The sequence below is a fragment of the Aeromonas sp. 62-46 genome, assembly GCF_001898585.1.
GTDB lineage: Bacteria > Pseudomonadota > Gammaproteobacteria > Enterobacterales > Aeromonadaceae > Aeromonas > Aeromonas caviae.
Map to the genome: position 1 here is coordinate 1 of NZ_MKUI01000042.1, position 55,941 is coordinate 55,941.

Here is a 55,941-nt window from a genome sequence, read left to right on the forward strand (position 1 = left end):
CTCGTCGGGCTCATAACCCGAAGGTCGTCGGTTCAAATCCGGCCCCCGCAACCAACTTCTGACTGCTTTTCTTCTGCATTACCTCTCTGATTCCCTCCAGCACCTGTTGCTTGCACACAATAATGTGTGTTTTTCCGATCCCTCTCGCCATTTGTTCGGTATCATCCTGCTTTCTGTTCATGGATGAGGCCGCACCCTGTGATGACCCATTTTAGCTATTCTTCTCCCCAAATCACGATGCAGAACACCTCCCTCGCCGAGGTAATGGCAGGGCCGACTGCCGTCAAACTCCTGCTCATTGCCGACTCAGCGCGCGATACCCTGCTGGCGACGCCTCCCTTTGCCGCCGTGGCAACCCAGATAGCCCTGGGTCAGAAGGCCCCCTATTCCCTTGACGATAGTCAGGGGCTGCAACGGGTGATCTTCATGGATGCCCGCCCGGCCCTGGATCATCGGCTCTACAAGCAGGTGCGCAGCTGGGTGGGCTCGCTGGCGGGCCTCAAGGCGACGCACCTGGCGCTCCATCTGGAGGGCTTTGACGATGAGCATCGCGCCCAACTGGCAAGGGTGGTGCTCGCCTGCCTGCTCGCCGCCGATGTGACCCTGCCGACCCAGAAACGGAGTGAGGCGACAAGACCGGGTTATCAGCAGTTGCAACTTTCCCCCCCTTGCGAGCTGGACATGGCCCGCCTGAGCGCAGAAACCGAAGGTAATGGTCTGGCTCGCCACCTGGCGGTGCTGCCAGCGTCCGAGCTCAATGCCCGTCATTACCGGGCCTATGCCCGGGAGCTGGCGCAGCAGGAGGGGTGGCAGTGGCAGGAGTTTGATGAGACGACCCTGGCACAGAAGGGGGCTGGCGCCTTCCTGGCGGTGGCCCGTGGTTCGGCGGACGGTCAGGCCGCCATCGTCAGGCTCAGTTACTGTCCGGCCAACCCGGTGCGCCGCGTTGCGCTGGTGGGCAAGGGGATCTGCCACGACTCCGGTGGCTACAACCTGAAAGTCGGTGGCAGCATGTATGGCATGCACCTGGACATGGGGGGCAGCGCGGTGGCCCTTGGCACGTTGTTGGCCATCAGCCGGGCGAAACTCCCCATTGAGGTGCACTGCTGGCTCGCCATCGCCGAGAACCACATCGGCCCGCAGGCCTTCCGGCCCGGTGAGGTGGTGACCGCCCTCAACGGCACCACCATCGAAGTGGTGGACACCGACGCCGAGGGTCGCATGGTGCTGGCGGATGCCCTGACCCTGGCGGCCGGGGACAAACCCGACTTGCTGATCGACTATGCCACCCTGACCGGCGCCTGCAAACGGGCGCTCGGCAGCCGTTACAGCGGCGCCTTCACCAACCGCCCCGAGTGGCTCACCACGCTGATAGCGCTGGGACAGCAGAGCGGGGAGCGAGTCTGGCCCTTCCCCCTGGACGAGGATTACGATGACAACCTCGATAGCGAGTGGGCCGATCTGTTACAGTGCGCGCCGGGCGCCTCCCCGGATCACATCGATGCCGCCCGTTTTCTCACGCGCTTCGTGCCCGCCGAGCTTCCCTGGTTGCACCTCGACCTGAGTGGTTTTCGCAACAAGGGGGGCAATGGCGTGGTGGGCAGCGAGGTAACCGGCTTTGGTGTCAGGCTGACCCTGACCCTGCTCGACAGCCCTCTGGGGATGGGTGCGCCCGACGCATGACGACGTGGCCAAGCACAATCAATAAGGACAAGCGTGAAACAAGCAAGCTATGACTGGGTGCTGTTCGATCTGGACGAAACCCTGCTCGATTTTCCGGTCGCCAGGGCGCTGGAGCGGACCCTGCAGATCTACGGCGTGGCGCCGACTCCCCCCAAGATGGCGGAGTACCATGCCCTCAACCAGCGGCTCTGGCAGCAGTACAACTCAGGGGAGATTGACGCCACCCACCTGCAGAAGACCCGTTTTTCGCTCTTTGCCGAGCAGGTCAACGTGGCGCCCATGGCGATGAACGAGACCTTCCTGCAGCAGATCATCGCCCTGAGCGTGCCGCTGGAGGGGGTGGAGGAGACCCTGCAGGCCCTGAAGAGCAAGGTCAGAATGGGGATCATCACCAACGGCTTCAGCCTGCCCCAGCGCGGGCGCCTCGACAAACTGGGCTGGAACAGCTGGTTTGAGCCTCTCGTTATCTCTGACGAGGTGCAGGTGACCAAGCCGGCGGCGGCCATCTTCCAGCATGCCCTGGCGCAGATGGGTCAGCCGAGCCCGGCGCGGGTGTTGATGGTGGGGGACAATCCCAAGACCGACATCGCCGGTGCCGCCGCCCAGGGGCTTGCCACCTGCTGGTACAACCCGGGGCAGGAGACAGGCCCGTGCGAGGCGACCCACGAGATCCACCACTTCGCCCATCTCTGCGCGATCGTGCTGGGAGAGTAGGTCCCCTATGCCCGCAAGGATGTAAAAAAACAAGGCAGCCCATGGGCTGCCTTGTTTGCATCCGGCGTCTGCTAGCGGCCGAGGCGGGCGAGCAGCCAGGCCTCCAGCAAGGCCACTCCGGGGGCCAGCACGGCTTCGTCGAAGTCGAACTCCGGATGATGGTGGGGGGCCGCGAGGTTGGCTCCCAGGATGAGATAGGCGGCTTCGCCGCCGTGCTGCTGTACCCTCTCGATGAGGAAACCGGCATCCTCGCTGGCCCCGAAGCGGCGGGTGTGGATGGTATCAAGGGAGATCCCCTGTGCGAGAGGCACGATTTCCTCGATGAGGGCTGGGCTGTTCTCGATGCCGATCGCTTCCCCCTGTTTGCGGATGTGGTAGGTCGCGCCCTGCATCAGGGCCGCCCCCTCCACAATCTGCTGCACCTGATTGAACATGTAGTCGTTGAGGGCGGGCGTCGCGCCACGGGTCTCCCCCATCAGGCGGGCATGGCCCGGGATGACGTTGCGTCCACTGCCGCCGTTGAGCTGCCCAACGTTGATGCGGGTCATGCCGTCCCGATGGCGGGGAATGCCGAGCATGGCGGTGGTGGCCATGCAGGCCGCCGCCAGGGCATTGTGGCCCGCGTTGGGCTCGAGCCCCGCATGGGCGGCTTGCCCCATGAACTCCACGTCGAATTTGGTTGAACAGAGAAACTCGGTGGGGTTGACCACCAGCTCACCACTGTTCGCGTGAATGCCGATGTGCAGAGCCAGCAGGGCGTCCACGTCGTCGAGCTGCCCCCCTGCCGCGAGCGCCTTGCCGCCTCGGCAGCCCTCTTCAGCCGGCTGGAAGAAGAGCTTGATGCGGCCAGTGAGGCGATCGGCGAGGGCCGCGATCCGCTCGGCCAGCACCAGCCCGATGGCGGTGTGACCATCGTGGGCACAGGCGTGCATCCAGCCCGGGTTGGCGGAGTGCCAGCCTCCCTGGCCGGGCAGGTGTGACGCCTCCTGGCTCTCTTCGACCTCCACCGCATCGATATCGAAGCGAAACGCCAGGGTGGGGCCGGGGCGCCCGCTATCCCAGAGTCCCATCACGCCGGTGAGTGCGTCGATCCGCGTCAGCCACTCCGGATGCGCCCCCTGGTACAGGGCACGGGCCTTCTGGGCCTCGACGTCTATTTCCCGTCCCATGATGAGGGTGCTGGCGAGCAGTTGATCCCCCAGCATGATGGAGAAACCGAGTTCACTGAGGTGTTGGGCGATGAGGGTGGTGGTGCGAAATTCACACCAGGCGGCTTCGGGGTGACGATGAAGGTCGCGGCGCCAGTGGCGCAAGGCATCCTGAGTCATGGTGGTTCCTGCGTGGCAAATCCAGCGGCCATTGTGACGGGCAGGGGGACAAGAGTAAATCCCGCAGGGGGAGATGCGACAAGGGGAGCCCGGGCTCCCCTTGAAAGATGGCATGGATGTCGACGAGGTCGTTTTGTGTGCGCAGATCGCACTCAATGATGGCTTGGCATCATCCTTTGCCAGAGCACGTCAAAAACCCATGTTGCAGTCTGTTTTTTGAACCACCCCTCTGGTGGTAGAGGTGGCAGATGGCTGATTGACTGACTTAGAGCTGTGCCAGCGACGGCATGGAGACGGCAACCAGAGTGAAAAACACGGTGAAAACGGCGGTAACTACGAACTCTTTCATGATTTTATCTCCCTTGGTTGGCTCATGATGGAACCAAGATACCACAACAGAACGATAAAACAACGAAAAATGTAATTATGGGGCGAAAATGGTTTTGTGGTGAAATATGACTGCATTTTCCCAAGTTTAAGGGCGTTTTTTGTCCTGGGAAGGATTTTATGGTGACGCCAGTGAAATTGGATGCATATAAATCCTTTAAATACATTGAGTTATGTTGATTTTATGACGCTCTCTTTGGTGGTTCCGATTGGAGTTTGTGTGGTGATCTCCATTTTTCAGCAGCAAAATGGCCTGCGGGATGCGCCGATTGATGTCGCCATAGGGAGGTTGGTGGCTGTCGGCCAGGTTTTGTCATCCCATGTCATGTTTTCTCACGACTTGTGCCCCAACCTCAGTCTGCAAGGCTGTTGCCAGCCAGGGTTATCCGATGAAGGCTCAATTTTCTGCTCATCCGAAACAGGATGAGAGCAAAAAGAGTACGAAAAAACGACAAAACGGCCGTCAAAGGAGCATGGAAGGGAAGGGGGAAGGTGGGAAAATGGAGGTTCGATCTTCATGGGGCCTGGGGTGGCCGGAAGCCCCGTTTTTCGCTGTTTTCTTGGGGGGACGAGCCACCGGGCCCGCGCGCAGGGGAAGCGGGAGAGATCGTCGGCCCACCCGGGTGGCTATATGGCGCCAGTGTGATGGGATGAAGGGCAGGGGAGGCCTGGCGCAGGGCCGTGGCTCTGCGGCACCGAGGCCTTTATCCAGACCCGTCGCGAACAAGGTGAGCAAGCAGAAAAGCGGGGGAAAGAAGTAAAGGAGAAGGTTCTGGGGTCAGAGGCTCAGGGCCGCCGGGCAAGGGGTAAGAGATGGCGACAGTGGCCAGTGGATAGTCGGGCCCCCGCAGGGGGAGGAGGGGGTGAGGAGCCCGCATAAAAAAACCCTCCAGAGGAGGGTTTTTTGTCAGACCACAGCCCTTAGAACAGGGTGGTGGAGAGATCGTACAGCTCCTGGTTGAACGGGCGCTTCAGGTTCTCGATGCAGTCGATGATGTCGTGGTGCACCATCTCGTTGCCCTGAATGCCGACGCAGCGGCCACCCTGGCCCGCCAGCAGTTGCTCGACGGCGAAGGCACCCATGCGGCTGGACATGATACGGTCACGGGCAGTGGGAGAACCGCCACGCTGGATGTGACCCAGGATGGTGGCGCGGGTTTCGCGGCCGGTCATGGCCTCGATGTCTTTCGCCAGGGCGTTGACGTCGGTGACGTGCTCGCAGATGGTGATGATGGCGTGCTTCTTGCCCTTGGCTTCCCCTTCCTTGATCTGTTGCAGCAGCTTCTCCTTGTCGAAGGCCACTTCCGGCACGATCACGTATTCGGCACCACCGGCAACGGCGGCAGACATGGCCAGATCGCCGCAGTGGCGGCCCATGATCTCGACCACGGAGATGCGGTGGTGGGAGCTGCAGGTGTCGCGCAGGCGGTCGATGGCGTCAACCACCACGTTCAGAGCGGTGTCAAAGCCGATGGTGAAGTCGGTACCGGCGATGTCGTTGTCGATGGTGCCCGGCAGGCCGATGCAGGGGAAGCCCTCTTCGGTCAGCTTCTTGGCACCCATGTAGGAGCCGTCACCGCCGATGACCACCAGGGCGTCGATGCCGTGTTTCTTCAGGTTTTCGACCGCTTCGGCACGGACTTTCGGATCCTTGAAGGCGGGGAAACGGGCGGAGCCGAGGAATGTACCGCCACGGTTCACGACGTCGGAAACGCTGTGACGCTCGAGCTTGACGATACGGTCCTGGTGCAGACCGAGGTAGCCATCATAGATGCCATAAACTTCCAGGCCATGATGCAGACCGGCGCGCACCACGGCGCGGATGGCTGCGTTCATACCCGGTGCGTCACCACCACTGGTCAAAACACCAATACGTTTGATTTGTTTGGTCATGAGTGCCTCTGGATCTGAGTTGTCGAAAATCAAGATTCTGAATAATACGGCTGGCCGCTTTTACTATATCGGCTTTCCTATGGCGAGAGGGTCCATAGGAAAGCGATATGCAAAGAGGGGCGGGGCCCCTCTTTGCTTGGCGCTTACTTGGTGGCGCCAGCGATGATCTGGGAGAAGTCGTCCACTTTCAGGGACGCGCCACCCACCAGGCCACCGTCGATGTCCGGCTGGCCGAACAGGTCGGCAGCGGTGGCGCCAGTCACGGAGCCGCCGTACAGGATCTGTACCTTGGCAGCCACGGCTGCATCAAAACCGGCCAGGTATTGACGGATGTGAGCATGCACGGATTGTGCGATCTCCGGGGTGGCGGTCTTGCCGGTGCCGATGGCCCATACCGGCTCGTAAGCGATGACGGCGTTCTCGAAGGAGGCGATGCCGCAGCGATCGATCACGGCCTTGAGCTGGGTCTCGACCACCTGATTGGTGGTACCGGCTTCGAACTGGGCCAGGGTTTCACCGATGCACAGCACGGGGATCAGGCCGCCCTTCTGGATGGCTTCGTACTTGGCAGCCACCACGTCGTCGGTCTCTGCGTGCAGGGTACGACGCTCGCTGTGACCGACCAGGGAGTAGGTGCAGCCGAAGGCTTTGAGCATGGAGGGGGCGTTTTCGCCGGTGAAGGCGCCGGACTCGTGAACGTCGGCGTTCTGGGCACCGTAGGCGATCTTGCTGCCAGCGGTCAGCTGTTCAACCAGACCCAAAAAGATAACCGGCGGGCAGACGGCCACTTGCACGGAAGGATGAGCGGCAGCGGCCGGGGTCAGTCCTTTGATCAGGGCTTCTACAGAAGCCTTGGTGCCGTTCAGTTTCCAGTTACCCATTACCAGGTGCTGTCTCATCTTCTATATCTCCTAGGCATTTGATTGCGCAACATTATATGAATTGAACCGAGCCCAAGATAGCTGACCCGGCGGCAAATGACGTAATTTTTTTTCGCTTTCCTGATCCAAATCAGGAATGCAAGGCGCGATTGCTCACTCGGTGACCTGCCCACGCAAACGGGCCCACCATACCCCAATCCACTCGTGAATGGCAGCCTCGGAATACATCAGATAACGCCCCTTGGGGAGGTAGCTGTAGAGGGGTTGTGGCTCCTGACTCTGCTTGGCGGTGTAATCGGTGGGAGCCGGCACCGCATCGAGTCCCTGACTGCGATAGAGAGCCATGGCCCGGGGCAGGTGGGTGGCCGAACTCACCAGTGCCACCCGCTTGCCCTTGAGGTGGGCGGCGATGCTGACCGCCTCGTCATGGGTGTCTTTGTTGTTTTCAAACAACGTCATGCGCGCACGCGGGATGCCAAGGCTGGCCGCCATGCGGGCGTTGACCTCGGCGTTCGACAGGGGATCCCCGGTCACGGCACCGGAGAATACCAGCTCGGCCTCTGGATAGGCCAGGGCCAGGCGAACCCCTTCCAGGGTGCGCGCCAGGGAGATGTTGTTTTGCCAGGCGCGCTCTGGGATGGCCGGATCGCTCACATGACCGTTGCCCAGCACGACGATGGCCTGGATGTCAGGATGCTGACTCACCTCGAAGGGGGGATAGGTCTGCTCCAGGCTGCGGGCCAGCTCGTAGCTCACCGGCCGCGTCCCCATCAGGGCGATGATCACCAAGGAGAGGGTCGCCAGCAGCCTGCCGCTTTTTTGAAAGCGGGTGAACCAGAGCAGCACGAGCGCCAGCACCAACAAGGAGAGAGAGAAGGGGAGCGGCATCAGCAGATGGCCCAGCCATTTCTTGATGACAAAGAAGTTGAGCTCGAACACGACAGACACGTCCTTGAGTTTTCAGCAAATTCGGGATGTGACAGAATACCCCTCTTTTTTCCTGTGGCCCAATCCTGTGTGGTTCCTCCTGCGGCCCTCATGGCGGGGCGGTCGAAGATGAGTGTGTCTTGAAGCAAGATCAGAGTTTTGACGGGCGCGCGGACAAGTTCGCTCGCAACATTTACGACTCCACCAAGGGGCGCATTCGCACCACCATTGTCTGGAGTGACATCGAAGCCTGCCTGGCGCGCCTGGGCAACCGGCCGCTGCGCATCCTGGATGCCGGCGGCGGCTTTGGCTACTTCGCCCAGAAACTGGCGGCCATGGGCCATCAGGTGGAGCTGTGCGATTTGTCGGCAGAAATGCTGGATCTGGCCCGGGAGCAGATCGCCCAGAAGGGGTTGGAAGACAGAATTCGTCTCATCCATTGCCCCATTCAGGATCTCAAGCACCAGGTGACCGGCACCTTCGATCTGGTGCTCTGTCACGCGGTACTGGAGTGGCTCGCCGAGCCGCGCCAGACCTTGCTGGGTCTGTTCCCTTTCGTCAAGGCAGGGGGCATACTGTCGCTGCTTTTTTACAATCGTCACGGCCTCCTGTTCCAGAGCCTGGTGGTGGGCAATTTTGACTATGTGCGCCTGGGCCTTCGCAAGAAACGCCAGACAGCCCTGACACCCACCAATCCCCAGTTGCCGGAGCAGGTCTATGACTGGATAGGCCGGGGGGGATTGCGGATCATCGGCAAGACCGGGGTGCGTGTCATCCACGACTACATGCGCCACAAGCAGGATCAGGTCGAGAAGTTCGAGGACCTGCTGGCCATGGAACAGCAATATTGCCGCCAGGAGCCCTTTGTTTCCCTGGGGCGCTACATCCATGTGATGGCCCAGAAACCGGCCGGTTGAGCTCCACCGGCGTGAATACGATGCGGGATCCAGCCGCCGGGGCGCCACCGACCCCGGCCTATATCACCACGGCAGGCAAAGACCTGCCGACTATAACAACGAGATGATAACGTCATGATGAGTACATCCCGTACCCTGCCAGAGACGGTGGGATGGGTCAGACAGGAGGGGTTGGCGCTGAACCTCCCCACCGACAGGCTGGCCTTTCTGATAGCGATCAAGACGCTCTCCGAGGACGAGTCTGATCTCTCGGAGGCCGCGCTGCACGATGCCTTTGGCTATGTCAGCAGTGCCTTCGGCCAGATGGACGAGACCCTCACCGGTCGCGCCAACAACGCCATCAACGATCTCATTCGCCAGCAACTGCTGTCGCGTTTCACCACCGACATGGTGGCGGGGGAGAGCCTCTACCGCCTGTCGCGCCTTGGCATGAGCATCGTCGATTTCTTCATGGATCAGCGCCAGGTAGACTCCATCAAGCTCTCCATCCTGCTCGAGCACCTGGCGGCCGAGCTCGACACCGCCCGCAAGGCGGCGCTCGAGACCAACACCCGGGAGCAGTGGGACGCCGAGGTGCTGCCGCGCCTCTCCTTCTCCCTGGAAGAGACGCTCGGGCGCATCGATCTCACCCAGCGCGCCATGGACGAGCAGCAAAACCAGGTCAAGAGCGAGATCGCGGCCCTGCTGACCCAGAACTGGGTCGATGCCATCCACAGCTGCGAGAAGCTCCTGCACGAGACCGGCCAGACCCTGCGCGAGTTGCAGGACACCCTGGACGCCGCCGGCCACCGCCTGCAGGCGGGGCTGCTCAACATTCAGGAAGCGGCCCAGGGGCGTGAGGATCTGTTCCACGTAGAAGAGCTGACCCACGCCCTGCAGGGGCGTCTGGACGTCATCACCGCCTGGGGCCAGCAGTGCATCGAGCTCTGGTCCCGTTATGACAGGCATGTCCACAAGTTCATCCGCAACGCTATCGACATGGACAAGAACCGCGCCTTCAGCCAGCGGCTGCGGGAATCCATCCGCAACTTCGAGCAGCACAGCTGGTTGTTGCGGGTGGCCGAAGAGCCCCGTTTGCTGGAGCTGCGGGATGAAACCATCGCCATCCACGACGAGGAGGTGACCGGCGAGGTGCCCCTCGAGATGGAGTACGTAGAGATGGTGGACATCAACCAGGAGCTGGCGGAGCGCATCGAGCGCTACCTGGCCCGCTATCCGGAGCAGGGAGATCGGCTGGATCTTGCCGACGTGCTGCGGGAATACCTGCTGGACTACCCGGCCCATGCCCACTTCGACGTGGCGCGCCTCCTGATCGATCAGGCCGTGCGTCTCGGCCATGCCAGCGGTGAGCGCGAGCACCACCGCCAACCCGCATGGAAACCCATCAACCAAGCTGGATCCAAGGTTCAGGCCTATGTCATCGATCAATACTGAATTCCCCTTGCCCCTGCGCCTCGCAGAGGCCATCGCCAACCCCTTGTTTCCGCGCATCGACACCGCCCTGCGCTCCGGTCGCCACATCAGTGCCGACGAATTCGAGCAGCACTCTGCCCTGGTGGAGTACCACCAGGAGCTGGAGATCTTCTACGGCCGCTATCAGGTGGAACTCATCAAGGCGCCGGAAGGCTTCTTCTACCTGCGTCCGCGCCCGAGCGCCGACATCGGAACAACAGTGCTATCCGAGCTCGATATGCTGGTGGGCAAGGTGCTCTGCTACCTGTTCCTGAGCCCGGATCGCCTCGCCTCTGAAGGGGTGTTCGCCATGGGCGAGCTGCAAGAAGAGGTGCTGAGTCTGGCGGACGAGAAGCAACTGCTGCGCATGGTCAACAGCCGCTCCGGCGGCACGGATCTGGACAAGAAGAAACTCCTCGAGAAGATCCGCACCTCCATGCGTCGCCTCAAGCGCCTCGGGATGATCACCCCCCTTGGCAACAGCGACAAATTCCGGGTCAACGAATCCGTGTTCCGCTTCGCCGCCGATGTGCGCTCCGACGAGGATCCTCGCGCGGTGCAACTGCGGATGATCCAGGAAGGGGAGGCCATTTTCCACGACGACGAGATGCCGAGCAGCGATTCCCTGTTCGAGGATATCGAAGAGGATCTGGACGAAGAGCAGCTGGAGCTGGAGGTGGAAGATGATCTGCAACGTTAATGTGCCGGCACTGATGGTGTCGGCCGGTTTGATGGAGAGTGTGGCGTGAGAGGCAAATTCAAATCCCTGACCATGGTCAACTGGAACGGCTTCTTCGCCCGCACCTTCGATCTCGACCAGCTGGTCACGACCCTGTCCGGCGGCAACGGCGCGGGCAAGTCCACCACCATGGCGGCCTTTATCGCGGCCCTCATTCCCGACCAGTCACTGCTTCACTTCCGTAATACCACGGAGGCGGGTTCCAGCAGTGCCTCCCGCGACAAGGGGCTCTACGGCAAGCTGCAGCGTGGCCACTGCTATTCGCTGCTGGAAGTGATGAACAGCCGCGAGCAGCGGATCTGGGTCGGCGTTCACCTGGAGCAGGTGGCCAACCGTGACAACAAGGTCAACATCACCCCGTTCGCCCTGGTGGATGTGCCCGAGCACCTGGCGCCCACGGATCTGCTGCTGGAGAAGCTCGACGACGGCAAGGGCCGGGTACGTGCCTTCGCCGATCTGAAGGGGGCGGCAGCGGAGCTGGGGGCGCTCAAGGTCGCCAAGTTCAATACGGTGACCGATTATCACAACTTCATGTTCGAGTTCGGCATCACCCCGAAGAAGTTGCGGGATCAAAAGGATCGCGGCAAGTTCTATCGCCTGATCGAAGCCTCCCTTTACGGTGGTATTTCGTCTTCCATCAGCCGCTCCTTGCGTGAATACCTGCTGCCGGAGAACTCCGGGGTACGCAAGGCGTTCCAGGACATGGAGGCGGCCATCTACGAGAACCGCCGCACCCTGGAAGCCATCAAGGAGACCCAAGGTCAGCGGGATCTGTTCAAGAATCTCATCACCGAGACCACCCACTATGTGGCCGCGGAGTATGTGCGGGGCGCCGCCGAGAAGAGCCGTCTCTCCGAGCTGGCCCTCAAGGCACGCTCTGAGCTCGCCGGCAAACGCCGTCTGCTGGCCGAGGAGAAGCAGCGCGCCATCTATCTGGCGGACGAGGTGGATCAGCTCACCAACCGCGAGAAGCTCCTGACCGACGAGCTGGAGTCCGCCGCCGAGCACCTGGCCAAGGTGATGGCGGCCGTGGCGCTGCAAAAGAAGATTGCCCTCTATCACGCCGATCTGGCGGAGCTCAACGACAAGCTCGAGCAGCAGCAGGCGGTGGTGGAAGAGATCCACGGCCAGTTGCTGGAAGTGGAGGAGCGCAAGGAGCTGGCCCAGGCAGAGGTGGACAGCCTCAAGACCCAGCTGGCCGACTACCAGCAGGCGCTCGATATCCAGCAGACCCGCGCCATCCAGTACCGTCAGGCGGTGCAGGCGCTGGAGGCTGCCCGCGAGCAGTGCGAACTGCCGGGGCTCGAGCCTGCGCAGGCGAGCGACACCCTGCATCAGTTCCGCGCAGCCGAGCAGAGCTTGACCAGCCGGGTGCTGGGGGCCGAGCAGCAGTTGGCGCTGGCCAAGGCAGCGGTGGCCGAACACGAAGCGGCGCTGGCGCTGCTGCTCAGCATCGCCCCCGAGACAGTGCGCGAGGCCGCCTGGCCCACCGCGCAGGGGCTGCTCAAGCGCCACATCGAAGATAAGGCCCGCATTGCCCAGGGGCAGGGTCTGCGCGCCGCCCTGGCTCGCCTCGAGAAAGAGAGCGAAAGCCAGAAGACGCTCTTGCGGCTGCGAGACGAGCTGGCCCAGGCGTCTGGTCAGCACATTGCCAGCCAGGACGAGCTGGAGATCTTCCTCGAAGCCCAGCGCACCCGTCAGGAGGAGCTCTCCGATCAGCAGGCGGAGGCCAATCAGCGCCGCGCCAGCCTCGAGCATCAGGGCACTCAGCTGGGCCGCGATATCGCGGAACTGACCAAGCTGGCCCCGCGCTGGCTCAAATCCTTTGAAAAACTCGAGCAACTGCGCGAGCAGAGCGGTTTGCCGCTCGCCACCGCCGAAGAGCTTTCTTCCGGCATGCAGAGCGTGCTCGACAAGGAGCGGGAGTTTGAGCAGGAGAGCAACCGCATTCAGGGCCAGAAACAGGCGCTGGAGCTGCAAATTCGCAACCTGCAGCTGGGTGCCGGCGAGGCGGATCCCCGTCTTGCCCGCATCGCCGAGCAGGTGGGGGGCGTGCTGCTCTCGGACGTCTATGACGACATCTCCATCGATGATGCCCCTTACTACTCCGCGCTCTACGGCCCGGCTCGCAGCGCCCTGGTGGTGCTCGACCTCGAAGGCGCCATCGAGCGGCTGAAAAAGCTGGAAGATTGCCCGGAAGATATCTACCTCATCCAGGGCAACCCAGACTCCTTTGACGAGGATCTGGTGGAAGCGGATGAGCTGGGGGACGCCGTGCTGGTGCGCACCAGCAAGCGTCAGGTGCGCTTCTCCCGCTACCCCGAGCTGCCGCTGTTTGGCCGCGCCGCCCGGGAAAAACGGATCGAGCAGCTCGATCTTGAGCGGGAAAACCTCATCGAGGGCTATGCCAAGGCCGCCTTCGAGCAGCAGAAGTACCACCGTCTCTACGGGCATTTTCGCGACTTTATCGGCCAGCATCTGGATATCGCCTTCCGCCCGGACCCCGAAGCCGAGGTGCAGGCCAAACAGGCCGAGCAGCGCAAGCTGCAAGAAACCATCGCCGAGTGCGACAAGCAGCTGAGTGATGCCAAAGCAGCCGCCGCCCAGCTGACCCGCCATATCCAGCTGGTGCAGGGGATGCTGCCCTTTGCCCACCTGTTTGCCGAGGCAGACCTGGCGGCCCGCCTCGAGGCGGCTCACGCCGACGTGGAGGCGCTTAAAATAGCCGAAGCCTTTATCGCCAAACACGGCAAGGCGTTGGAAAAACTGGAAACCATGGTGCAGGTGCTGCGCCAGGATCCCCAGGACCTGGCGGCCCTGCAGGCGGCCTTTGACGAGGTGAGCGACCTGCTGGCCGCGCAGAAGCGCCGCTGCTACGCCCTCGATCAGCTGGTGGCCCGTCTGCCGCACTTTGCCTATCAGGATGCGCAAGACCTGCTGGGCAAGGCCTCCGAGATGAGCGAGCGACTCAAAGAGAAGCTCAGGGCGGCGGAGCTTGCCGCCCGCACCGCCGGTGAGCAGCACAAGCAGATCACCCAGCGCCACACCGAGGCGCTGCAACTGCGCACGGCGCTCGATTCCAGCGCCTCGGCCAAGGGGCAGACCCTGGCGGAGTTCGAGCAGGAGCTGGCGGCCATGGGCCTGACCCTCTCTGACGATATGGAAGAGAAGGCCCGTGCCCACAAGAAAGAGATTGAAGAGCTGCTTATCCGCACCCGGACCCGCCGCACCAGCGCCGAAGCCCAGTTGCAGGTGTGCAAGCGCGAAATCGAATCCCTTGGCGGTCGTCTCAAGCTCGAAGGCAAGGATTACTACAGCGCCCGTAAATCCCTGGTGGGTCACAAGGCAAGCTGGTCGCGGGTGGTGCGTCTGGCACGGGAGACCGACGTCGAGAAGCGTCTGAACAAGCGCGAGCTGGCTTATCTTGACAGCGACGAGCTGCGCTCCATGTCGGACAAGGCCCTCGGCGCCCTGCGGGTGGCGGTGGCCCACGACGAGGCCCTGCGCGATGCGCTGCGTCTGTCGGAAGGCAACCGCAGCACCGAGCAGAAGGTCGCCTTCTACGTGCAGGTCTACCGTTACCTGAAAGATCGCATCCGCAACGACATCATCCGCTCGGACGATCCGGTGGAAGCCATCGAGGAGATGGAGATCGAGCTGGCGCGCCTCGCCGATGAGCTCAAGCAGCGGGAAACCCATCTGTCCCTCTCCTCCCACGAGGTGGCGGCCAAGATCACCAACATCATCCGCCGGGAGCAGAACCGCATCCGGGTATTGAACCAGGGCCTGCAGAACATCGCCTTCGGTCTGGTGCGCGGGGTGCGTCTCAACGTCAATATCCGCGAGGCCCACACTCGCCTCCTGACCGCGCTCGCCGATCAGAGCGCCATGCACAACGATCTCTTCGCCGACAAGGAGCTCAGCTTCTCCGAGGCCATGGCCAAGCTCTTCCAGCGTCTCAATCCGCAGGTGGAGCAGGGGGAGCGCAACTATCAGGTGATGGGGGACGTGCTGCTGGATTATCGCAACTACCTGGAGCTGGAGATCGAGGTGCAGCGCGGGGCCGACGGCTGGCTGCGTGCCGAGAGCGGCGCCCTCTCCACCGGCGAGGCGATCGGCACCGGTCAGGCCATCCTGCTCATGGTGCTCATCAGCTGGGAGGAGGAGTCCCGCCGTCTGCGCGGCAAGGACATCGCTCCCTGCCGCCTGTTGTTCCTGGACGAAGCGGCGCGGCTTGATGGCAAATCCATCGCCACCCTGTTCGAGCTGTGCGAGCGCCAGGACATGCAGCTCCTCATCGCGGCGCCGGAGAACATCAGCCCCGAGAAGGGCACCACCTACAAGCTCATCCGCAAGGTGCAGGGCAAGCACGAGCATGTGCATGTGGTGGGGCTGCGCGGCTTTGGCTTTGCCGACGACAAGCTCATCGCCTGACATCTTCCCCTGACAGGGGCTGACGGGTGAACACACAAACGGGAGGCTTGGGCCTCCCGTTTTCCATGGGAAATATGAGAGAGTAGGCCCTTGTTAACGGAAGCCTGACTGGCGATGCTGGTCGCTCTGTCCCATCGAGGAAGCAACGCATGACGACGCGACAAAAAGGGCTGCTGGCCTCCCTGTGCCTGCTGCTGGCCGCCTGCAGCAGCCAGCCTGATGCAGGCAGTGCGGGCAACTGGCGAGGCTATACCCAGACGGGGCTCGCCTCCTATTACGCCGATCGCTACCACAACAAGCGCACCGCCAGCGGGGAGCCTTACCAGCGCCACGCCAACACCGCCGCCCACATGACACTGCCCTTTGGCGCCCTGGTGAGGGTCACCAACCTGGCCAACGACAAGAGCGTGGTGGTGCGGGTCAACGACAGGGGCAATTTCCCCCGCGGGCGCATCATCGATCTTTCCAGGGCGGCGTTCAGCGCCATCGGCAATCCCCGATCCGGGCTTATCAAGGTCAGGATTGAGGTGCTCTAGTCACCGGGTCTGCATGTACTGGTGCCCCTCCATACCCGGGCCGCTGGAAGAGGATGCTTCCCAGTGATCACGGGCCATCTTCTTCATTCCATTGGTGATGTCGCCGACGCGGCTTCCCATTTTCCGGTGTGCCATTAAGATAGCCAAACGAAAAACAGGGCGTCTTTGCCATCTGGCGGCAACCGGGCATGACATGGTGTGTGAGACCCCCCTTCAACCCCCTGCCCATGTTTTGCCGCTAAGGAGCAGGCTATAAAGTGAGACGTCATTCACAGGGAGGATCAGAACATGACTGACAAACGCGCCATTCAGGCAACGGCCATCCCCGAGCACAAGGCAAAGTCCCTCTATCCGGAGCCCTTTGCCTCCCTGGTCAAGCACCGCACCCGGCGCAGGCTGGGGGATCATTTCGGCCTCGCCAATTTCGGGGTCAATCTGACGACCCTGGCACCGGGGGCCATCTCGGCTCTCAAGCACCATCACGGCCTGCAGGACGAGTTCGTCTATGTGCTCTCGGGCAATCCCACCCTGCGCCACGGGGAGGAGGAGTACCGGATGTCGCCGGGGGAGTGCATCGGCTTCAAGGGGGGCAGCGGCCTGGCCCACCAGTTGCTCAACCACGGTGAGGTGGACGCCGTCTATCTCGAGGTGGGGGACAGGCTGCCAGGGGACACCGTCGACTATCCCGATGACGATCTGGCCCTGGTACAGGGGGCCGATGGCGCCTGGTCAGCCAGACACAAGGATGGCAGCCCCTACTAGGGGCGCCTCTTCGCGCAATGAGAGAGACCTCCATGGTGTTCAGCCCCTTTTCTGCTGTCAGGGCAGAGGATTTTCTGCCGCTGCTCAACGACGAGACGCTGCGAAAGCACCTGATCCCTCACCCGCTTTTCGATGTGGCCGGGGTGCGCGACTGGATGGCGTACAAGCTGGGAGTCGACGCCCGGCCAGGCTGCCGCGTGCGTGCCATCTTCCTCGACGGCACCCTGGCGGGGTGGTGCGGCATCCAGCCCGATGACGAGGGGGTGGAGCTTGCCATCGTGCTCGCCAGGGCCGGCTGGGGAAGCGGCGTGGTGATTTTCAACGAGATGATGGGGTGGGCGAGGGAGCTTGGCCATCGGACGATCCTCTTTCACTTGCTGGATACCCGCCCGCCTTATCGATCCCTCGCCAGACGGGCCATCTGGGTGAGGAAAACGCGCCTGGGCGAACACCCTTTCACCACCTATTGCCTTGACGTTGAGCGCTGGTCTGCAGGCCCTTAGCCTGGACCAGGGGGCAGCAAGCCGTGCCGCCTCCTGGCGGGTCCCGTTGCCACCCTTTGCGCCATGATCCCTCTCACTCGTTTGTTCCTCCGTGCACGGCGTGGTTATCCACCCCGTTGAACACAGTGTTCATTCTGCCCCCCTATATGGCCCCCACCGTCCTGCCTACACTGGGCAACGTCTGATGGGGGCGCATCCGGCAGTATAAATCGCTGTCCAGGTTGCACTCTCTGGCGTATTGACGATGTACAACGGAGAAAACTGGATGAAAAAAGAGACAGACAAACTGGTATCGATCGCGGTGCTCAAGGCCCGTGACGGCATGGGAGAGCGCCTTCGCGATGCCCTGCTTGCCTTGATTGGTCCCACTCGCCAGGAGCCGGGCAACCTCGATTACGTGCTGTTCGAGTTGAAGGATGAACCCGGTACCTTCTACATGCGGGAAGCCTTCGTGAGTCAGGCCGCCCTGGATGCCCACTGTGAGACCGCGTATTTCCAGGCTTTCGCTCGCCAGGCGGACGAACTGCTGGCCGAACCCCTTCGGCTTGTCTTCATGGAAGAAGTGAGCCCCTGATCCTTGCCGCAGAGCCCGATGATCCCCTCATCGGGCTTTTTGCCTTCAGCCTCGCTCCGGCAGGTTCATCTGCTCGCTCATGGTGTCGATGAAGTGGCGGATGGCGGTGGTCGTCGGCTGCCCGGCCAGGGGCGGAGCATGGAGCACGCAGAGATCGGCGGGGATCCCCTGCTCGAGGCGGATGAAGCGCACGTGGGGCCACTTCTGGCGGGCGTAGCTCGCGGGCACAAGGGCCACCTGCTGGCTGGTGGCCACCACTGCCATCAGGGTATTGGGCTCCACCACCTCTTGACGCAGGCGGGGGTAAAAGCCCTCCACCAGGCAGGCGTTGATGATGAGATCCGTGGAGGCGGAGTTGGCACGGCTCATCAGCACGAAGGGCTCAGCGGCGAGTTCAGGGAGGGAGACCCGCTTGCGATCCCGCAGGGGATGCTCGTCCGATACCACCAGTACCATGGACTCCCGATAGACAGTCTCGGCCTGCAGCGGGTGGATGTTGAGGGTGTCGGCGAAACGGGCGAGGCCGATGTCTATCTCCTTGCTGGCCAGCGCCTGCTTCTGGCGCTCGGGGGAGAGCTCGGTGAAGGAGATCTCGCACTCGGGGTGGCGCTGGTGACACTGGCGGATCACCTCGCCAAAGCCGGCCCAGAAGATGGAACTGACCAGCCCGATGCGGATCTGGTTGCGCTCCATGCGCCCTGCCTGCACCACCCGGTTGAGGCCGCTCTCCAGCACGTCGAACAGGCGATCGCATTCGGCCTGCAACAGGCGCCCTGTGGGGGTCAGGTTCACCTGGCGGGTGTGGCGCTCAAACAGGGCCACACCCAGCAGGGATTCGAGTTCCTTTATCTGGGCGCTGAGCGGCGATTTGGAGACATTGAGCCGCAGGGCTGCCCGGCTGAAGTGGCCCTGGCTGGCCACTTCATGGAAGTAACGCAACATCTTGAGGGTGACGCGATCGCGCCATTGGTTGTCCGGGAACATGGTCTCTCCAGGCTTGAGGGGTGAGATCGCCGTCAAAGTTCGGGCACGGGAATGGCGGGGCAGGGAGGCGGGTCCCTCCTGAAACCGCGATCCGCATCACTTCGGTTTTCGCCCTCCGGCGACCCGTTTGACGGAGAAATGGCATGAAGCAGCGGTTTTTGGGCCATTTCGGGTGCGTCATTACCCCATTACGTCGCTCATTGTGTTGTATATCGGGATAATCAGGCCGATTTTAGCGATTTTTGTCGTCCAATACCTCCCCTAGAGTGAGCGTCATGTCTCATTCACAGCCTCAAGAGGTACAACTCATGCAACACGATCCCGTACTCAACGCCGTCGCCACCATTCTTGCCCGCAAGCCGGGGTTTGCCCCCCGCGCCGCCATGATCCTGGGCTCCGGCCTCGGCGTGCTGGCCGATGCGCTGGAAGAGAAGGTCACCATTCCCTACGAGGAGCTGGAGGGCTTCCCGGTCAGCACGGTGGCCGGTCACAGTGGCGAGCTGGTGCTCGGCAAGCTGCACGGGGTGGATGTGGTCTGCATGAAGGGGCGCGGCCACTACTACGAACACGAGACCATGAAGGTGATGACCACCCCGGTGCGCACCTTCAAGCGCCTGGGCTGCGAGCTGCTGCTGGTAACCAATGCGGCCGGCTCGCTGCGCCCGGAGCGCATCGGGGTCGGCTCCCTTGTCATCTTCAACGATCACATCAACACCATGCCGGGCAACCCCATGACGGGTGCCAATGACGAGGCCTACGGCCCGCGCTTCTTCAGCCTGGCCAATGCCTATGACAAGGGGTTGCGCAGCGAGGCGCTGGCGCTGGCCGAGCGGGAGGGGATCGCCGTCAATCAGGGGGTATTCGTCTCCTACAGCGGACCCTGTTTCGAGACCGCCGCCGAGATCCGCATGATGCAGATCATCGGGGGTGACGTGGTGGGGATGTCGGTGGTGCCCGAGGTGGTCAGTGCCGCCCACTGCTCGCTGCCGGTGCTGGCCATCTGCGCCATCACCAACATGGCGGAGGGGCTCGGTGACGTGCAGCTCTCCCACGAGCAGACCCTCAAGTGCGCCAAGCTGGCGGAAGCGGACTTCATCCGCCTCATCAACACCTTCATCCAGCACCACTTCCAGTAAGCAGGGAACGACCAGGAGGTCAGATATGTTTGCAGCAGGATTTCTCGGTATGGCGGCGCTGCTCCTCATCGCCGTGTTCGCATCGACCAACCGCAGGGCCATTCGCCTGCGCACCGTGGGGCTGGCGCTGGCCTTGCAAGTCGCCATCGGCGCTCTGGTGCTCTATGTGCCGCTGGGACGCCGGGCGCTGGAGGGGATGGCCCACGGGGTCGAGGCGGTGCTGGCAAGCGGCAAGGCGGGGATCCACTTCCTGTTTGGCAACCTGGTCAACTTCTCGGTAGAGGGCATCGGCTTCGTGTTTGCCCTCAACGTGCTGCCCCTGGTGGTCTTCTTCTCGGCGCTCATCGCCGTGCTCTACTACCTCGGCATCATGCAGGTGGTGATCCGCATCATCGGTGGCGCCATGGCGCGGCTGCTTGGCACCTCCCAGACCGAATCCATGTCGGCGGTGGCCAACGTCTTCGTCGGCCAGAGCGAGGCCCCGCTGGTGGTCAAACCCTACATGCCCAGGATGAGCGATTCGGAGTTCTTCGCCGTCATGTGCGGCGGCATGGCCTCGGTCTCCGGCACCGTGCTGGCGGGCTACGCCATGATGGGAGTGGACATGCAGTACCTGCTGGCGGCCTCCTTCATGGCGGCGCCGGGCGGGATCCTGTTTGCCAAGCTGATCATCCCCGAAACCAGCCAGCCGGATTACGTCTTTGACAACAGCATCCAGTTTGATGGCAAGAAGCCGGAGAACGTGCTGGCAGCGGCAGGCGAGGGGGCCAGCAGCGGCCTCAAGCTGGCGGCGGCCATCGGCGCCATGCTGATCGCCATGATTGGTCTGGTGACCCTGGTCAACACCCTGCTGGGCGGGGTGGGGGAGATGGTGGGCATGCCGCTCTCCCTCGAGCTCATCCTGGGCTGGATCTTCTCGCCGCTCGCCTTCCTGCTCGGGGTACCGCTGGCGGACATCGGCATCGCCGGCGCCATGATCGGCAAGAAGCTGGTGGTGAACGAGTTCGTGGCCTACAGCGATCTGGCGCCCTACCTGAAAGACGCCAGCACGGTCACCGCCGTCGGTCTGCAGGTGCTGGAGGAGAAGTCCAAGGTGATCATCAGCTTCGCCCTGTGTGGCTTCGCCAACCTGGCCTCCATGGGGATCCTGATCGGTGGCCTCGGCACCCTCTGCCCGTCGCGCACCGACTTCATCGCCCGCTACGGTCTGCGTACCGTGCTGGCGGCCACCTGCTCCAACCTGATGAGCGCCGCCATCGCCGGTGTCTTCTTCTCCCTCGCCTGAGTCTCTCACCCTTTGTTTCGGGGCGCTGCGGCGCCCCTCTCTTATCCCGACAGGAGCTATTTATGAACGACGTGACTGCTTTTGAACCTGCCTGCGCCACCACAGAGGCGGCCATCCGGGCCATCCACTTGATGGATCTCACCAGCCTCAACGACGATGACCACGACGCGCGCATCATCGCCCTCTGCCATCAGGCCCGGACCCCTGTCGGCACCACCGCTGCGGTGTGCATCTACCCGCGCTTCGTGGGGCTGGCCAGGCTCACCCTGGCGGCTCAGGGCACCCCCGAGGTCAAGGTTGCCACCGTGGTCAACTTCCCCCACGGCGACGATGATCTGGCAACCGTGTTGGCCGAGACCCGCGCCGCCCTCGCGGATGGCGCCGACGAGATCGATCTGGTGATCCCCTGGCGTGCCTTGATGGCCGGGGACGAGGCCCCCGCCCGGGCGCTGGTGCGCGGCTGCAAGGCGTTGTGCGGCGCCCGGGTGCTCAAGGTGATCATCGAATCCGGCGAGCTGCAGGAGCCTGCGCTTATCCGCGCGGCCTCCCTGCTTGCCATTGAAGAGGGGGCCGACTTCATCAAGACTTCCACCGGCAAGGTGGCGGTCAATGCCACCCCGGCGGCGTGCCGCACCATGCTGGCGGCCATCGCCGAGTGCGGTGTGCAGGATCGGGTGGGGTTCAAGGCGGCGGGCGGGGTGAAAAGCGCACGGGAGGCGGCGGAGTATCTCGCCATGGCGGCCGCACTCTTTGGCGAGGAGTGGCTGGTGGCCGAGCGGTTTCGTTTCGGTGCTTCCAGCCTGCTTGGCCAGTTGCTGGCAACTCTGGGCGAGGGCAAGCTGTCCCCTGCGACCGACCACGGTTATTGATCTCTTCCGTCGGCGCCTGCGGGCGCCCTTGCTGACAGGTGTATCCCATGTCTTTACTTCCCCATGTTGCAAAGGCCCACGGCAAGGTGTTGCTGTTCACCCTGCTCATCAGCCTCTCGTTTCCCATCGGCAGCGCCCTCACCGCGGTGCTGGACCCGCTGGTGGTCACCTGGGTGCGCTACCTGCTGGCCTCCCTCATTTTCGTCGGGGTGCTGGGGTATCAGGGGGTGCTGGTGCAGCCTTCCCTGCGGGATCTGGGGCGCTACACTCTTATCTCGCTGCCGGCCCTCTGCTACTTCGTCGCCATGTTCGTGGCATTGCAGGAGACCAGCGCCCTCGATGCCAGCGCACTCTACACCACGGTGCCGCTGATCAGCGCCCTGGCCGGCATGGTGATCTTGCGCCGCGCCATCGGCTGGGGAATGGGGCTGGCCCTGCTGGGGGGCATGGTGGCTGCGGCCCTCATCATCTTTCGCGGCGATCTGGGATTGGTGGCGAACCTCAGCCTCACTCCCGGCAATCGCATCTACCTGCTCGGCTGCGTGGCCATGGCCCTCAACCCCATCCTGATCAAGCGCTGCTATCGGGGGGAGTCCTTCCTCCACTTGACCGGCTGGACCCTCATCTGCGCCACTGTGCTGCTCACCCCGGTGGCGCTGCCCGGATTGCTTGAAACCGACTGGAGCCGGGTCTCCCTGCCGGTGGGGCTGGGACTTGGCTATCTGGCTCTCTTTGCCACGGCGCTGAGCTTCTTGTTGTTCCAGCAGGGAAGCGTGGCGCTGCAACCGGAACAGGTGTCAGCCTATACCTACCTCATCCCGGTAATGGTGCTGCTCACCGGCATGCTGACCGGGGAGACAGTACACTGGGAACAGGTAGGCTGGGGGGTAGGGGGTGTGCTGCTGACCATGGTGGTCATGGTGCTGCTGCCCCTTCATGCCGGCAAACGTGGGGCGGTCTGAGGAGCTGCCTGTCGCCCTTATCAACCAGGGAGTGCGTCATGAGAAGAACCCTGATCCTGGTACGCCATGGCAAGTCGAGCTGGAAGGACGCATCTTTGTCTGACCGCGCTCGTCCGCTGGCGGCGCGCGGGCTGCGCGATGCGCCCCTGATGGGGGCTCGCCTGGCACACCTGGGGGTGAAGCCCGATCTCATCCTCTCGAGCCCCGTCTGCCGGGCCCTGACAACCGCCCGGCTGCTTGCCGCAGAGCTGGGTTATTCCCCGAACCGCATCGCCATCGACGAGGGCCTCTACGAGAGCGATGCCGGGACCCTTCTCGGGGTGGTGTGGGCGCTTTCAGATGATCTCGCCTGCGTACTGCTGGTAGGCCATGATCCTGCCTTCACCGACCTGGCTCATGGCTTTTCCTCCGGTATCACTCGCATGCCGACCTGCGCCGTCGCCCGCTTCATCTTCGACGCCCCCTCCTGGTCGGCGCTCCCGTCCTGCTCGCCGGTGGTGGCCGTGCTGGACTTTCCGAAGAAGAGGTAGGGGGGCGTCGGTTGCAGGCAGAAACGACAAGGGGAGCCGCGGCTCCCCTTGTCGGGATGGTGACGGGATCATTTGGCCGCGATGGGCCCCTTGGTGCCCGCGTCGTTGTCGACCCAGCCATCTTCTCCCTTGAGGCGGCGATCCCCCTGGATGCGATAGGTGACCATGCCCTCCTTGAACACCAGGGCCCCGTCGGATTTCCTGGCACTGACCTGCTTGTCGTTGACCCACACCTGATCCTTGTCATCGATGCGGATGTTCGCGACCGTGGCGCCCGTCTCCGGGAAGGTGGCGACCCAGTTGCCGGTGTAGGGGCTGGCGCTGGCCGCTGCGGGGGCGGCGCCAAATCCGGCGGCGGCGTTCTCGGCCTTGCTCTTGTTGATGTCACAGCCGCTAAGCTCGCTCACCTGGGTACAGCCTGAGCGTTCCAGCATCTGCTCATAGCTCATGTTCAATCCGCCTTCGTCGGCCGGGGCGGCGGTGCCAAATCCTGCCTTGGCGTTTTCCGCCTTGCTCTTGTGAATATCGCAGCCCTGGGCTTCGGTCACCTGGGTGCAGCCGGAGCGTTCCAGCTGCTCGGCGTATTTGTGGTTGATGGCGTGAACCTGGGCGCTGCCCAACAGGGTGAGGGTCAGGATGAGCGCGGTCTGTCTGAACATGATCAATACCTCTGGCAATGGGTCATTCGGGCTTGCTGCTCCCTGGGCGGCAAGGGGTTTGCGTTGGCGAGCTGCAGCCCTCTCTCACCATAGCAGGAGGGAGCGAAAGACGATGTCTGCGTCAGCTCTGGGGGATGCGGACCCCCTTGTCGAGGTAGAGGCTGCTGTAGTGGGCGCGGTGGGTGACGAACATCACCTGATGGCGACTGCCATCGGAGAGAATGATGAAATCACCGGCCTGTGCCGGGCTTTGCAAGCGGATCTCGTGTTCGGGGGCCGTCAGCTTGTCGGCCTCCTCCCGGAAGGTGAGGGTGTAGGAATACATATGGCGCTCCACCGCAGGCTCATATACAGACACGCCTACAACTCTAGCCCCGGTAGCCGGGATCCGCAGCGCCCAAGCGGCGCCGATGGTGCAGATAATGTCAGCAGCGGTGAGGCACAGGGATCAGGGACGACCACTGAGCAGGATGGCGCCGCCCAGGGTGATGAAGAGCCCGCCGGTGATGCGGCCAACGAGGCGCTCGCCGCGACCTGGCTTGAAGTAGCGACCGGCGCGCCTGGCCAGAGCGACATAGCACAGATGCACCAGGCTGACGATGGCGCAGATGGTCAGGTACATGGTGATGAACTGCAGCGTCAGCGGACTCTGGTGATCAAGGAACTGGGGCAGCAGGGCACAGAGGAAGACGATGGTCTTGGGGTTGCTGGCGGAGACCAGAAAGGCTTCTCGTAACAAGGAGAGGGTGGTTCTGGTGCGTCCCCGAGCGGTGGAGGGAGATAGCCCTTGGCCACCGATATTGGCCGCGCGCAGCGCCTTGTAGCCCAGATACACCAGGTAGCCACCCCCCGCCAGCTTGAGAGCGACGAAGAGGGGAGGCAGGGTTTGCAGCAGGGCCCCCACCCCCATGGCGACCAGACCGATGAGGATGGCCTGGCACCCCAGGTTGCCGAGGATGCTGACAAGGGCGGCGCGCCAGCCGTGTTGCAGACCGTTCTTGACCACCAGCAGCACATTGGGGCCAGGGGTCAGGGTCGCCAGCAGATAGGCCAGCGCAAACAGCATCCAGGTATTCGGGTTCATGAGCACGTCCTTGGCGTCAAAGCTGGCATGATGCCAGCCTCTTTGACGAGTCGTCCAGCGGCGTCTCTCCCGGCCCCGAAGAGGATCTAGACGAGAGCAATCAGGTGCAGCATGGTCTGCGGCAGGAAATGCAATAGGCAAGGATATGTATAAAAAAACCGCATGAAGGCAGTTTTTGATGATGCCTTCACATCGCAGATAAGCTGTCTTTTTTCTCGCCGGTCAACTAATGGCGTCGCAGCATACTGATTTCACCGATGTCGATGGATTGCCAATCGTAACCGCTGACCATCCTGCCACGAGCTTGTGGACGGGTGACGGTTTGAAAGAGCGATCTTCCTTTGGTGCGAGACAGGTCACGGTTGTGGACAGAAAGATCCCCTCTACTTGGCCATATGGAACCGCAATGAAAGAGGGGGGGGGGGAGGATGTCACTTTTTGATGAGCGTCGTGTGCAGGATCTCTGTGCCCGCTTGCTGGCAGACACTAATAACCAGGGATATTCACTCGATAGCAAGCATGGCCGCGAGTTGAGAGATCTCCTGCAGGCTGTGGGTGGAGTCAAGCCAGTGGGACGAGGGGCTCGTCATGTGTTGACCGATGCTGGAAGGAATTATCTCGCAGCACAGCTGGCACAGGTTGCACCAGTGATGCCGGACAGGCGTGACACGATACGGGCTCTCGGGGTGGACCTGCCCGCACATCTAAACCAGGCCAGTTTTCATGCCCTCTGGCATGGGGACAGCAAGAGCGGGATAGATCCAGATAATGATGCTATCGACATCACGCTGACACAGGATGAAGTGATTCGACTTCGCACGCTGAGCCCGCTGTCACTCATCGACAAGGACGGACTGCGCCACGACATGAGGGCGCAACTGGCACTATTGGGAGAGCTGGTCTTACCGGAGCGCTGCTTGAGTAAGTTACATGGCATTGAGTGGCAGGGGCGGCAACTGGTCACGGTGGAGAACAAGGGAGCTTTCGTGGATTACCCGCTGCAAGTGGGGGAGTTGTTGCTCTATGTGCCTGGCCGCAATACCAAGTTGGCACGTCAGGTATTCCCGCTGTTGCCGGCTGCCGTACCCTGGGCCCATTTTGGCGATCTGGATCAGCGCGGATTGGATATCGCTAACGAGCTGGCCCATGCCCTTCGTCGTCCGTTGGCTCTTTGGCTACCCGACACCTTGATGGCCTATGTTCATCACTATGCCCGCACTCTGATCCGCCGTCTGGAGGGGCAACCGATCAGCAGAGGCAAGATCCCATGGGAGGAGGTCCCCGTGGTGAGTGAGCATGGCAAGCAACTGGAAGAGGTCCTTATATATCTGATCGAAAAGGGATTGTGGTTGGAACAGGAAGTATTGGTGCTAGCCGGAGGTTGGCAGTCATGGCCACTCGACGCGCCTTGCGGCCAACGCAGTAATGAAAAAACCGCCATCAGGCGGTTTTAATGGTTGTCAGCCCCTATTTCAGGGCTTTTTTCAGCTTTTTTATCTTGCCTTCGTGCTTGGCGATTTTCGCCTGGCGGGCGGCGATCTTGTTCTTGATCTCTTTCTTGCTGGCCATGGGGCGGCTCCTTGTCTCGTGGGCGCCATGGGGATCAGGGTGCCCGGGGTCTTTCCATGCGTGCCGGGAAGGCCCTCTCCATTGGCGCACTGGCGGCCAGGGGAGGGGGCATACCGCGGAACTGGTTTGCAGGATAGTCCAGTTTCCCGCGAGTGCCACCCGAACGGCAGGAAACAGAGGCAACAAAAAAGCGCCCCTGGGGGCGCTTCTGGCTTGAAGGGGTCGGTATCAGGCCTTCTTCAGGTAGGCGGCCACCAGCACGATCTGCATGCCGTTGACCTTGCCCTCGATGTGCAGCGGGTTGTTGGTCAGGCGAATGCCCTTGACCAGGGTGCCGCGCTTGGCGGTGAAGCCGGCGCCCTTGACGTCCAGATCCTTGATCAGGGTGACGGAGTCCCCTTCCACCAGCACGGCGCCATTGGAGTCGACGGTCGGCACGCTGTCGTCATCGTCGCTGGTCACGCCGGCGTCTGCCCAGGCCTTGACCTCGTCTTCCATGTACATCATGTCCAGCATGTCCTGGGCCCAGAGCTCGCCCCGGGCGACGAGGGCCTTCAACTGGCGCCAGGCCATCACCTGCACCGCCGGCACCTGGCTCCACATGCTGTCACCCAGGCAGCGCCAGTGGTTCACCTCCGTGGTGTCCGGCTGCTCCAGCTGGCCGCGGCAGGTGGCGCAGAGGGCCACGCTGTGGTCGTCGTCGCTGGCGGGGGAGTGCGGCACCGGGAAGGCAGTCAGCGCATGTTCTGCGCCACACAGCTCGCATTTGGCGTTTGCACGGGCTTGCAGGATGGCATTGATGGTCATGATTGGGTTCCGTTTATAGGGGTAAAGCGGCTCGCCGTGGCGGGCTGCGCGAATGAGGGGGCGGAATATAGCACAAATCCCTGCTTTTTGTCAGGCTACCAGCGGCGCACAGGCGAGTGCTTTTTGACGGCAGATCGCTAGAATGAGCCTCCCTTTTTGCGCCAAAGGACAGGTTCACCGTGCTGGCCCACCGTTTTCGACAACTGGACTGCTTGCTCACCGCCGAGCGACGCTGGTGGCAATACCAGCCCTATCACCACCTGGGGATCGCCTTTGCCCGCGAGGAGCCAGCCCTTGCGAAGTGCCTGGCAGCCCTGACCCTTGACGAGATAGCGCACCTCGACGGGGACATGGATGCGCTCTGCACCCTGCTCGCCCCCTGGATCCCGGCGGGGGCCGAGTTGCAGGCTCTCGGCGAGCTTGCCCCTTTCGCCCCCGAGCCCGTCCAGTGCGCCAGGGCCATGGCGATGTACATGCCGGGACGCAAGCAGGGGCAGATAGAGGCCTTCACCGGCTGTCTGCCCCCCCACCAAGGTCCCTATCTGGAGTGGTGCGCCGGCAAGGGGCATCTGGGACGCCTGGTGTCGTTGCACCGTGGCGCCGAGATCCTGAGCCTGGAGTGGCAGGGGGCGCTCTGCGAGGAGGGGCGGCGGCTCGCCGCGCGCGACGGCGCCAACATGCGGTTCGTGGAGGCGGATGCCTTTGCCACCGAGTCCGGGGCCCTCATCGCCCCGGACCATCACGCCATGGCGCTCCATGCCTGCGGCGATCTGCACACCCATCTGCTGACGCGGGTGGCCGAGGGGGGCGCCCAGGGGGTGACCCTCTCCCCGTGTTGCTACCACCTCATCAGGGGAGAGCACTATGCGCCTCTCTCCCGGGCCGCCAGGGCCAGTGCCCTGCGCCTTGGCAAGAGCGACCTGAAGCTGCCGCTGCAGGAGACGGTGACCGGCGGCGCCCGCATCGCCCGGCTGCGGGAGCGGGAGGTGGTGTGGCGCCTCGCCTTCGACTGCCTGCAGCGCCAGGTGCGCGGGGTGGATGAGTACCTGCCGGTGCCCAACCTGCAAAAGAGCCTGCTGACCGGGGACTTCGAAGATTTCTGCCACTGGGCCGCCGAGCGCAAGGGGATGGGCTTGCCCGCGGGGCTCGACTACGCCGCCTTGCTGGCGCAAGGAGAGCGGCGCTTTGGCGATGTCGCCCGCATGGAGCTGGTGCGCCACCTGTTTCGCCGTCCCCTGGAAATCTGGCTGCTGCTCGATCGCGCCCTTTTCCTTGAGGAGCAGGGCTACCGGGTGGAGGTGGGCACCTTCTGCCCCAAACCCATGACCCCGCGCAATCTGCTGATCCGGGCGGTGCGCGCAGGGGGGAGCTGAGCAAGCGTCCGCACAGGTCGGATGGCTGCGGCCGCAAGACCAGGGGCTGGATACCCCTGCAAACGAGCGCCATCTGAGTGCAGGGAGGCATGGCTCACAATTTCGCCAAATTCTTAATTCTTGTCGTGAATTTAGTTGTCAGGATGCCTATGCTCGCCCTGACATTTTCAAGACAAGGATGGTTACCCATGTTCATGCTCACGCGTACCGCCTGCCTGGTTGCCCTCGTCTGGGCACTGCCCGGCCAGAGCGCCATGACAATCCAGCCCGATCCCCAGAACAGCGGCGGCTATGTGATGGCGGCGGCGGATCTTGCCAGTGCGGCCCAGGCCAAGACCGCCAACCCCATGTACGGGATCTGGTCCCACGCCCTGGCCACCCGGCCCAATTCGGTGGTGGAGGCCATCGTGGCACGCGCCCCCGGCAACCCGGACAACGTCAAGCGGGTCGAGCGGGTCTTCACCGAATCGGACTGGGAGTTCCTGACCCAGATGGCCGCCCCGGAGTACACCTACGAGCGCTTCCTGCGGGCGGTGGGCAAGTTCCCCGCCTTCTGCGGCGACTACACGGACGGGCGCAATGCGGACGCCATCTGCAAGAAGTCCATCATCACCGCCTTCGCCCACTTTGCCCAGGAGACCGGCGGCCACATTGCCAAGGAGAATGTCTCCGACAACCCCCTTGGGCTGGAGGAGTGGCAACAGGCCCTGGTGCACGTGCGGGAGATGGGTTGGTCTGAGGGGCAGACCGGCTACACCACGGGGTGTGGCCAGAGTGACTGGCAGAACCGGCGCTGGCCCTGCAGCACCGGTCAGGGCTATTTCGGTCGCGGCGCCAAGCAGCTCTCCTACCACTTCAACTACGGCGCCTTCTCCGAGGCCATGTTCGACGGCGACGCCACCGTGCTTCTCAACAACCCCGGGCTGGTGGCGGACTCCTGGCTCAACCTCGCCTCCGCCATCTGGTTCTTCCTGACGCCCCAGGCTCCCAAACCCGCCATGCTGCACGTCATCGACCGGACCTGGGTGCCCTCCCAGCGTGAGCTGGCGGCGGGCATCGGCTACGGCTTTGGCACCACCATCAACATCATCAACGGTGGCATCGAGTGCGGCGAGCAGAACAAGAACAAGGGCCAGCCGGTCAACCGCATCCGCTACTGGGAGGGGCTTGCGGCCCACTACGGGATCCCGCTGCTGGCAGACGAGAAGAACACCTGCTGGCAGCAGACCCCCTATGGCAGCCTCAACCTCAACGGCGCCACCGACGTGCTCTACACCAACTGGGACGGCAACTGGAAATACTACCCGGACAGACCCGGCGGCTACTCCTTCGAGTGCGATCTGGTGGGGTACCAGACCGCCTATTCGGCCCTGGTGCCGGGGGATTACGAGAAGTGCGTGACCAACTTCTACGGCTCCCACGCCAGCTGGCCCAAGGTACGGGTGGTGGCCGCGCTGGATCCGGCCCCGGTCGACCCCGGCACGCCGCCGGTGGACGGGGTACCGGCCTGGGAGGCAGGCAAGGTCTACACCGCGGGCAACAAGGTGAGCCACAAGGGGGTCATCTATCAGGCCAAGTGGTGGACCCAGGGCAACGAGCCGGGCAAGGGGGATCCCTGGGCACCGGTGACCTGAGAGTCAGTACAAGCGCAAGCACCCCGGGGAGGCCGCGCGCCTCCCTTGTTGATCGCCGCGCTGGCTTGCTGCGCCTCTTTTGGCACTGATAGCCTGCGGATTCACACCGAGGGAGGATGACCATGAACATCGCCATTCATTTTGAAATTCCGGTACAGGATCTGGAGAGAGCCATTCGCTTCTATGAGGGAGTCTTCGAGACGGTGCTGGAGCGGGTGCAGATCGATGGCAACGAGATGGCGCTCTTTCCCCTGGAAGGTGGCACGGCGGGCTGCTCCGGCGCCCTGGCGAAGGGGGAGAGCTATGTGACGAGCCTGGATGGCACCCGGATCTATCTGCGGGTGGCTGACATCGAGGGGGCCATGGCCCGGGCACTGGCATCGGGCGGGGCCTGTCTCTATCCCGTCACCCGGGTCGGGGAGAGCCTCCGGGTGGCGGAGTGTCGGGATTGCGAGGGGAATCGCATCGCCTTGCAGGAGGGAACCTGACCATTATTTATCCGGTGCATGGAATGTGTTGAGTCATTCACACGATGAATAAAGAGGGGGATTTTCCCGCTCCGGGAGTCTCAGACCCGCGGTGAGGCCCCGGAATGGTCAGTTGCCGCCCCCCGGATCCCGTGCTACTTCATCTGGTGCGGCAACAAGGCGAGCACCCGTTCGCCCGGTCTGTCGCCCCAACTCTCAGGAGGCATCATGGAAGGACATTGTCTGTGTGGCGGGATCACCGTGTCGAGCGGCGATCACAAGGAGGTCAACCTGTGTCACTGCGCCATGTGCCGGCGCTGGTCAGGGGGGCCCATGTTCGCGGTGCACGGGGGCAAGGGCGTGCGGTTCACCGGGATGGCCCCGGTGGCCTACCGCTCGTCGGAGTGGGCGGAGCGCGGATTCTGCCCCACCTGCGGCACCCATCTTTTCTACCATCTGTTGCCGACGGACGAGTACATCCTCTCTGCCGGCCTGTTTCAGGATCAGGGGTTCGAGCTCACCGGGCAGATCTTCATCGACGAGAAGCCCGACTTCTATGCCCTCAAGAACGACACCCCGACCCTGACCGGGCAGCAGGTGTTCGAGCAGTTCGCCCCCAAACCCTGAGCCTGTACTCACCCCGAGGAGAAGCCATCATGGATGAACAACCGAAGGTGAAGGGGCCTGCCTCCTATTTTCCCGCCATCGAGCAGAAATACGGCCAGCCCATCGTCCACTGGCTGACCCTGCTGGCAGGGCGGGAGGAGCGCAAACACATGGCCCTGGTGGCCTGGCTCAAGGACGAACACGCCATGGGTCACGGTCATGCCAATGCCCTGGTGGTCCACTTTTTGGCGCAGCCCGATGCGCCCGGCGTGGCATGACAGTGCCACAGTGCAAAAAGTGCAGGAAAGCCAGAGGAGCAGAGAGATGAAGATAAGCGTCAGCGTCTGGGTTGCCAGGCCGATTGCCGATGTGTGGCAGGGCTGGAACACCCCCGCCAGCATCATGGCGTGGAACGCCGCCTCCCCGCAGTGGCACTGCCCCCAAAGCCGGGTGGATCTGCGGGTGGGTGGGCGTTTTTGCCACCACATGGCGGCGCGGGATGGCAGCACGGGGTTTGATTTCGAGGGGACCTTCACCGAGGTCACGGCGCCGACGGGGCTCGGCTACGTCATGGACGATGGCCGCGAGGTGAGCGTGCGGTTCGTGGCAGAGCAGGGGGGCACCCGGGTGGAGGAGCGGTTCGATGCCGAGTCCCTGCACAGCGGCGAACAGCAGCGGGCGGGGTGGCAGAGCATCCTGGATAACTTCAAGCGCCATATGGAAGTCGTCGGCTGACCCCTGTGGGGCGCCAAGAAAAAACCACCGCAAGCTGGCGGTGGTTTTTTTATGGTGTTCGCCCGGGGCAAGGCGGGGCGGGGAAGGGGGTCACTCCTCGATGTCCAGCAGCACCAGGATGGCGCTCTCGCCACCCCACTCCCGCGGCGCCTGGTGAAAGGCGCGCACAGCGGGGTGCTGGGCCAGCCAGCTCGGGATGCGCTGCTTGAGGATGTGCTTGCCGATGCCGTGCATCACCGAGGCGACGTGGATGTTCTCTTTTCGGCACAGGGTGAGCAGGGCCGCCAGCTCCTGCTTGGCCTGGTGCTGGTTCATGCCGTGCAGATCCAGATAAATCTCCGGCGGGTAGCTGCCGCGCTTGAGCTTTTTCAGCTCGAATTTTGACACGTCGTCGCGCACGTAACGGGTCGGCCCGTCCGCCTCGAGATGGGGCTGGTACTCGTCGCTGAAAAAGTGGTCAACCCCAAGCTTTTCGCGGCTCTCGCGCACCTCGCGTTTCTGCTTGACCGGGCTTGAGGAGGCCCTTATGGTATCTTGCTTAATTTTCCGGGTACCTTTGACAGCATCACGAAACAGCAGGCTTTCCTCGTCTGTGAGTGAGGGCGTTTTTTTCATCAGGTACTCGTCTTGCTCGCTGTATAAAATTCTCGGGCCGGATATTACTCGACTTGGAGGTGGATTTGGACAAGATATTTATCGATGAGGTGGTTGCCGAAATGCACACCATCCAGGACATGTTGCGCTGGGCCATGAGTCGTTTCAACGACGCCGGGATCTTCTACGGGCATGGTACCGACAACGCCTGGGATGAGGCCGTGCAACTGGTGCTGCCCGCGTTACATCTGCCGCCGGACGTGGATCCGGGCATGCGCCACTCCCGCCTGACCACCAGCGAGCGCCACCGCATCGCCGAGCTCATCATCCGCCGCGTGCAGGAGCGCATTCCGGCGCCCTACCTGACCAACAAGGCCTGGTATGCGGGCTGGGAATTCTACGTGGACGAACGGGTGCTCATTCCGCGTTCCCCCATCGCCGAGATGGTGGCCAACCGCTTCGCCCCCTTCCTGAAAGACGAACCGACCCGGATCATGGACTTGTGCACCGGCTCCGGCTGCATCGCCATCATCATGGCCCACGAGTTCCCCCATGCGGAAGTGGATGCCATCGACATCAGCGTCGATGCCCTCAACGTGGCCGAGCGCAACATCAACGATCACGGGCTGGAGCAGCAGGTTATCCCCATTCGCTCCGATCTGTTCCGGGATCTGCCGGCCGGTGACAAGTACGATCTCATCGTCTCCAACCCGCCCTATGTGGACTCCGAGGACATGTCGGATCTGCCGGACGAGTTTCGCCACGAGCCGGAGCTGGCCCTGGCCTCGGGCTCCGACGGCCTCAAGCTCACCAAGCGCCTGCTGGCCAATGCCGCCGACTTCCTGAAAGAGGATGGCGTGCTGGTGGTCGAGGTGGGCAACAGCATGATCCACCTGGAAGCCCAGTTCCCCGAGGTGCCCTTCACCTGGGTCGAGTTCGAAAACGGCGGCCACGGCGTCTTTGTGATGACCCGCGCAGAGCTCGAGCAGTACCAGGCCCATTTCGCCATTTACAAGAACTAAGCAGCAAGGAGCATCCATGGCAGGGAACAGTTTCGGCCAACTCTTTCGGGTCACCACTTTCGGCGAGAGCCACGGTCTGGCGCTGGGCGCCGTGGTCGACGGCTGCCCGCCGGGGCTGGAGATAAGCGAAGACGATTTGCAGGGGGATCTGGACAGGCGCAAGCCCGGCACCTCCCGCTACACCACCCAGCGCCGCGAGGCGGACGAGGTGAAGATCCTCTCCGGGGTGTTCGAGGGCAAGACCACGGGCACCTCCATCGGGCTGCTCATCGAGAACACCGATCAGCGCTCCAAGGACTACTCCGAGATCAAGGATCTGTTCCGTCCGGGTCACGCCGACTACACCTATCACCAGAAGTACGGCCAGCGTGACTACCGTGGCGGCGGCCGCTCCTCGGCCCGCGAGACCGCCATGCGGGTCGCGGCGGGGGCCATCGCCAAGAAGTACCTGAAACAGGTGCACGGCATCGAGATCGTGGGTTTTCTCTCCCAGCTCGGCCCCATCAAGGCGGAAGGGTTCGACGAGAGCCAGATCGAGCAGAACCCCTTCTTCTTCCCCGATGCGGGCAAGCTAGAGGCGCTGGATGAATACATGCGTGCCCTCAAGAAAGAGGGCAACAGCGTGGGCGCCAAGGTGTGTGTCGTGGCGCGCAACGTGCCGGTGGGCCTGGGGGAGCCGGTGTTCGACCGCCTCGACGCCGACATCGCCCACGCCATGATGGGCATCAACGCGGTGAAAGGGGTGGAGATCGGTGACGGCTTCGCGGTGGTGGAGCAAAAAGGCTCCGAGCATCGGGACGAGATGACTCCGGCCGGCTTTGCCAGCAATCATGCGGGGGGCATCCTGGGGGGCATTTCGTCGGGTCAGGAGATCGTGGTGAGCATGGCCCTCAAGCCTACCTCCAGCATCACGGTGCCGGGCAAGACCATCACCACCAGCGGTGAGGCCACCGAGATGATCACCAAGGGTCGTCACGACCCCTGCGTCGGCATCCGTGCCGTGCCCATCGCCGAGGCCATGCTGGCCCTGGTGCTGATGGATCACCTGCTGCGCCACCGCGCCCAGAACCAGGGCGTGCACACCCAGACCCCGCAGCTGCGCTGATCACGCGGCGGGCCAGGTGAGTGATCACCAGACACCACAAGGCGACCCCAGGGTCGCCTTTTTCATGGATTTTTTCCGGTGTAGGCGCCTGCCTCAGGGGGCCGATGGCGTCGAGAGCGATGGGGTCCGGGTTGCATCCAGGCGGCAGCGGGGCGGCGCAAAGGCGGGATCCGGTGAGGGCAGGGCGGCGATGGCGGCATCGATGCGGGCGAGCGCCTCATCGTTCACGGCCTCTTTGGCAAACATCAGGCGCACTGGCTGCTGGTGCAAGAGCACCTGGCACTGGATGGCATCGCTCGCCCCGAGCTGGCCGAGCCGGTAGCGGGCGTACTGCCACTCCATGATGACCCCGTCGAGGCGGCGCGCCAGCAAGAGGGTGAGCAGCCTGTCATCGCTGTTGTATTCACTCGCCTGCCCGAGGGCAGGGCACTCCTCGTTCATCGGCAGGGGGCGGGTACCCCGCAGCTTGCCAAGTCGCAGCCCCTTGGCCTGGCACAGGGTTGCCAGCTCGGTGAACCCTTGCCAGCTGTCGGGCTCCCCGGCCTGCGGGCGCTGGCTCAGCAGCACGAAGCTGGCGCGCCGATAGGGGGCGGAGAAGCGGGCGAACCGCTCCCGCTCGGGGGTTTTCAGGGCGCCCATGGCCACGTCCAGCTGCTGGCGCTCCATGAGGTAGAGGGCCCGGGCCCAGGGGAGGTTGCGAAAGGCGGGCTCCACGCCTGCCTTGCCCAGGATCTGGCGGGTCAGGGTCACGTCCAGTCCGCCGAGGGTGCCGTCGGCAGCGATTTGACTGAAAGGGGGCCAGTGGCTCCAGGCCACCGACAGGGTCTCCCTGGCGACGAGGGGCTGGGCGAAGAGCAGGGGCAAGACGAGGCCCAGCATGCGCCGGGCGGTGGGGGTGAACTTCCGTTTCAATCAAAACCTCCTGTTCCGTGTATCGCGCCGTCCCCCGCAGGCTGTGCAGGGGCTTTGATACATACGGCGATTCGGGCCATTTTGTCCTGCCTTTGTCGCTATTTCCAGCCGCGCTGGGAGATGCATCACATTTTCCTCGTCTAAGTGCGCCAACTCCGTTAGACTGCGCCTCTATTCTTTCCCCTTTGCTCTGCTCCCCGGGGAAATCGTTGTTTTCTCTATAGGCCCGGATCCTGTGAGATGGCATCGGCTCAGCAGAGGAGCCCCACCACGATCTTTGGCGCCCCTATCCCTAGCAGGTAACTATGAGTTTTACTTCCCTCGGTCTGGCCGAACCCTTGTTGCGTGCCGTTGCCGAGCAAGGCTACGACACCCCGTCTCCCATTCAGCAACAAGCGATCCCGGCGGTACTGGCTGGCCGTGATCTGATGGCCGCCGCCCAGACCGGGACCGGCAAGACCGCAGGTTTTACCCTGCCGATGCTGCAGCGTCTGACTGAAAGCAAGCGCAAGGTCTCCCCGAATCGCATCCGTGCCCTGGTGCTGACCCCGACCCGCGAGCTGGCCGCCCAGGTGGGCGAGAGCGTGCGCAACTACGGCAAACACCTGCCGATCCGCAGCCACGTGGTATTTGGCGGCGTGAGCATCAACCCCCAGATGATGGCGACCCGCCGTGGTCTGGACGTGCTGGTGGCCTGCCCGGGCCGCCTGATGGATCTCTACAACCAGAACGCCGTCAAGTTCGACGAAGTGGAGATCCTGGTACTGGACGAAGCGGATCGCATGCTCGACATGGGCTTTATCCGCGACATCCGCCGCATTCTGGCCCTGCTGCCGAAGAAGCGCCAGAACCTGCTCTTCTCCGCCACCTTTGCCGACGAAATTCGTGAGCTGGCCACTGGCCTCCTGGACAACCCGGCGGTGATCGAAGTGACCCCGCGCAACAGCACCGCCGAGCGTATCGAGCAGCTGGTGCACCCCTGTGACAAGGCCAACAAGATTGCCCTGCTGAGCCACCTGGTCACCAGCAACGACTGGCAGCAGGTGCTGGTGTTCACCCGTACCAAGCACATGGCCAACCGCGTCGCCGAGACCCTCGACAAGAACGGCGTCAGCGCTGCCGCCATCCACGGCAACAAGAGCCAGGGTGCCCGTACCCGTGCCCTGGCCGGTTTCAAGGATGGCAGCGTCAAGGTGCTGGTGGCGACCGACATCGCCGCCCGCGGTCTGGACATCGACAAACTGCCGCAGGTGGTCAACTTCGAGCTGCCGAATGTGGCGGAAGATTACGTGCACCGTATCGGCCGTACCGGTCGTGCCGGCGCCGCCGGTCACGCCATCTCCCTGGTCGCGGCCGATGAAGGCAAGCTCATCAAGGCCATCGAGCGGCTGACCAAGCAGAACATTCCGTGCGAGCAGGTGGCCGGTTTTGAAGCCTCCCGCGAGACCCTCGACAACATCGCCCGTGGCATCGGCGCGCCGCTTCGCAAAGAGCCGCGCGATCCGAGCGAGCAGCGCCGTGCGCCGCGTCCGCAAGGTCAGGGCCAGCGTCAGGGTGTCGGTCGTTCTGCCAATGGTGGCAATGGCGGCGGTAATCGCTCCGGCAACGGTGGCAAGCCCAAGCCCCAGAGTGGTCAGCGTCCGGCTGATGGCGCCGCGAAGCCGGCCCAGGCCCGTCGTCCCCGTCGCGCCAGCCACAACCAGTAAGCGGCCAGGGAACCAGGCTCCCCCACTGTTCGGTTGATACAAAAAGCCCCGCCAATCTGGCGGGGCTTTTTTTGTCCTGGTAGACGCTATTCACCGTAGAGGCGGATTTCCAGCACATGGGTGATGGCCTCGCCGCTCCAGTGGTACTCCAGATGACGGGCGTGGTCCACCCGGTTGACCAGACGGGGGCGATAGAGCACGTGACAGTCGTGACCGGGGTGGCGCACCGAGCGGTAGTGGATGCCGTCCGCCCCGGCGACCTTCTGCTCCCGGGCGAAGGCCTGGGCGGGGCCGTAATCGGTGGCGTGATAGAGTGGGCCTGGCAGAAACGCCGGGCCCGTGATGTCAATGAGGCTGGCGCTGAACTGCGCCTGGATCACCCGCATCTGCACCTTCTGGGCCGGCTCCCGGGTGTACCCGAAGATCCGCTCCCTGTGGTAGACCGTCTCCTTGATGCCGGTGTCGAGGGAGGGGGCACAATAGTAGCCGCCAAAGTCCCCCGTGGTGAAACGGGCACCCTCGGGATTGAGGTGGGTGAAGGCGGCCATCACATAGCTGCCGCCGGGCAGCCCCACCAGCCAGTCTTCCCTGGGCACCCGCATCAGCTCGCCCGCCTCTTCCCTCAGCCTGTCGTTGGTCAGGGCCTCGACGGCCCAGACCGCCTCCAGCTCGTCGGCGGTAGCGACGTCTTCATAGAGGCAGATGGGGGGAAAGCGGCTCGGAATGATGCGATAGGCGCAGGCATTGTGGAAGGCGCGCAAGGGCGGGGAGGACATCAGGCCATCTCCCCGCGCCAGGCGTGCAGCCGGGTGGCCACTTCGTAGAGATCGGCCACCCGCCCACCCTGCATGACCTCCATGGCGCTGCGCCCGGCGAAGAAGGGGTGGCTGTTGGGTTTGCGCACCCAGCCATAGATGCTCTCATCCAGGCTGAACAGCAGCCGCAGGCTCTTGTGGATGTTGAGTAGATAGCTCATCCGCTCCTGGAGATCGGCGCTGAGCCGAATGCCGCCGCTGGCCTCCTTGTACTTGTTCAGGGTGGAGCGGGAGGTAATGCCAAGCAGCCTGAGCTGTTCATCCGTGCTGCACTGCCATTTGTCCATGATGCGAAACACCACGGGCAGGGCCTTGCTGGGATCGACGGCGGGCTGTTGCCGGGCAAGAGATGCGGTGGCGACCATGTTGCCTCCCGGGTTGGCGTGCCAGACGGGCACGGGATCATGGGTTGTCTGCTAAGCAGTGTAGGGCAGGGGCGCAGTCATGTACATATCTATACATGCTTGCACTCAAATGTTCATTATTGGATGGATTTCGCGAGGAGGGGCGCGGGTCGGCCAAGTGAGACCGTGCCAATGAAGCGCCCCGCCAACTGGGTTGGCGGGGCGTGTCTCTTTGCGGCGTTTCTGTTTGTCGGGTCGGGGAGATCAGAGCGCGGGCAGCAATCCCATGCTGACGCTTATCTGCACCCCGACGATGAGTACACCCATGGCGCCGGCAAGGCCCAGGGCCAGCACGCCGCCCGGGGCGCGGTAGTGATGCGCCTCGGCCTGCTTGCGGCTCTGCCACACCAGGGCCACCGGCAGCAGCACCGCCAGCACCGCCAGCGCAATGGCGGCGTAACCGAGCGCTATGATGAAGCCTTGCGGGAAGTAGAGGGCGAACAGCAGGGGCGGCACGAAGGTGATGAGGCCGGTCTGGGTGCGGCCCTGCCAGTTGTCCTTGCGACGGGTCACCTTGGCCATGAAGTCGAACAGTCCCAGGGTCACTCCGAGGAAGGAGGTGGCGAGCGCGAGATCGGCGAACAGATGCATCGCCTGGTTGAAGGCGGGCCAGCTCACCAGGCCGCCGACGTTGGCCAGCAGGCTATCCAGCGCGCCGCCGGTCTGGATCAGGGATTGCTGGCCCAGCAGCCCCAGTATGGCGACCTGCCACAGTACGTAGAGCACGAGCGGCAAGGCGGAGCCCCACACGAAGACCCGGCGCAACTGCCTGGGGTTGTCCCCGAGGTAGAGCATGACACTCGGGATGGAGCCGTGGAAGCCGAAGGAGGTGAAGATGACCGGCAGGCCCGCCAGCAGCAGGCCTTCCCCGAGGGGCATGGAGAGCAGGTGCTGCCCCTGGGCGCGGGGCAGCAGCAGCGCCAGCACCGCCACCATGATCACCAGCTTCACGGTGAACATCAGGCGGTTGAGGTAATCCACCTGCTTGGTGCCGACGCACACCATGCCGCCAAACAGCAGGGTAAAGACCCAGGCCGCCTGCTCCTGGCCGAGGGGAAGGCCGGCATCGGCCAGTGCCTGGGCCAGCAGGCTGCTGCCGCCGCTGATGTAGGCGGAGGCCAGGGCGTAGAACAGCATCAGGATGCAGAAGGAGGCGATGCCCTTGCCCCAGGGGCCTAGCAGGTGATCCGCCAGCTGGTGCAGGTACCACTTGCCGGTGCTGAGGCTGGCTTCCACCTGCAGCATGGCGGTGAAGGCCATCAGGGCCCAGAGGCCGATCATCAGCATCAGGGTGGCAGGGCCGCCCAGGGACGAGGAGGCCAGCGGCAGGGCCAGCATGCCGGCGCCTATGGTGGTGCCGGCAATCAACAGGGTACAACCCAGGGTCTTGGTATTCATGTCATCCATCCGAAAGTGAGGGCGCTGTTGCAAACAAGAGAGAGCCAGTTGGCTGTGTCGGGAGACGCCTCCGGGGAAAAGCCGGAGGCTAGCAATATCGGAGTGGAGACATCGTTACGAACAGCCGCAGATTGTAAAACAGGGTTGCCACGTTAGCCGATTAAAATATCGAAAACAAGCGGGAGTGAGCGAAGGTTCTACTGTGAAAGGCGCTTGTGTGGAAATAAATGATGACAGTTGTCTGGAGTGGATGGCGTAAAAACACGCAAAGGCGACCGTGGTCGCCTTCGGCACGTCCGTTTCGCGTCAGCGGCGGCGTTTGAGGGTACGGCTCACATAGTGCAGGCCGCTCTGGTAGTCGCCATTGACCGCCTTGAGGGCCAGCGTCAGGGCCTGGCTTGCCAGGGCGTCGTGCTGCTGGGGCAGGGAGTTGATGCCAAAGGGGAGGAAATCGAGCAGGCGGTCATCCCCGAATGTAGCCATGGCGAGCTGGCTCATGTCGGCCTCCTGCTCCAGCAGGTAGTCGAGCACCCCCTCCATCAGGATGTAGGAGGTGGTGATCAGCGCCTCGGGCAGTTGGCCGAGCTGCTGATGGAGCGTCTTGATCAGGCGATACCCTTCGGTGCGCGAGAAGTGGGCCCCTTCACACAGGTGGCGGGTCGCACTGTGACTGGCAATGGCCTGTTCGAAGCCCGCTTTTCGCTCCTGACTGATCGTCAGTTCCGGCAGTGCAGTGATCAAGGCGATATGACCGATGGCCGGGGTGAGCAGGGAGGCGGTGAGGTCCAGGCTCGCCTTCTGGTTTTCACTCGCCACGGTGACGAAGTGCTCGGTGGCCATGGCACGGTCGATGGCGAGGATCTGCACGCCCCGGGACTGCTGCTCCAGGTAGAAGGGATCCGCCGGGGGGAGGCAGCTTGCCACCAGGAGCGCGTCCACATGGCGGCTCACCAGCATCCGGGCCAGCTCCTTTTCGGTGTCCGGATCGTCCTCCGAGCAGACGATGAGCAACTGATATCCCTGGGTGCGGGCCCCTTGCTCCAGGCGCTTGGCGAGCTTGGCGTAACTGGCGTTTTCGAGGTCGGGCAGGATGAAGCCGAGGGTGCGGGTCTGGCCGCCGCGCAGGGAAGCGGCGCGGCTGTCCGGCTGATAGTTGTGGGCATGGACCACGGCCATCACCTTGTCGCGGGTTGCCTGGCTGATGCGGTATTGATCGGCCTTGCCATTGATCACATAGCTGGCGGTGGTGCGAGAGACACCGGCCAGCGCGGCGATTTCATCCAGTTTCATCATGTTGGCTCTGTTTGAGTTGCAAGGCCCGCGCCGGTTCCTGGTTGGGGCGCCGAAAAGTGTGCGCGGGATCATATCATTGAAACGTACTTTCTGCGGGATCTTGAACAATGCGCTGAAACGATTCAGTCTGAGTGTAAGTGAAACGATTCAGCTTGTCAGTAACGGATGATTATCTGCACTTGGAAATGGGTTCCGGCTCACCAAAGCGAGAGATCACCGTCTATTGTCAGCAGGCAAGTTACCCAAAAATCGAGTTGAGTTGAGCCGGTACGCCGCGAGGTGAAGCCGGACCTGATGGAGAATCTCTATGTTGAAGTTGGCGCGACAGCAAATCCTGCTGGGACAATCGGTGACGACCAAGGCGGACGCCATCGCCCTGCTGGCAAGCAAACTGACCGACGCCGGTCTGGTTGAAGCAGGTTACGTGGACGGCATGCTGGCGCGGGAAGCGCAACACGCCACCTATCTTGGCAGCGGTATCGCCATTCCCCACGGCACCACGGACACCCGTCATCTGGTGAAGAGCACCGGCGTCATGGTGGCCCAGTTCCCCCACGGCATCGAGTGGGACGAGGGGCAGATCGCCTATGTCGCCATCGGTATCGCCGCCAAGTCCGACGAGCATCTGGGCATTTTGCGCCAGCTCACCCACGTGCTGGGTGACGAGCAGGCCGCAGCCCAGCTCAAGGGGGCGACCGACGAAGAGACCATCATCAATATCCTGACTGGCGCGACTGCCGCCAAAGAGGTGCAATACCTGACCCTGGCGGACTTCCCGGCCGACGACCAGGACCAGTTGCTGCTGGGGGCTGCGGCCCGCGCCAAATCCGCAGGCTGGGGAGACGCCGCCATGGTGAGCGCCCTCCTGGCCAGTCAGCCTGTTCACCTGGGGGAGGGCATCTGGCTGGCCCGTGCGCAAGCGGCCCAGACCGGTTGGGTGCTGGCCACCCCGAGCACCCCGCTGAACGTCGGTGAATTGCCGGTCAGCGCCCTGCTGCTGCTGTGTGCCGCAGATAGCGGCCATCTGCCGCAACTCGAGAATCTGGCCAAGCTGGCCGCAGCCGGCCAGCTGGCCACCCTTTCTGGCAGCGACGGTCTTGCCATGTTGCAGGCGGGTCCGGCGAGCGGGCTGTCCGAGACCTTCACCATCATCAACCCCCACGGTCTGCACGCCCGTCCGGGCGCCATGCTGGTCAAGGTGGCCAAGGAGTATGAATCCGACATCCGCGTCGCCAACCTCGATGGCAGCGGTGAAGCCGTCTCTGCCAAGAGCCTGATGAAGGTGATCGGGCTTGGGGTCAAGTGCGGTCATCGTCTGGCGTTTCGCGCCGAAGGAGCGGATGCCGAAGCCGCCCTCAAGGGCATTGGCGAAGCCATTGCCGCGGGCCTTGGCGAGGGGGCGCACTGATGGACATCGTCACCATCACCCTCAATCCCGCGCTCGATCTCACCACCCGTCTGAAGGCCATGCACCCTGGGGAGGTCAATCTGGTGAGCGAGGCCAACTTGCGCGCCGCGGGCAAGGGGATCAACGTCGCCATGGTCTTGAAAGATCTCGGCCGTGACGTAGGCCTGACCGGCTGGCTCGGCGAGGGTAACCAGCAGAGCTTCGTCTCCCTGTTCGAGGAGCGTGCCCTTGCCGATCACTTCGTGCGCGTGGCGGGCGACACCCGGATCAACGTCAAGATCTCCGAACAATCCGGCCGGGTGACCGATCTCAATCTGCCGGGACTCGCGGTGCAGGAAGGCGATGTCAGCGCCCTGGAAGCGGCGCTGGAGCGACTGGCTCCCCACACTGACTGGTTCGTGCTGGCGGGCAGCCTGCCCAAAGGGGTGGCCCCCGATTACTGCGGCCATCTGATCCGTCTGCTCAAGGCCAAGGGCAAGCAGGTGATCTTCGATTGCAGCGGCGCGGCGTTGAGCGAAGGGATCAAGGCGGCGCCGACCCTGGTCAAACCCAACCTGGAAGAGCTGAGCCAGTGGGCGGGTCGCCCCGTGAAGACCCTGAGCGAGCAGGCCGAGTGCGCCCGCGCGCTGCAGGCAAGCGGGATCCCCAACGTGGTGATCTCCAATGGTGCGGACGGCCTCATCTGGTTTGCACCGGATGCCACCTGGCAGGCGATTCCGCCGCGCATGGAGGTGGTCAGCACCGTGGGTGCCGGCGACTCCCTGGTGGCGGGCCTGGTCCATGGCATGAGCCTGGACTGGACGCCGGAGCAGACCCTGCGTCTGGCCACCGCCGTCTCGGCACTGGCGGTGAGCCAGGTCGCGGTCGGCTTCAACGATATCAATGTCCTCAAACCGTTACTCGAGCAGGTGCGCGTACAGCGTCTGGATGATCTGGCACCGACTCAACCCCAACCCCATTTGATGGCTAACTCAGGAGATGCCCAATGAAAGCAATTCTGGTTACGGCTTGCCCGGCGGGCATTGCCACCAGCTTTCTCGCTGCAAAACGGATAGAACAGCAGGCCAAACTGGCTGGCTGGGAGCTCACCCTCGACGTCGACTCCAGTGTGCAGCCCCGTCAGGTTCCCTCGAAAGAACAGATTGCCGCCGCCGACCTGGTGCTGGTCGTTGCCAGCGCACCGGTGGATCTGGCCGCCTATGACGGCAAGTCGCTCTATCGGGGCGACATGGATCTGGCGCTCCAGGATCCCGCTGCCCTGCTGGAAGCCGCGCGAAGCGGTGCCAGCGTCTATCGCCATGAGGCGGCACCTGTGGTTGCCAAACCGGCCAGCGGTGCCAAGCGCATCGTGGCGGTGACGGCCTGCCCGACCGGGGTGGCCCACACCTTCATGTCGGCCGAGGCCCTGGAGACCATGGCCAAGCAGCTGGGTCACCAGATCCGCGTCGAAACCCAGGGCTCGGTCGGTGCCCAGAATGCCTTGACGGCGGACGAGATTGCCGCCGCCGATCTGGTGTTCCTCGCCACTGACATCGAGGTGGACATGGCGCGCTTTGACGGCAAGCCGGTCTATCGCACCAGCACGGGGGCGGCGCTCAAGAAAACCCGGGCCGAGCTCGACAAGGCCTGGACCGAGGCGAAGATCTATCGCCACAGCGGCGCGGCCGCGGTCAAGAAAGAGGAGAAGGCGGGCCCCTACAAGCACCTGCTGACCGGCGTCTCCTTCATGCTGCCCATGGTGGTGGCGGGGGGCCTTATCATCGCGCTCTCCTTCATCTTCGGCATTGAAGCGTTCAAGGAAGAGGGGACGCTGGCCGCGGCCCTGATGAAGATCGGTGGCGGCTCCGCCTTCGCCCTGATGATCCCGGTGCTGGCAGGCTACATCGCCTACTCCATCGCCGACCGTCCGGGTCTGGCGCCTGGCATGATCGCCGGTATGCTGGCAAGCTCGCTCGGCGCCGGTTTCCTTGGCGGCATCGTCGGCGGCTTCCTCGCCGGTTACAGCGCCAAGTTCCTGAGTGACAAGGTGCGCCTGCCGGTCACCCTGGAAGCCCTCAAGCCCATCCTCATCATTCCGCTCTTTGCCAGCCTGTTCACCGGTCTGGTGATGATCTACGTGGTGGGTGGCCCGGTGGCGGGCATCATGAACGCCATGACCGAGTTCCTCAACAACATGGGCTCTGCCAACGCCGTGCTGCTGGGTGTCATCATCGGCGCCATGATGTGCTTCGACATGGGTGGCCCGGTCAACAAGGCGGCCTATGCCTTCGGTGTCGGCCTGCTCGCCTCCAAGACCTATGCCCCCATGGCAGCGGTCATGGCCGCCGGCATGGTGCCTGCACTGGGGATGGGGATCGCGACCTTCCTGGCCAGCAGAAAGTTCATCAAGGCGGAGCAGGAAGCGGGCAAGGCCTCCTTCGTGCTGGGTCTGTGCTTCATCTCCGAGGGTGCCATCCCGTTTGCCGCCAAGGATCCCATGCGCGTCATCCCGGCCTGCATGGCGGGCGGTGCCCTGACCGGTGCGCTCTCCATGCTGTTCGGCTGCGAGCTGGTGGCACCCCACGGTGGTCTGTTCGTGCTCTTCATCCCGAACGCCATCAGCCATGTGATGATGTACATCCTGGCGATCGCGGCCGGTTCTCTGGTGACCGGGGTGGCTTACGCCATGCTCAAGCGTGGCGAGGAGCAGGCCAAGCTGGCGACCGCCTGAGGGCGTCACGGCGTGACACACTCTTCATGACAAGGCGGCCCTGGGGCCGCCTTTCTTGTTGGGGGGAGGGGCAACGTGGGATTTAAAAATCCCAGCCTGGCGGGGGCGGCGGATCGGCCGCCTCTGCGGCCTGCGCCTCTGCGGCCTGCGCCTTGCGGCGAGCGGCCTCGACCCTGGCCTTGCGGCGAGCGGCCTCGACCCTGGCCTTGCGGTTGCGGCACAGGCGCATCACCTCCTGCTGCTGGGCAGGGGTCATGGCAAGCCAGTTGAAACGCTCCTCGCGGCTTCGCAGGCATCCCTTGCAATACCCCTTGTTGTTCAGTTCGCAGACCCCGACACAGGGGCTCTGGAGCGGGAAGATTTCGAGCTGTTCCATCTATGACCTCTCACACCTTGTCACCTTGTTATAACCCAGAAGATCACGGCAGGAGAAATCCGTCGTCAGGGGCGTGAAGGCGTTTGCTTTCCCCGGGCAATTTTGGCATCTTCCCCGCCGTGCAAGACACTCGGTGTTATATGAGGACATATGAATAGACATGCGTACTGGTTGGCCGCCGCCGTGGTGGGGCTGGCCGGTTGTGCGGGCAACCCTGAACCGGTCAAGGTGCCCCAGAAGAAGGCGGAATCCGGATGTTTTCTGAACTGCGAGATCCCTGTGAATCTGGGCAAGCAGTATCTGGATGGTGCCCTGCCGGGGGATCTGGTGCGGGTGGAGCGGATCAACAGCCGCGCCCGCGCCGATTACAGCAAGTTCGGTCCCCAGAGCCGGATGGTGATGGAACGCTCCGGCCGCATGGCGAGCCGCTATGGGGAGCTCTACCGTCAACTCTCACGCTGGGTCGCCAATGGGGGCAATCCCGCCCATATCACCCAGTACGGCATCAGCCTGGCGCAGCTTGGCGGTGCCGACCGCATGGGCAACGTGCTCTTCACCGGCTACTACTCGCCGGTGCTGGAGGTGCGCCATCGCCCGGACGCCCAGTACAAGTATCCCATCTATGCCATGCCCAACTGCGGCGGTCGCTGCCCGAGCCGGGCCGAGATCCACCGGGGGGCGCTGGCCAACCGGGGGTTGGAGCTGGGCTACAGCAAGTCCCTCATCGACAACTTCCTGATGGACGTGCAGGGTTCCGGCTTCGTTCACTACGGCGATGACGACCGGCTGCAGTACCTCGGCTACAGCGGCAAGAACGGCCACGGCTATGTCAGCATTGGCCGGGTGCTCATCGACCGTGGCGAAGTGCCCGAGGAGCAGATGTCCATGAAGGCCATCAAGGAGTGGGCCAATCGTCAGCCGGAAGAGAGCGTGAAGGAGCTGGTGGAGCAGAACCCCTCCTATGTCTTCTTCGAGCGCCGTCCCACCAACGACGTGGTGGGGGCCGCCGGCATTCCGCTGTTGCCGATGGCGGCGGTGGCTGCCGATAAGACTCTGCTGCCCATGGGCACCCCCATCCTCGCGGAAGTACCGCAGCTGGACAAAGAGGGCAACTGGACCGGCAAGCACCAGCTGCGGCTGCTGATTGCGCTGGATGTGGGGGGCGCGGTGAAGAAGGGCCACCTCGATCTCTACCACGGTATGGGTGAGAAGGCCGGTGTCGCGGCCGGTCATTACAAGCACTTTGGCCGGGTCTGGAAGCTGGGTCTGCACCACGGGCCGACCGCCGCCCCCTGGTTGTAACGCAAGAGGGTCATGGCCCCTCATTTAAGAGACGGGACATTCCCATGAAAAAAGCCGCCGGAGCAATCCGGCGGCTTTTTGTTTGCGGGGCAGATCTGGCGACAAGGGCCGTCAGCCCTTTCGGATATCGAGCTTGATGGCGCCCACCGGCTGACAGCAGCAGGGGAGGCACTCCCCCTGGGAGACAAAGGCGAGCGGGACGGCGGCGTAGTGCACCTTGCCCGCCAGCAGCGGGGTGCGGCAGGCGCCGCAATAGCCGCTGCGGCACTGGAACTCCACGTGATGGCCGTGGCGCTCCAGGGTCTCCAGCACGCTTTCGCCGGGATGGGGGTGCAGCACACCGTCCAGGGTCTGTACCTGGGGGGCTTGCCCCTCCGGCGCCGTGGTGGCGGAATGCAGGGGCGCGTTCAGGGTGGCGGTGGCGTCACTCACGGACGTCGCTCTCCCGCATCATGGTCTGCCAGCAGAGGTCGCCTTGCATCACAGCTCGAAGTCACCCAGATCGTCGGCGTGCACTTCACTGTCTATCTGACCCACCAGATAGGAGCTTACTTCCACTTCCTGGGGCGCCACCTGCACGTTGTCGGAGGAGAGCCAGGTGTTGATCCAGGGGATGGGGTTCTGCTTGGTGCCGGCAAAGGCCGGTTGCAGGCCGACGGCCGCCATGCGCAGGTTGGTGATGTATTCCACGTACTGGCAGAGGATGTCCTTGTTCAGGCCGATCATGGAGCCGTCCTGGAACAGGTACTCGGCCCACTCCTTCTCCTGCAGGGCTGCTTCCTTGAACAGCTCGAAGCAGGCCTGCTCGCACTCGACGGCGATCTCCGCCATGTCGGGGTCGTCGTTGCCGCTGCGCATCAGGTTCAGCATGTGCTGGGTGCCGGTCAGGTGCAGGGCCTCGTCACGGGCGATCATCTTGATGATCTTGGCATTGCCCTCCATCAGCTCGCGCTCGGCGAAGGCGAAGGAGCAGGCGAAGCTCACGTAGAAGCGGATTGCTTCGAGGGCGTTGACGCTCATCAGGCACAGGTAGAGCTTCTTCTTGAGCTCCCGCAGGCTGATGGTGACTTCGCGATCCCCGAACCGGTGGGTTCCCTCGCCGTGCAGGTGATAGACGGAGGTGGCCTCGATGAGATCGTCATAGAAGTGGCTGATGGAGCCGGCGCGCTTCAAGATCTGCTCGTTGGTCACGATGTCGTCGAACACCTGGCCCGGGTTGTTGACGATGTTGCGGATGATGTGGGTGTAGGAGCGAGAGTGGATGGTCTCGGAGAAGGCCCAGGTCTCGATCCAGGTCTCCAGCTCCGGGATGGAGACCAGGGGCAGCAGGGCCACGTTGGGGCTGCGGCCCTGAATGGAATCCAGCAGGGTCTGGTACTTCAGGTTGGAGATGAAGATGTGCTGCTCGTGGGGCGGCAGAGCCTGGAAGTCGATGCGGTCGTGGGAGACGTCCACCTCTTCCGGGCGCCAGAAGAAGGAGAGCTGCTTCTCGATCAGCCGCTCGAAGATGTCGTGCTTTTGCTGATCATAACGGGCCACGTTGACCGACTGGCCGAAGAACATCGGCTCCTTGAGCTGATCGTTTTGGGTCTGGCAAAAAGTAGAGTAAGCCATGGTTCGAATGCCGTGAAATAGGGAAAACAGGAGGGCGGGAGCTTGATGCTCCCGCCCGGTTTATCAGTGCGTTTCGCGGTTAGATCTTGCAAGCCCCGCCAGCGCAGCCGTCATCTTGCAGATCGGTCTGGGTGTCGTCGGCACCATCACGGGTGTTGTGATAGTAGAGGGTCTTGAGACCGTATTTGTAGGCGGTCAGCAAGTCTTTGAGCAACTGCTTCATCGGCACCTTGTTGCCTTCGAAGCGGGCCGGGTCGTAGTTGGTGTTGGCGGAGATCGCCTGATCCACGAACTTCTGCATGATGCCGACCAGCTGCAGGTAACCGTCGACGCTCGGCTGTTTCCACAGCAGTTCGTACTGATCCTTCAGGCGGTGGTACTCCGGCACCACCTGCTTGAGGATGCCGTCCTTGGAGGCTTTCACCGACACCAGGCCGCGGGGCGGCTCGATGCCGTTGGTGGCGTTGGAGATCTGGCTGGAAGTCTCGCTCGGCATCAGGGCGGTCAGGGTGGAGTTGCGCAGACCCACGGTCTTGATCTCTTCGCGCAAGGTTTCCCAGTCCAGGTGCAGGGGTTCATTGCACAGGGTGTCCAGATCCTTTTTATAGGTATCGATGGGCAGGATACCCTGGGCATAGGTGGTCTCGCCAAAGGCCGGGCAGGGGCCGAACTCGCGGGCCAGTTGCACGGAGGCTTTCAGCAGGTAGTACTGGATCGCCTCGAAGGTGCGGTGGGTCAGGGCCAGACCGGAACCATCGGAGTAGCGGGCACCGTTTTTCGCCAGGTAGTAGGCGTAGTTGATGACGCCGATCCCCAGGGTGCGGCGGTTCATGCTGCCCTTCTTGGCGGCCTTGAGCGGGTAGTCCTGATAGTCGAGGAGGGCGTCCAGAGCGCGCACGGCCAGCTCGGCCATCTCTTCCAGATCTTCCAGCTTCTCGATGGCGCCCAGGTTGAAGGCGGAGAGAGTGCACAGGGCAATCTCGCCGTCCTCGTCATCCACGTTGTTGAGCGGCTTGGTGGGCAGCGCAATCTCGAGGCAGAGGTTGGACTGGCGCACCGGTGCCACGCTCGGGTCGAACGGGCTGTGGGTGTTGCAGTGATCCACGTTCTGGATGTAGATGCGACCGGTACCGGCACGCTCCTGCATCATCAGGGAGAAGAGATCCACCGCCTTCAGGGTCTTCTTGCGAATGGCCGGATCCTGCTCGTACTTGACGTAGAGCGCTTCAAACTTGTCCTGGTCCGCGAAGAAGGCGTCATAGAGGCCGGGTGCATCGGACGGGGAGAACAGAGTGATGTCACCGCCCTTGATGAGGCGCTGGTACATCAGCTTGTTGATCTGCACGCCGTAGTCCATGTGACGGACCCGGTTCTCTTCCACGCCGCGGTTGTTCTTCAGTACCAGCAGGCTCTCCACCTCGGTGTGCCACAGCGGGTAGAACAGGGTGGCCGCACCGCCGCGCACGCCGCCCTGGGAGCAGCACTTCACCGCCGTCTGGAAGTATTTGTAGAAGGGGATGCAGCCGGTGTGGAAGGCTTCGCCGCCACGGATGGGGCTGCCCAGACCACGGATGCGACCAGCGTTGATGCCGATGCCGGCGCGCTGGGAAACGTAGCGCACGATGGCGCTGGCGGTGGCATTGATGGAATCCAGGCTGTCGTCACACTCGATCAGCACGCAGGAACTGAACTGGCGGGTCGGGGTGCGCACGCCGCTCATGATCGGGGTCGGCAGGGAGATCTTGAAGGTCGAGACCGCATCATAGAAGCGCTTGATGTAGTCCAGACGGGTATCTTTCGGATACTTGGAGAAGAGGCAGGCCGCTACCAGGATGTAGAGGAACTGCGGGCTCTCGTAGATCTCGCCGGTGACGCGGTTCTGTACCAGGTACTTGCCTTCGAGCTGCTTGACCGCCGCGTAGGAGAAGTCCATGTCGCGCCAGTGATCGAGGTAGCCGTTCAGTTCCTCAAATTCCGCCTGGGTGTAGTCTTCCAGCAGGTGCTTGTCGTACTTGCCCATGTCCACCAGTCTGGCGACGTGCTGATACAGGTGGGGCGGCTCGAACTGGCCGTAGGCCTTCTTGCGCAGGTGGAAGATGGCCAGACGGGCAGCCATGTACTGGTAGTCCGGGCTTTGCTCGGAGATGAGGTCAGCAGCAGCCTTGATGATGGTCTCGTGGATGTCGGCGGTACGGATGCCGTCATAGAACTGGATGTGGGACTTGAGCTCCACCTGGGAGACCGACACGTTGTCGAGCTTCTCGGCAGCCCAGTCGAGCACGCGGTGAATTTTATCCAGATCGATGGGTTCTTTGTGTCCGTTACGCTTCGTCACAAACAAGTTCATTGGCTGATGACCCCTTTCATTGATACCTGCCGGTATCGGTTGATTCCCGAAAAGCCATCGCACATGGAGCAACCCGGCTCCGTCTGTCGAGGGAAACTGGGCAGGGATTGTGCGATGAATCACAAGATGTAGTGTTATTTTTAATGCGAACTACAAGATAGTGAGGTCGATGCGGTAATGCAATCTGTGGATAACGCATTAGCTGTGGATAAATTGTGGGTGTCGGGACGGGAGTTAGTGGACGCTCACAGCGAACGGGTTTTCATCCGTCCGATCCGTCAAATGCAAGTCCGGCGATCGAAGATGGAAAATTAAAATAACTTTTTTTGCTTGCGAAAGCAGGGTGTTTTTACTAGCAAATCCGGCCTGCTCATCCCTTGTGCAGTCAGGGTCAAAAGGTGTCCTGTTACGCCGTTCGGGGGGTTGCCAAGCCCGTAAAAAGAAGGATCGTCCGGGATCCCTCTGGTGCGCTGCGGGGGGATCTGCGCGTCGGGGCAGATGTCCGCACTGCCATCGGAACATCATCAAAGTTGCCCCGCAGATCCACCTCTATCCGGATGCCTTGTCGGTCATGGGCATGGACGTCAGCTCAGCTCGTAGCGAAGCCAGTGGTGCAGGGCCTGCACGGTATCAAAGTGAAGATCGGCGCCCCAGAGGGCGGGATCCTCGTCATCATTGAGATAACCCCAGCCAGCCACCGCGGTACGCATGCCGGCATTGCGGCCAGCCTCGATGTCGCGCACGTGATCCCCTACATAGAGACACTGGCTCGCCGCGATGCCGAGCCGCTCGCAGGCAAAGAACATGGGGGCGGGGTCGGGCTTGCGCACCGGCAGGGTGTCGGCGCTCACCGTCACGCCGCAACTGGCGAGTTCAGGCAGGGCTGCCAGGAGCGGTTCGGTGAGAAAACCCGGCTTGTTGGTGACAATGCCCCAGGGCAGCTTTTTCTCGTCGAGCCACTCGATGAGATCCACCATGCCTTCATAGGGGCGGGTGCCGACGCAGAGGTTGGCGGCGTAGTAGTCGAGCAGGGCGGTGCGAAGGCGGGTGGCCCCCAGCTCCTCGAGCAGCTCGTTACCAAGACCGGCCCTGAGCAGCCCGAGGGCCCCGTGGGAGGTGGTCTGGCGGATGATGTCGTCAGAGAGCGGGGCAAAGCCTTCGCTTATCAGCACGTGATTGACGGCGGCGCCAAGGTCTGGCGCGGTGTCGAGCAGGGTGCCGTCCAGATCAAACAGCACGCAGCCAAGGGGCATCGGGTGAGGTGTGCTCATCAGCCTTGCTCCGGGCGCTCGAACGCCACCATGTAGTTGACGTCGACATTCTTGCCGAGCTTGAAGCTGTTGGAGAGCGGGGCGTAGTGAACGCCACTCATGTCCCGCACCAGCAGGCCCGCCGCTTCCCCCATGCGACAGAGTTCGGCGGGGGTGATGAACTTCTTGTGATCGTGAGTGCCCTTGGGGACCATCTTCATCAGGTACTCGGCCCCGAGGATCATCATCAAATAGGCTTTGGGGTTGCGGTTGATGGTGGAGACGAACACCTTGCCCCCCGGCCGTACCAGGGTGGCGATGGCGCGCAGCACCGAGGCCGGGTCCGGCACGTGCTCCAGCATCTCCATGCAGGTAACCACGTCATACTGGCCAGGCGCTTCATCGGCGTGGGCTTCGGCGGTGATCTGGCGGTACTCGAGCTCCACACCTTGTTCCAGCGCGTGCAGGCGGGCGACGCCCAGGGGTTCCTTGCCCATGTCGATGCCGGTGACGCGGGCACCCCGGCGGGCCATGCTCTCGGAGAGGATGCCGCCGCCGCAGCCGATGTCGAGCACGCGCTTGCCAAACAGGCCGCCGCTCTTGTCGGTGATCCAGTCAAGGCGCACCGGGTTGATTTGATGCAGCGGCTTGAATTCGCCCTCCATGTCCCACCAGCGGGAGGCGATGGCTTCAAATTTGGCGATTTCTGTCAGATCGACATTGGCATCACTATTCATGTTTTGATGATCCTGTGGCAAGGCGCGCAGCGGGCTGGGCGCGCGCAATCTATTGTCCTGGCGCGCATTATAACGGACCGACTTCGTCGCACCAGCCCGATGTGCTCATCGGATTTGTGGCTTAATGTATTTGGCTCAGTGTGTTACCATGTCGCGCTGTTTAAGCCAAAGAACAACTAATTAGGGATTAAGGCTTTCTATGAGCGATCTGGCCAGAGAGATCACGCCGGTCAACATCGAAGAAGAGCTCAAGAGTTCCTATCTGGATTACGCCATGAGCGTGATCGTAGGACGAGCTCTGCCGGATGTGCGTGATGGCTTGAAACCGGTTCACCGCCGCGTTCTGTATGCAATGAACGAGCTGGGGAACGACTGGAACAAGCCCTATAAAAAATCGGCCCGTGTGGTCGGTGACGTAATCGGTAAATATCACCCGCATGGCGACAGCGCCGTGTATGACACCATCGTCCGGATGGCGCAGGATTTCTCCATGCGCTACATGCTGGTCGACGGTCAGGGCAACTTCGGTTCGGTGGACGGCGACAACGCCGCGGCCATGCGTTACACCGAAGTGCGGATGGCGCGCATCTCCCACGAGCTGCTGGCCGATCTGGACAAAGAGACCGTGGACTGGGTGCCTAATTACGACGGCACCGAGATGATCCCGGCTGTCATGCCCACCAAGGTCCCCACCTTGCTGGTCAACGGCTCCTCCGGTATCGCGGTGGGCATGGCGACCAACATCCCGCCTCACAACCTCACCGAGATTGTCAACGGTTGCCTGGCGCTGATCGAAAACGGCGACCTCACCATTGACGAGCTGATGACCCATGTCACCGGCCCGGATTTCCCCACCGGCGGCATCATCAACGGCCGTTCCGGCATCGTGCAGGCGTACCGTACCGGTCGCGGCTCCGTCTATGTGCGGGCCAAGGCTGAAGTGGAGGTGGACGAGAAGACCAGTCGCGAGACCATCATCGTCCACGAGATCCCCTATCAGGTGAACAAGGCTCGCCTGATCGAGAAGATCGCCGAGCTGGTCAAAGAGAAGAAAATCGAGGGCATCAGCGCCCTGCGCGATGAGTCCGACAAGGACGGCATGCGCATCGTCATCGAGATCAAGCGCGGCGAGTCCGGCGAGATTGTGCTGAACAATCTCTACAAGCACACCCAGATGCAGACCACGTTCGGCATCAACATGGTGGCGCTGGACAACAACCAGCCCAAGGTGATGAACCTCAAAGAGATCCTGGATGCCTTCCTGCTGCACCGCCGTGAAGTGGTGACTCGCCGGACTGTGTTCGAGCTGCGCAAGGCGCGGGATCGGGCGCACATCCTGGAAGGGTTGGCGGTGGCATTGGCCAACATCGACCCCATCATCGAGCTCATTCGCCACAGTGCGACCCCGGCGGATGCGAAAGCCGCCCTGGTAGCCAAGGGCTGGGAGCTCGGCAACGTGGCCGCCATGCTGGAAAAAGCGGGCGACGACGCGGCGCGGCCCGAGTGGCTGGAGCCGGAGTTCGGCATCCGTGAAGGGCAGTACTTCCTGACCGAGATCCAGGCCCAGGCCATCCTTGATCTGCGTCTGCACAAGCTGACCGGCCTCGAGCACGAGAAGATCCTGGAAGAGTACCAATCTCTGCTGGATCTCATCGCCGAGCTGCTGCACATCCTGGCAAGCCCGGAACGCCTGATGGAAGTGATCCGTGACGAGCTGCTGGCCGTGCGCGAGCAGTACGGCGACGAGCGTCGCACCGAGATCAGCATGTCCAGTGCCGAGATCAACATCGAAGATCTGATCACCCCGGAAGACGTGGTCGTTACCTTGTCTCACCAGGGCTATGTGAAGTATCAGCCGCTCTCCGACTACGAGGCCCAGCGCCGCGGTGGTCGTGGCAAGTCGGCCACCCGGATCAAGGAAGAGGACTTTGTGGAGCGTCTGCTGGTGGCCAACACCCACGACACCATTCTGTGCTTCTCCACCCGTGGCAAGGTCTACTGGCTCAAGGTGTATCAGCTGCCGGAAGCGTCCCGTGGCGCCCGCGGTCGTCCGATCATCAACCTGCTGCCGCTGGATGAGGGTGAGCGCATCACCGCCATCCTGCCGGTGAAAGAATATGACGCCGACAAGTATGTCTTCTTCGCCACCGCCAACGGCACCGTGAAGAAGACCAGCCTGTCTGACTTCAGCCGTCCGCTCTCCTCCGGTATCCGTGCCATCAACCTCAAAGAGGGTGATGAGCTGATCGGGGTGGACATCACCGATGGCAGCAACGAGATCATGCTGTTCTCCGATGCGGGCAAGGTGGTTCGCTTCGCGGAAGGCAGCGGTCGCGCCGATGCCGATGCCACTGACGAAGTCGACACCGACGACGACGCCGGCAACGATGATGATGGCAGTGACAACGGCGAAGGCACCGAAAGCAAGGGCACCTTCAAGGGCGTACGTCCCATGGGTCGTACCGCTGCCGGTGTGCGCGGCATCAAGCTGGGCGCCGGTGACAAGGTGGTCTCCCTC

General features: G+C 62.9%; 54 protein-coding genes (1 of these 54 only partly in view). 31 read left to right on the top strand and 23 right to left on the bottom strand.

Annotation, left to right across the window (positions count from 1 at the left end; translation table 11 throughout):
* Window positions 1-10: 10 nt before the first annotated feature.
* Window positions 11-181: a hypothetical protein gene (locus tag BGO64_RS13225; RefSeq protein ID WP_286700808.1), complete on the bottom strand. Its 171-nt coding sequence runs from the start codon at window positions 179-181 to the stop codon at window positions 11-13.
* Between the two features lie 17 nt (window positions 182-198).
* Here BGO64_RS13225 and BGO64_RS13230 point away from each other — a divergent pair, with 17 nt between their 5' ends.
* Together BGO64_RS13230 and yjjG are read left to right on the top strand one after the other, a co-directional pair.
* A complete protein-coding gene (locus BGO64_RS13230) occupies window positions 199-1,683 on the top strand; it encodes a M17 family metallopeptidase (protein ID WP_286700809.1) in 1,485 nt (494 codons plus the stop codon).
* A gap of 33 nt (window positions 1,684-1,716) precedes the next feature.
* Complete coding sequence (gene yjjG, locus BGO64_RS13235; protein WP_286700810.1) at window positions 1,717-2,397, top strand: pyrimidine 5'-nucleotidase; 681 nt, start codon at window positions 1,717-1,719, stop codon at window positions 2,395-2,397.
* A 71-nt stretch (window positions 2,398-2,468) separates the two neighbouring features.
* Here yjjG and BGO64_RS13240 read toward each other — a convergent pair whose 3' ends face one another.
* Window positions 2,469-3,725 (bottom strand): amidohydrolase, encoded by a 1,257-nt coding sequence (locus tag BGO64_RS13240; RefSeq protein WP_286700811.1) that lies wholly within the window; start codon window positions 3,723-3,725, stop codon window positions 2,469-2,471.
* Between the two features lie 529 nt (window positions 3,726-4,254).
* Here BGO64_RS13240 and BGO64_RS13245 point away from each other — a divergent pair.
* Window positions 4,255-4,539 carry a hypothetical protein gene (locus tag BGO64_RS13245; RefSeq protein ID WP_286700812.1) on the top strand — a complete coding sequence of 95 codons (285 nt, stop codon included), beginning with the start codon at window positions 4,255-4,257 and terminating at the stop codon, window positions 4,537-4,539.
* Window positions 4,540-5,033: 494 nt separating this feature from the next.
* Here BGO64_RS13245 and pfkA read toward each other — a convergent pair whose 3' ends face one another.
* The 3 genes from pfkA to elyC all read right to left on the bottom strand — a co-directional run bounded on the left by pfkA (window position 5,034) and on the right by elyC (window position 7,825).
* Window positions 5,034-6,005, bottom strand: a complete 972-nt coding sequence (gene pfkA / locus BGO64_RS13250; protein ID WP_010674852.1) for a 6-phosphofructokinase — start codon at window positions 6,003-6,005, stop codon at window positions 5,034-5,036.
* A gap of 143 nt (window positions 6,006-6,148) precedes the next feature.
* Window positions 6,149-6,904 carry a triose-phosphate isomerase gene (tpiA, locus tag BGO64_RS13255; RefSeq protein WP_286700813.1) on the bottom strand — a complete coding sequence of 252 codons (756 nt, stop codon included), beginning with the start codon at window positions 6,902-6,904 and terminating at the stop codon, window positions 6,149-6,151.
* Window positions 6,905-7,039: 135 nt separating this feature from the next.
* Window positions 7,040-7,825 (bottom strand): envelope biogenesis factor ElyC, encoded by a 786-nt coding sequence (elyC, locus tag BGO64_RS13260; RefSeq protein ID WP_286700814.1) that lies wholly within the window; start codon window positions 7,823-7,825, stop codon window positions 7,040-7,042.
* 128 nt (window positions 7,826-7,953) lie between these two features.
* Here elyC and cmoM point away from each other — a divergent pair, with 128 nt between their 5' ends.
* From cmoM to BGO64_RS13285, 5 genes are all read left to right on the top strand, one after another.
* Window positions 7,954-8,730: a tRNA uridine 5-oxyacetic acid(34) methyltransferase CmoM gene (gene cmoM, locus BGO64_RS13265; RefSeq protein ID WP_039040723.1), complete on the top strand. Its 777-nt coding sequence runs from the start codon at window positions 7,954-7,956 to the stop codon at window positions 8,728-8,730.
* 114 nt (window positions 8,731-8,844) lie between these two features.
* Window positions 8,845-10,164, top strand: a complete 1,320-nt coding sequence (gene mukF / locus BGO64_RS13270) for a chromosome partition protein MukF (RefSeq protein ID WP_042863922.1) — start codon at window positions 8,845-8,847, stop codon at window positions 10,162-10,164.
* Complete coding sequence (mukE, locus tag BGO64_RS13275) at window positions 10,145-10,882, top strand: chromosome partition protein MukE (protein WP_029314572.1); 738 nt, start codon at window positions 10,145-10,147, stop codon at window positions 10,880-10,882. The genes mukF and mukE overlap by 20 nt, the downstream gene beginning before the upstream one ends.
* Window positions 10,883-10,927: 45 nt before the next feature.
* Window positions 10,928-15,355: a chromosome partition protein MukB gene (gene mukB / locus BGO64_RS13280; RefSeq protein ID WP_286700815.1), complete on the top strand. Its 4,428-nt coding sequence runs from the start codon at window positions 10,928-10,930 to the stop codon at window positions 15,353-15,355.
* A 149-nt stretch (window positions 15,356-15,504) separates the two neighbouring features.
* Complete coding sequence (locus BGO64_RS13285; RefSeq protein ID WP_042017161.1) at window positions 15,505-15,891, top strand: septal ring lytic transglycosylase RlpA family protein; 387 nt, start codon at window positions 15,505-15,507, stop codon at window positions 15,889-15,891.
* Here the strand turns inward: BGO64_RS13285 and BGO64_RS13290 are convergent, their stop codons facing one another.
* Entirely contained in the window at window positions 15,892-16,026 is a 135-nt protein-coding gene (locus BGO64_RS13290) for a hypothetical protein (protein ID WP_286700816.1), read from the bottom strand.
* Between the two features lie 153 nt (window positions 16,027-16,179).
* Here BGO64_RS13290 and BGO64_RS13295 point away from each other — a divergent pair, with 153 nt between their 5' ends.
* The 3 genes from BGO64_RS13295 to BGO64_RS13305 all read left to right on the top strand — a co-directional run bounded on the left by BGO64_RS13295 (window position 16,180) and on the right by BGO64_RS13305 (window position 17,730).
* Window positions 16,180-16,653: a cupin domain-containing protein gene (locus tag BGO64_RS13295; protein ID WP_039040728.1), complete on the top strand. Its 474-nt coding sequence runs from the start codon at window positions 16,180-16,182 to the stop codon at window positions 16,651-16,653.
* A 17-nt stretch (window positions 16,654-16,670) separates the two neighbouring features.
* Window positions 16,671-17,156: a GNAT family N-acetyltransferase gene (locus BGO64_RS13300; RefSeq protein ID WP_042017155.1), complete on the top strand. Its 486-nt coding sequence runs from the start codon at window positions 16,671-16,673 to the stop codon at window positions 17,154-17,156.
* Window positions 17,157-17,421: 265 nt separating this feature from the next.
* On the top strand, window positions 17,422-17,730 hold the full coding sequence (locus tag BGO64_RS13305) for a putative quinol monooxygenase (protein WP_042017153.1): 309 nt from the start codon (window positions 17,422-17,424) through the stop codon (window positions 17,728-17,730).
* Window positions 17,731-17,775: 45 nt separating this feature from the next.
* On the opposite strand, the gene BGO64_RS13310 is transcribed toward BGO64_RS13305, so the two are convergent.
* Entirely contained in the window at window positions 17,776-18,714 is a 939-nt protein-coding gene (locus BGO64_RS13310) for a LysR family transcriptional regulator (RefSeq protein ID WP_286700817.1), read from the bottom strand.
* Window positions 18,715-19,022: 308 nt separating this feature from the next.
* Between BGO64_RS13310 and xapA the strand changes: the two genes are divergently transcribed.
* The 5 genes from xapA to BGO64_RS13335 all read left to right on the top strand — a co-directional run bounded on the left by xapA (window position 19,023) and on the right by BGO64_RS13335 (window position 23,496).
* On the top strand, window positions 19,023-19,850 hold the full coding sequence (gene xapA, locus BGO64_RS13315; RefSeq protein WP_286700818.1) for a xanthosine phosphorylase: 828 nt from the start codon (window positions 19,023-19,025) through the stop codon (window positions 19,848-19,850).
* Between the two features lie 25 nt (window positions 19,851-19,875).
* Window positions 19,876-21,135 carry a NupC/NupG family nucleoside CNT transporter gene (locus BGO64_RS13320; protein ID WP_286700819.1) on the top strand — a complete coding sequence of 420 codons (1,260 nt, stop codon included), beginning with the start codon at window positions 19,876-19,878 and terminating at the stop codon, window positions 21,133-21,135.
* 62 nt (window positions 21,136-21,197) lie between these two features.
* Window positions 21,198-22,004: a deoxyribose-phosphate aldolase gene (gene deoC / locus BGO64_RS13325; RefSeq protein ID WP_286700820.1), complete on the top strand. Its 807-nt coding sequence runs from the start codon at window positions 21,198-21,200 to the stop codon at window positions 22,002-22,004.
* A gap of 47 nt (window positions 22,005-22,051) precedes the next feature.
* A complete protein-coding gene (locus tag BGO64_RS13330; protein ID WP_286700821.1) occupies window positions 22,052-22,966 on the top strand; it encodes a DMT family transporter in 915 nt (304 codons plus the stop codon).
* A 38-nt stretch (window positions 22,967-23,004) separates the two neighbouring features.
* Window positions 23,005-23,496 carry a SixA phosphatase family protein gene (locus tag BGO64_RS13335; protein ID WP_286700822.1) on the top strand — a complete coding sequence of 164 codons (492 nt, stop codon included), beginning with the start codon at window positions 23,005-23,007 and terminating at the stop codon, window positions 23,494-23,496.
* A 68-nt stretch (window positions 23,497-23,564) separates the two neighbouring features.
* On the opposite strand, the gene BGO64_RS13340 is transcribed toward BGO64_RS13335, so the two are convergent.
* The 3 genes from BGO64_RS13340 to BGO64_RS13350 form a co-directional block, all read right to left on the bottom strand.
* Window positions 23,565-24,155 carry a hypothetical protein gene (locus BGO64_RS13340; protein WP_286700823.1) on the bottom strand — a complete coding sequence of 197 codons (591 nt, stop codon included), beginning with the start codon at window positions 24,153-24,155 and terminating at the stop codon, window positions 23,565-23,567.
* Between the two features lie 121 nt (window positions 24,156-24,276).
* Window positions 24,277-24,480 carry a hypothetical protein gene (locus BGO64_RS13345; protein WP_039040737.1) on the bottom strand — a complete coding sequence of 68 codons (204 nt, stop codon included), beginning with the start codon at window positions 24,478-24,480 and terminating at the stop codon, window positions 24,277-24,279.
* 123 nt (window positions 24,481-24,603) lie between these two features.
* Complete coding sequence (locus tag BGO64_RS13350; RefSeq protein WP_183149917.1) at window positions 24,604-25,239, bottom strand: LysE family translocator; 636 nt, start codon at window positions 25,237-25,239, stop codon at window positions 24,604-24,606.
* A 428-nt stretch (window positions 25,240-25,667) separates the two neighbouring features.
* Here BGO64_RS13350 and BGO64_RS13355 point away from each other — a divergent pair, with 428 nt between their 5' ends.
* Window positions 25,668-26,693 carry a Wadjet anti-phage system protein JetD domain-containing protein gene (locus BGO64_RS13355; protein WP_052816246.1) on the top strand — a complete coding sequence of 342 codons (1,026 nt, stop codon included), beginning with the start codon at window positions 25,668-25,670 and terminating at the stop codon, window positions 26,691-26,693.
* 343 nt (window positions 26,694-27,036) lie between these two features.
* Here BGO64_RS13355 and BGO64_RS13360 read toward each other — a convergent pair whose 3' ends face one another.
* On the bottom strand, window positions 27,037-27,615 hold the full coding sequence (locus BGO64_RS13360) for a PhnA domain-containing protein (RefSeq protein WP_039040739.1): 579 nt from the start codon (window positions 27,613-27,615) through the stop codon (window positions 27,037-27,039).
* Window positions 27,616-27,794: 179 nt separating this feature from the next.
* On the opposite strand from BGO64_RS13360, the gene BGO64_RS13365 reads away from it, so the two are divergent.
* From BGO64_RS13365 to BGO64_RS13390, 6 genes are all read left to right on the top strand, one after another.
* Window positions 27,795-28,988: a methyltransferase gene (locus BGO64_RS13365; protein ID WP_286700824.1), complete on the top strand. Its 1,194-nt coding sequence runs from the start codon at window positions 27,795-27,797 to the stop codon at window positions 28,986-28,988.
* Window positions 28,989-29,176: 188 nt separating this feature from the next.
* Window positions 29,177-30,622 (top strand): chitinase, encoded by a 1,446-nt coding sequence (locus tag BGO64_RS13370; protein ID WP_124244731.1) that lies wholly within the window; start codon window positions 29,177-29,179, stop codon window positions 30,620-30,622.
* A 122-nt stretch (window positions 30,623-30,744) separates the two neighbouring features.
* Window positions 30,745-31,110 carry a VOC family protein gene (locus BGO64_RS13375; protein ID WP_286700825.1) on the top strand — a complete coding sequence of 122 codons (366 nt, stop codon included), beginning with the start codon at window positions 30,745-30,747 and terminating at the stop codon, window positions 31,108-31,110.
* 207 nt (window positions 31,111-31,317) lie between these two features.
* Entirely contained in the window at window positions 31,318-31,716 is a 399-nt protein-coding gene (locus tag BGO64_RS13380) for a GFA family protein (protein WP_041211468.1), read from the top strand.
* Between the two features lie 29 nt (window positions 31,717-31,745).
* Window positions 31,746-31,973 (top strand): DUF4287 domain-containing protein, encoded by a 228-nt coding sequence (locus BGO64_RS13385; RefSeq protein ID WP_286700826.1) that lies wholly within the window; start codon window positions 31,746-31,748, stop codon window positions 31,971-31,973.
* 46 nt (window positions 31,974-32,019) lie between these two features.
* Window positions 32,020-32,430, top strand: a complete 411-nt coding sequence (locus BGO64_RS13390; RefSeq protein ID WP_201997566.1) for an SRPBCC domain-containing protein — start codon at window positions 32,020-32,022, stop codon at window positions 32,428-32,430.
* Window positions 32,431-32,520: 90 nt separating this feature from the next.
* Here BGO64_RS13390 and smrB read toward each other — a convergent pair whose 3' ends face one another.
* Window positions 32,521-33,045: an endonuclease SmrB gene (gene smrB, locus BGO64_RS13395; protein WP_041211465.1), complete on the bottom strand. Its 525-nt coding sequence runs from the start codon at window positions 33,043-33,045 to the stop codon at window positions 32,521-32,523.
* A gap of 65 nt (window positions 33,046-33,110) precedes the next feature.
* Between smrB and prmB the strand changes: the two genes are divergently transcribed.
* Both prmB and aroC read left to right on the top strand, forming a co-directional pair.
* Window positions 33,111-34,046 carry a 50S ribosomal protein L3 N(5)-glutamine methyltransferase gene (gene prmB, locus BGO64_RS13400; RefSeq protein ID WP_286700827.1) on the top strand — a complete coding sequence of 312 codons (936 nt, stop codon included), beginning with the start codon at window positions 33,111-33,113 and terminating at the stop codon, window positions 34,044-34,046.
* Window positions 34,047-34,062: 16 nt separating this feature from the next.
* The gene (aroC, locus tag BGO64_RS13405) at window positions 34,063-35,151 is read left to right on the top strand and encodes a chorismate synthase (protein ID WP_010674829.1); all 1,089 of its coding nucleotides are present in this window, start codon (window positions 34,063-34,065) and stop codon (window positions 35,149-35,151) included.
* A gap of 93 nt (window positions 35,152-35,244) precedes the next feature.
* Here the strand turns inward: aroC and BGO64_RS13410 are convergent, their stop codons facing one another.
* The gene (locus BGO64_RS13410; protein ID WP_410488804.1) at window positions 35,245-36,063 is read right to left on the bottom strand and encodes a substrate-binding periplasmic protein; all 819 of its coding nucleotides are present in this window, start codon (window positions 36,061-36,063) and stop codon (window positions 35,245-35,247) included.
* Window positions 36,064-36,368: 305 nt separating this feature from the next.
* On the opposite strand from BGO64_RS13410, the gene BGO64_RS13415 reads away from it, so the two are divergent.
* The gene (locus BGO64_RS13415; protein WP_247631737.1) at window positions 36,369-37,769 is read left to right on the top strand and encodes a DEAD/DEAH box helicase; all 1,401 of its coding nucleotides are present in this window, start codon (window positions 36,369-36,371) and stop codon (window positions 37,767-37,769) included.
* A gap of 86 nt (window positions 37,770-37,855) precedes the next feature.
* On the opposite strand, the gene BGO64_RS13420 is transcribed toward BGO64_RS13415, so the two are convergent.
* From BGO64_RS13420 to cra, 4 genes are all read right to left on the bottom strand, one after another.
* Window positions 37,856-38,545 carry an RES family NAD+ phosphorylase gene (locus tag BGO64_RS13420; protein WP_247631738.1) on the bottom strand — a complete coding sequence of 230 codons (690 nt, stop codon included), beginning with the start codon at window positions 38,543-38,545 and terminating at the stop codon, window positions 37,856-37,858.
* Window positions 38,545-38,949, bottom strand: coding sequence for an antitoxin Xre-like helix-turn-helix domain-containing protein (locus tag BGO64_RS13425; RefSeq protein WP_182721605.1), 405 nt, complete (start codon window positions 38,947-38,949; stop codon window positions 38,545-38,547). The genes BGO64_RS13420 and BGO64_RS13425 overlap by 1 nt, the downstream gene beginning before the upstream one ends.
* 243 nt (window positions 38,950-39,192) lie before the next feature.
* The gene (locus tag BGO64_RS13430) at window positions 39,193-40,386 is read right to left on the bottom strand and encodes an aromatic amino acid transport family protein (protein WP_286700828.1); all 1,194 of its coding nucleotides are present in this window, start codon (window positions 40,384-40,386) and stop codon (window positions 39,193-39,195) included.
* A 306-nt stretch (window positions 40,387-40,692) separates the two neighbouring features.
* Window positions 40,693-41,679 carry a catabolite repressor/activator gene (gene cra / locus BGO64_RS13435; RefSeq protein ID WP_010674823.1) on the bottom strand — a complete coding sequence of 329 codons (987 nt, stop codon included), beginning with the start codon at window positions 41,677-41,679 and terminating at the stop codon, window positions 40,693-40,695.
* A 307-nt stretch (window positions 41,680-41,986) separates the two neighbouring features.
* Between cra and fruB the strand changes: the two genes are divergently transcribed.
* From fruB to fruA, 3 genes are read left to right on the top strand one after another with little or no spacing between them, the layout of a single operon-like run.
* Window positions 41,987-43,087 carry a fused PTS fructose transporter subunit IIA/HPr protein gene (gene fruB / locus BGO64_RS13440; RefSeq protein ID WP_010674822.1) on the top strand — a complete coding sequence of 367 codons (1,101 nt, stop codon included), beginning with the start codon at window positions 41,987-41,989 and terminating at the stop codon, window positions 43,085-43,087.
* Complete coding sequence (pfkB, locus tag BGO64_RS13445; protein ID WP_052816231.1) at window positions 43,087-44,076, top strand: 1-phosphofructokinase; 990 nt, start codon at window positions 43,087-43,089, stop codon at window positions 44,074-44,076. Before fruB ends, pfkB begins: the two co-directional genes overlap by 1 nt.
* Window positions 44,073-45,797 carry a PTS fructose transporter subunit IIBC gene (fruA, locus tag BGO64_RS13450; protein ID WP_286700829.1) on the top strand — a complete coding sequence of 575 codons (1,725 nt, stop codon included), beginning with the start codon at window positions 44,073-44,075 and terminating at the stop codon, window positions 45,795-45,797. The genes pfkB and fruA overlap by 4 nt, the downstream gene beginning before the upstream one ends.
* Window positions 45,798-45,879: 82 nt before the next feature.
* Here the strand turns inward: fruA and BGO64_RS13455 are convergent, their stop codons facing one another.
* On the bottom strand, window positions 45,880-46,173 hold the full coding sequence (locus BGO64_RS13455; RefSeq protein WP_286700830.1) for a DUF1289 domain-containing protein: 294 nt from the start codon (window positions 46,171-46,173) through the stop codon (window positions 45,880-45,882).
* Window positions 46,174-46,323: 150 nt separating this feature from the next.
* On the opposite strand from BGO64_RS13455, the gene mltA reads away from it, so the two are divergent.
* Entirely contained in the window at window positions 46,324-47,475 is a 1,152-nt protein-coding gene (mltA, locus tag BGO64_RS13460; protein WP_286700831.1) for a murein transglycosylase A, read from the top strand.
* Between the two features lie 111 nt (window positions 47,476-47,586).
* Here mltA and yfaE read toward each other — a convergent pair whose 3' ends face one another.
* The 5 genes from yfaE to ubiG all read right to left on the bottom strand — a co-directional run bounded on the left by yfaE (window position 47,587) and on the right by ubiG (window position 53,423).
* Window positions 47,587-47,907, bottom strand: a complete 321-nt coding sequence (gene yfaE, locus BGO64_RS13465) for a class I ribonucleotide reductase maintenance protein YfaE (RefSeq protein ID WP_039040756.1) — start codon at window positions 47,905-47,907, stop codon at window positions 47,587-47,589.
* Window positions 47,908-47,955: 48 nt separating this feature from the next.
* Window positions 47,956-49,089, bottom strand: a complete 1,134-nt coding sequence (gene nrdB, locus BGO64_RS13470) for a class Ia ribonucleoside-diphosphate reductase subunit beta (RefSeq protein ID WP_286700832.1) — start codon at window positions 49,087-49,089, stop codon at window positions 47,956-47,958.
* Window positions 49,090-49,168: 79 nt separating this feature from the next.
* Complete coding sequence (gene nrdA, locus BGO64_RS13475; RefSeq protein WP_182975747.1) at window positions 49,169-51,436, bottom strand: class 1a ribonucleoside-diphosphate reductase subunit alpha; 2,268 nt, start codon at window positions 51,434-51,436, stop codon at window positions 49,169-49,171.
* A gap of 584 nt (window positions 51,437-52,020) precedes the next feature.
* Window positions 52,021-52,707, bottom strand: a complete 687-nt coding sequence (locus tag BGO64_RS13480; RefSeq protein ID WP_161470133.1) for an HAD family hydrolase — start codon at window positions 52,705-52,707, stop codon at window positions 52,021-52,023.
* The gene (gene ubiG, locus BGO64_RS13485; RefSeq protein ID WP_041211453.1) at window positions 52,707-53,423 is read right to left on the bottom strand and encodes a bifunctional 2-polyprenyl-6-hydroxyphenol methylase/3-demethylubiquinol 3-O-methyltransferase UbiG; all 717 of its coding nucleotides are present in this window, start codon (window positions 53,421-53,423) and stop codon (window positions 52,707-52,709) included. Before ubiG ends, BGO64_RS13480 begins: the two co-directional genes overlap by 1 nt.
* Window positions 53,424-53,622: 199 nt before the next feature.
* Between ubiG and gyrA the strand changes: the two genes are divergently transcribed.
* Window positions 53,623-55,941, top strand: partial view of a DNA topoisomerase (ATP-hydrolyzing) subunit A gene (gyrA, locus tag BGO64_RS13490; RefSeq protein WP_069651293.1) — the 5' portion only. The gene runs 429 nt beyond the window's last position; the window shows 2,319 of its 2,748 coding nt (coding positions 1-2,319); its start codon is at window positions 53,623-53,625; its stop codon lies off the right edge, out of view.

Bases quoted from the DNA above. Each gene is read 5' to 3' on its own strand.
- BGO64_RS13245 (WP_286700812.1), top strand. From the start codon at position 4,255: ATGCATATAAATCCTTTAAATACATTGAGTTATGTTGATTTTATGACG.
- ubiG (WP_041211453.1), bottom strand. From the start codon at position 53,423: ATGAATAGTGATGCCAATGTCGATCTGACAGAAATCGCCAAATTTGAA.
- BGO64_RS13360 (WP_039040739.1), bottom strand. From the start codon at position 27,615: ATGACCATCAATGCCATCCTGCAAGCCCGTGCAAACGCCAAATGCGAG.
- BGO64_RS13225 (WP_286700808.1), bottom strand. From the start codon at position 181: ATGAACAGAAAGCAGGATGATACCGAACAAATGGCGAGAGGGATCGGA.
- BGO64_RS13320 (WP_286700819.1), top strand. From the start codon at position 19,876: ATGTTTGCAGCAGGATTTCTCGGTATGGCGGCGCTGCTCCTCATCGCC.
- fruA (WP_286700829.1), top strand. From the start codon at position 44,073: ATGAAAGCAATTCTGGTTACGGCTTGCCCGGCGGGCATTGCCACCAGC.
- BGO64_RS13240 (WP_286700811.1), bottom strand. From the start codon at position 3,725: ATGACTCAGGATGCCTTGCGCCACTGGCGCCGCGACCTTCATCGTCAC.
- fruB (WP_010674822.1), top strand. From the start codon at position 41,987: ATGTTGAAGTTGGCGCGACAGCAAATCCTGCTGGGACAATCGGTGACG.
- aroC (WP_010674829.1), top strand. From the start codon at position 34,063: ATGGCAGGGAACAGTTTCGGCCAACTCTTTCGGGTCACCACTTTCGGC.
- BGO64_RS13390 (WP_201997566.1), top strand. From the start codon at position 32,020: ATGAAGATAAGCGTCAGCGTCTGGGTTGCCAGGCCGATTGCCGATGTG.
- BGO64_RS13355 (WP_052816246.1), top strand. From the start codon at position 25,668: ATGTCACTTTTTGATGAGCGTCGTGTGCAGGATCTCTGTGCCCGCTTG.
- BGO64_RS13385 (WP_286700826.1), top strand. From the start codon at position 31,746: ATGGATGAACAACCGAAGGTGAAGGGGCCTGCCTCCTATTTTCCCGCC.
- BGO64_RS13480 (WP_161470133.1), bottom strand. From the start codon at position 52,707: ATGAGCACACCTCACCCGATGCCCCTTGGCTGCGTGCTGTTTGATCTG.
- mltA (WP_286700831.1), top strand. From the start codon at position 46,324: ATGAATAGACATGCGTACTGGTTGGCCGCCGCCGTGGTGGGGCTGGCC.
- BGO64_RS13305 (WP_042017153.1), top strand. From the start codon at position 17,422: ATGAAAAAAGAGACAGACAAACTGGTATCGATCGCGGTGCTCAAGGCC.
- BGO64_RS13300 (WP_042017155.1), top strand. From the start codon at position 16,671: ATGAGAGAGACCTCCATGGTGTTCAGCCCCTTTTCTGCTGTCAGGGCA.
- BGO64_RS13335 (WP_286700822.1), top strand. From the start codon at position 23,005: ATGAGAAGAACCCTGATCCTGGTACGCCATGGCAAGTCGAGCTGGAAG.
- BGO64_RS13350 (WP_183149917.1), bottom strand. From the start codon at position 25,239: ATGAACCCGAATACCTGGATGCTGTTTGCGCTGGCCTATCTGCTGGCG.
- nrdB (WP_286700832.1), bottom strand. From the start codon at position 49,089: ATGGCTTACTCTACTTTTTGCCAGACCCAAAACGATCAGCTCAAGGAG.
- deoC (WP_286700820.1), top strand. From the start codon at position 21,198: ATGAACGACGTGACTGCTTTTGAACCTGCCTGCGCCACCACAGAGGCG.
- pfkB (WP_052816231.1), top strand. From the start codon at position 43,087: ATGGACATCGTCACCATCACCCTCAATCCCGCGCTCGATCTCACCACC.
- BGO64_RS13290 (WP_286700816.1), bottom strand. From the start codon at position 16,026: ATGGCACACCGGAAAATGGGAAGCCGCGTCGGCGACATCACCAATGGA.
- BGO64_RS13370 (WP_124244731.1), top strand. From the start codon at position 29,177: ATGTTCATGCTCACGCGTACCGCCTGCCTGGTTGCCCTCGTCTGGGCA.
- BGO64_RS13345 (WP_039040737.1), bottom strand. From the start codon at position 24,480: ATGTATTCCTACACCCTCACCTTCCGGGAGGAGGCCGACAAGCTGACG.
- BGO64_RS13455 (WP_286700830.1), bottom strand. From the start codon at position 46,173: ATGGAACAGCTCGAAATCTTCCCGCTCCAGAGCCCCTGTGTCGGGGTC.
- BGO64_RS13375 (WP_286700825.1), top strand. From the start codon at position 30,745: ATGAACATCGCCATTCATTTTGAAATTCCGGTACAGGATCTGGAGAGA.
- BGO64_RS13415 (WP_247631737.1), top strand. From the start codon at position 36,369: ATGAGTTTTACTTCCCTCGGTCTGGCCGAACCCTTGTTGCGTGCCGTT.
- BGO64_RS13285 (WP_042017161.1), top strand. From the start codon at position 15,505: ATGACGACGCGACAAAAAGGGCTGCTGGCCTCCCTGTGCCTGCTGCTG.
- BGO64_RS13295 (WP_039040728.1), top strand. From the start codon at position 16,180: ATGACTGACAAACGCGCCATTCAGGCAACGGCCATCCCCGAGCACAAG.
- mukE (WP_029314572.1), top strand. From the start codon at position 10,145: ATGTCATCGATCAATACTGAATTCCCCTTGCCCCTGCGCCTCGCAGAG.
- mukF (WP_042863922.1), top strand. From the start codon at position 8,845: ATGATGAGTACATCCCGTACCCTGCCAGAGACGGTGGGATGGGTCAGA.
- pfkA (WP_010674852.1), bottom strand. From the start codon at position 6,005: ATGACCAAACAAATCAAACGTATTGGTGTTTTGACCAGTGGTGGTGAC.
- BGO64_RS13420 (WP_247631738.1), bottom strand. From the start codon at position 38,545: ATGTCCTCCCCGCCCTTGCGCGCCTTCCACAATGCCTGCGCCTATCGC.
- BGO64_RS13310 (WP_286700817.1), bottom strand. From the start codon at position 18,714: ATGTTCCCGGACAACCAATGGCGCGATCGCGTCACCCTCAAGATGTTG.
- smrB (WP_041211465.1), bottom strand. From the start codon at position 33,045: ATGAAAAAAACGCCCTCACTCACAGACGAGGAAAGCCTGCTGTTTCGT.
- nrdA (WP_182975747.1), bottom strand. From the start codon at position 51,436: ATGAACTTGTTTGTGACGAAGCGTAACGGACACAAAGAACCCATCGAT.
- BGO64_RS13380 (WP_041211468.1), top strand. From the start codon at position 31,318: ATGGAAGGACATTGTCTGTGTGGCGGGATCACCGTGTCGAGCGGCGAT.
- BGO64_RS13340 (WP_286700823.1), bottom strand. From the start codon at position 24,155: ATGTTCAGACAGACCGCGCTCATCCTGACCCTCACCCTGTTGGGCAGC.
- tpiA (WP_286700813.1), bottom strand. From the start codon at position 6,904: ATGAGACAGCACCTGGTAATGGGTAACTGGAAACTGAACGGCACCAAG.
- cra (WP_010674823.1), bottom strand. From the start codon at position 41,679: ATGATGAAACTGGATGAAATCGCCGCGCTGGCCGGTGTCTCTCGCACC.
- BGO64_RS13425 (WP_182721605.1), bottom strand. From the start codon at position 38,949: ATGGTCGCCACCGCATCTCTTGCCCGGCAACAGCCCGCCGTCGATCCC.
- BGO64_RS13330 (WP_286700821.1), top strand. From the start codon at position 22,052: ATGTCTTTACTTCCCCATGTTGCAAAGGCCCACGGCAAGGTGTTGCTG.
- BGO64_RS13430 (WP_286700828.1), bottom strand. From the start codon at position 40,386: ATGAATACCAAGACCCTGGGTTGTACCCTGTTGATTGCCGGCACCACC.
- xapA (WP_286700818.1), top strand. From the start codon at position 19,023: ATGCAACACGATCCCGTACTCAACGCCGTCGCCACCATTCTTGCCCGC.